Origin of the sequence: Acinetobacter sp. A1 (assembly GCF_012371315.1) — a bacterium.
Taxonomy (GTDB): domain Bacteria; phylum Pseudomonadota; class Gammaproteobacteria; order Pseudomonadales; family Moraxellaceae; genus Acinetobacter.
In genome coordinates, this window is sequence record NZ_JAAZQY010000007.1 from 1 (window position 1) to 57,671 (window position 57,671).

The following is a 57,671-nucleotide window of genomic DNA, read 5'->3' on the forward strand; positions in this document are numbered from 1 at the left end:
CTCATGACCTCAGGCATACTGCGGTCATGAATACGCTGCCTGACTTAAGCCAACTGACCCATGAACAACTGCTGGAAACCTAAATCGAATTAAAAATTGGTATGGGATTCAGCGGACGCTTACTGTTTAGTTGCGCACCACGTTTAAGAAATATAAATGTCGTTCATATTGTTCCAGAATATCTTGCAGTAAGTCTTCTTGCGTCCATTCCATCACATTGTAGTTTTTACCGCCTTCACGTAAAAACACTTCAGCAATATAGAATTGTTGATTTTCTTCATATTGATCCTGCAACATAAAGCTTGGTGCACGAGTAGTATTGGCAACCACTTGATAAATAAAATTAATTTCATCGTGATGATTGACCTTGAGTAATAAGCCTTGATCGACCTCTAAAATAGATACATCTAGCTGACGGCGCTGAAATTCCCGCTGTAAATTTTGAAATGCTTGGCGCACATTGTGCTCAATATATGCTTTAACCTCAGATTCGCTATGCGGATAATGCATAATTAAACTTAAACGCTGTTGCCAGCTTCTTGGATTATGTATTGCGCGAGGCGTAATTCGAGCACTTTGTAATGCTTGAACTTTGATCACATCTAAACGTAAAGCTTTAATAAGCCCTAAGCACAACAACAGCATAATAAATGTGAATGGTAGGGCACTCATAATGACCGCAGATTGTAATGCTTCCAAACCGCCAGCGATCAATAAAATAATAGAAAGTACAGCAATAGTTGCAGTCCAAAATAGACGTTGCCATGCAGGGGAGTGTTCAGTTTTTGCTGTTAAATAATCAGTGATTAAAGACCCAGAATCAGCAGAAGTCACAAAGAATAGAAAAACTAAAATTGTTGCGAGTAAGCTTGAAATACCTGAGAGTGGTAAGTGCTTTAAAAACTCAAATAAAGCCACAGAGGAGTCTTTTTCTACCGCAGCCACCAAACTACCTTGGTTTTCAAATAGAATACTGAATAGCGCAGCATTTCCCATAAAGCCCATCCAAACCAATGTGAACCCAGTTGGAATAAGTAATACCCCAACAATAAATTCACGGATGGTACGTCCACGAGAAACACGGGCAATAAACATTCCTACAAAAGGCGACCAAGAAATCCACCACGCCCAATACATGATAGTCCAACCGCCAATCCAACCTGTTGGTTGATAGGCATAAAGATTAAAGGTCATTGCAAATAAATTAGAAACGTATTGGCCAATATTTTGGATGGTGGTTTGCAAAACATAGATGCTAGAACTAGCGAAAAATACAAATGTAAGTAGGATTACCGCCAAAATAATATTCAGTTCTGATAGTCGTTTAATGCCTTTATCCAGTCCAAGAAAAACTGAAAATGATGCAAGTGCACTGACTAAAACAATTAAAATAATTTGGGTTTGAATGCTATTTTCTAGCCCAAATAAATAGTTGAGTCCTGAGCTAATTTGAGTAACACCAAAGCCTAAAGTGGTTGCAATACCAAAGATTGTTCCTATGGTTGCAAAAGTATCAATCCCATCGCCAATTGGGCCATAAATTCGCTTACCAATAATTGGATATAAACCTGAGCGTACTTTTAAAGGTAAGTGATGTCTAAAAGAAAAATAAGCAAGACTTAAACCAACTAAAGCGTAAATAGCCCATGCATGTAAACCCCAGTGGAAAAAGGTGATGCGCATAGATTGCTGTGCAGATTGAATCGTTTCAGGGGTACCAGTGGGTGGACTAACATAGTGCATGACAGGCTCAGCTACACCAAAAAACATTAATCCAATCCCCATACCTGCGGTAAACAACATAGCAAACCATGAGCTATTTTTGTATTCGGGTTCACTATGGTCTGGGCCTAATTTAATATGGCCCATTTTAGATAGGGCAATACAGGTGAGTGCAATTAGAAAAATGGCAACAGCAAGCACATAGAACCAGCTAAAAGAAGCGGTAATCCACTGGTTTAATTGTTTGGTAAGTAAGTTGAACGCATCTGGAATAAATAAAACTAGAGCTAAAAAAACAGCAATAATAATCACGGTACTAAAAAATACATTTGGATTGACGTTATCAAACCAAGATGCTTTTTTGGAAGGCATAATTCCCCCGTATTTTGTAGTTGTTGAAACAAAAAAGAAATAATGAGACATTTCACACAGAGTGAAAAAAGGACGGAAATTCATCCGAAGTTGATTGTTCTTGATGCTGATTTATCGGAAGAACAACTATTTTAGAATTGTATCATTGAATTTACCATTGAGTAAAATCTATGATTCGTGGGTCAAGCTCTGGTCTAATTTGCATGATTCAGTCAAAGAATTGTGAAATTGGTAACATTGTTCAACAGATACTATTTGATGCTTTAAAATAAGTCTTACTCACATCGAATTTGATATTCATTTTTGTATTCGGTGTAAATTTCATTTAATTCTGAGAGTAATTTTTTCTCATTATTTTGTCGATATTCTTGTATCGAGTTTTTAAGCACCATTGGCACATATTAATTTTTATAAAGTAGCGTATATTCCTTATAAATAATCTTTTCATGCTCTTCGGCAGAGTAATTATCCAAATTTCGAAATAAGAGGGCATCCATTTTGCTGTTGATGGCATCAAGTTCATCAAACATGCTTAATTCATGTTGTGTGGGTTGAGATTGGAATAAATCAGAAGTCATAAAAGCACAAATTAAAACAAAAACAGCGGTTTCACACTTATCCCAATCATACAAAAAGCAAAGCCATATTGTAGCCTTAAATGCATGCAATTTAAGTGAATAATCAGTTTTATAAGAGAAGCAATTTGCATGAAAAGGGGGTTATGCGTGTTGTACATTTACTCACCTCATCTGACTTGGGAAATACAAACTTGTATGTTAGTTTGAATGAAAAGGATTGTTTTTCTGCAATGAATTGATGCAGATCAGTATTTAAATTAATGACACAATATGAGGCATAAAATGGCTAAACATTATGACTATCTAGTTATTGGGGCGGGTAGTGGCGGTATTGCTTCAGTGAATCGTGCGGCACAATATGGAAAAAAATGCGCTTTAATTGAATCAGCAGATTTAGGTGGTACTTGTGTAAACGTAGGCTGTGTGCCTAAAAAAGTCATGTGGTATTCGGCCCAAATTGCCGATGCCATTCTAAAATATGGCCCAGATTACGGTTTTAACACTGAATTAAAATCGCATGATTGGGATACGCTCATTCAGAATCGACAAGCCTACATTCAGCGAATTCACGCTTCTTATCAATCGGGTTTAGCTAAAAATAATGTCGATGTGATTCAGGGGTTTGCCAAATTTGTTGACGAAAAAACTATAGAAGTGAATCAACAACACTACACAGCAGATCATATTCTGATTGCGACAGGAACTGAACCCACACGTCCAGAGATTGAAGGTGCAGAATTAGGAATAGATTCTAACGGTTTCTTTGCTTTAGAAAAATTACCTAAACGTACCGCGATTATTGGTTCTGGTTATATTGCCGTAGAGCTGGCAGGTGTTTTAAATGCACTCGGCTCGGAAGTTGGCTTATTCATTCGTAAGCAATTACCACTGCGCAGTTTGGATGCTTTTTTAAGTGAAACATTACTTGAATGTATGCGTAATGAGCATATTCAGGTACATACTCAGGCCATTCCGAAAAAAATCACCCAACAGCCCGATCAGTCCTTATTGCTACATTTGGAAGATGGCTCACAACATGAGGTAGATTGTCTGATTTGGGCGATTGGACGTAAACCGAATACACAGGCAATTAACCTTGAAGCAGCAAATGTAGCAATAGATGAAAAAGGGTATGTTTGCGTAGATCAGTATCAAAATACCAATCAGGTAGGCATTTATGCTGTAGGCGATATTATTGGTAAAATTGAACTAACCCCTGTTGCAGTTGCTGCAGGACGTAAACTGTCAGAACGCTTATTTAATCAAAAACCAAATGAATATTTGGATTATAACAACGTTGCAACGGTGGTATTTAGCCATCCACCTATTGGGACGGTAGGTCTTAGCGAAGCCCAAGCCATTGCAGAATATGGTCAAGATCAGGTTAAAGTTTATCAGTCTTCTTTTACCTCAATGTACACGGCTGTAACTCAGCACCGTCAAGCATCTAAAATGAAATTGGTCTGTGTTGGAGCAGAGCAAAAAGTGGTTGGTGTACATGGTATTGGCTATGGGATGGATGAAATTTTGCAAGGTTTTGCCGTAGCTGTGAAAATGGGTGCAACCAAACAAGACTTTGACAATACCGTTGCTATTCACCCGACTGCTGCAGAAGAATTTGTGACTATGCGCTAATCTGTGAGCGTGTGACAAGTCAAAGAGGGCATTGATTTTAAAATCAGTGCTCTTTTAATTGGAAGTTACATTTGGATTTTATCAAACGCTATAATTTTAGTATGTGTAATGATGTGTGTTTAGGGGTGTAAGTATCTATTATTTATAGTTAATTATAAGAAAACCCACCGAAGTGGGCTTGTGCGATCAAACACCATCCATTGTGTTTGTTATATAGTATCACAACCCTAAAATTTAGGTTTAATTAATAAATGTGGTATTTGTTTAGCTGAACTTTATAGATAATGTGAAAAGTATTTAAATCTATGTTATAATGTAACTATACAATAAAAACATATTTATTCTCTCGTGGGAATCTCTCAATGTTTTGCATTTTATAACCCTAATATGCAAGCGATTAATATGCGTTGAGATTTGTTGTATCTAAAAATTATACTTACATTTTTAATGTGAGCTTTTATCTGTAAATGAATTGGTGTAAATATTGAAAAAAATGGAAAAAGTGCTTGCGAAAGCAGTGAATGGTCGTGAAATTGTGGTGTCTTTGGTCGCTTCTAAAAAAATGCAAAATACCCGTGAAGGCTTTAAATGGGTGGAAGTGGGTAAGCACGTATTATTGGAATGTGGGCAGGAAATTGAACTGAATGTAGATGGACGTAGTTTTTATACTGATATCCACGAAATGTTCCGCTTACCACATCGTGTGAATTAAGATTTAGACTGAATTCAATCTAAAAATCTGCTAAATTTGCCCACGCAAACCCCGTGGTTTAGAAAAGATATTAAAAGTTTGTATCCAGAAAAATCCCGCTCATTGATTGAGCGGGATTTTTTTATTTGATTTTGGCTTTTAGAAATAAAAGCAAGCAATCTATTAAACTTTAACAATTAATACAGGCACAGGCGATTGAGTGAGGACATTCTGTGCAACGCTGCCTAACATCATTTTTTTAACGCCAGTACGGCCATGCGAACCCATAATAATCAGGTCTGCACCAATTTCGTTGGCAATTTGAACAATACCTTCAGAAGCTGCAACACCACGAATAATTTTAGTGTCTACCTGAATACCTTCACGACTAAACGATTGCTCAATTTCAGCAAGACGATTTTGTGCATTCTGTTCTGCCTGAATGAAATAGTCCGTGATAGCAGGAGCTACTTTATAGAAATCAACCCCTACAAATGGATCTACAGCGATTACACTCATAATGGTGACAGGGCAATTTAATTCTTTAGCCAGTGATCTTGCCTGTTCAGCTGCAGCATAAGACATTGGTGATTCATCTACAGGTACAAGTATGTGTTTATAGGTTGTCATGGCAAATCCTTGGTTAAATCTATAATTAAAAATTATGAAAATCTGTAAGTTATCTTTTTCTGATGTGTTTTGATCAGAAATTATAAGGTTTAAGCTTTAATCACAAGCACAGGTAATTCTGTGTGGCGTAATACATCTGTTGCGAAGCTGCCCAATAATAATTTTTGGAAGCCTTTACGACCGTGTGAGCCCATCACAATTAAATCTGCCTGTGCAGCCTGAGCGGTTTTAATCACACCTTCTGCAGAAACCAAACCTTCAACTACACGTGTTTCAGCAGTGACCCCCATTTCTTGTGCAATTGCATCTGCGTCATGTAGTGCTTTTTGTGCATTGGCAGTCGCTTGTACAAAATATTCTTTCATGATTGTAGAGGAATAGTTGTAATAAAAATCTGAATCATTAAATGGGTCTTCGGCAACCAAGCTAATTAGCGTGAGTTTACTGTCAAATGCTTTTGCAATTTCAGCAGCATGTTTTACGGCAGAAAAAGAAATTTGTGAACCATCTACAGGAACTAAAATATTTTGAAAAGACATGCGGGTAACTCCAGAAATTATGATTATTCGCCGTTAACTTATAGATAGCATATAGTCGTTACAGGTTCAATTTAAAATCTGAAAAATTATTGATAATTCATTTAATTACCTTGTAAATAAAAGTTAAATAAATACTGATTTTAGCGAGGAAAAATGGCGCAGATTAATAAAAGGTTTATTAATTTATAGCTTGGATGCATTGCAAATTCTATACTTTTAATTTGAGCTGAATTGGCTTAAATTGCCTGAGTTTACTAAACCTTGTTTTGATAAATACTTGGGGTGTGCTTTGAGATTTTTGTGGGTGTGTTTGTGTGCTTTGCTTTTAACTGCTTGTCAGACGACTCAGCAAAATAGTCGCATTATTGCCAGCGCATTTAATCTTAGCACTGGTTTGCAACAAAAAATTATGGATCGTTATGCGCCCAAAGACATATTGGTTCAGCGTGATTTGGTCTATGCAGCCCAAAGTCATTTAACTTTTGATTTATATCAGTCCAGTCAATTTTCAGATTTAGCCAAGCGTCCAACCATTGTTTGGATACATGGTGGTGGATGGATTGCAGGTTCAAAAGCACATGCACGTGGTTATTTTAAATTATTGGCAGAACAGGGTTTTAATGTCGTTGCCGTGCAATATCAGTTTGCACCTGATGCAACATATCCGACTCAGTTGCAACAAATTGATCAGGCTTTACAGCACTTAACTCAATATGCTCAGCAATACCACATTAACCCTCAGCAACTATATTTAGCGGGTGATTCGGCTGGTGCAAATTTGGCAAGTCATTATGCAGCATTGCTGAGTAATCCACAGTTTGCACAACAGTCAGACTTTAAACCTTCTATTCAACTAAAACAGGTCAAAGGATTAATTTTGCATTGTGGAATTTACGATTTAAACGCTTTTGTCGAAACAGCACCTGATGAAATGAATATTGTGGAGTGGGGTGTATATAATTTGGTGCAAGCCTATACGGGAGAGCGTAAACAGGACAGTGAGTTTTTAGCGCAAATTTCCCCAATACAGCATTTAACTGCAGATTATCCTGCAGTTTTCATTAGTGGCGGTAATAAAGATTTTTTAACGGAAACCCAATCTATGCCAATGCTACGTGCGTTGCAACAGTTCAAGATTCCTGTCACCACAGCGTTTTATCCTGAGAGCAAATCATGGCTTATCCATGAATATCAATTTTTTATGCACCAAAAAGAAAGTCAGCAGACCTTTGCGAAAACGGTGGAATTTATCCTAAGTACTACAGATCAGGATTGATAGGTGTATTTGGTATGAATCAATAATCAAAGCAGTCATTTAGTTTTTGGCATGTTTAAACTTAAAAATGCTTAAAACCACAAAACCAAAAATCAGCCCCCAAAATGCTGAACCAATACCAAAAAATTGAACACCAGAGGCGCTAAATAAAAAGGTCAGTAATGCCGCTTCTCGTTCCGTGGTATTTTGAAAGGCAAGGGCGATGTTGTGTCCAATCGTACCCAACAAGGCAATACCAGCCAAAGCAGTAATAAAAACAGCGGGGAATGACATTAGCAAACTGGTTAATGTGGCAGCAAAAATCCCCATCAGGATATAACACAAGCCACAGCTGATTCCTGCAATATAGCGCTTTCTTGAATCGGGATGTGATTGATCATCCAAACTAATTGCGGCACTAATTGCAGCAATATTGACGCTAAAACAGCCAAAAGGTGCAAACAGCTCTTGTGCCGTACCTGTCCAGCCAATTAAATGACGTACATGCGGGGTATAGCCATAACTTTTAATCATGGCCAGCCCTGGCAAATATTGTGATGCCATGTTTATTACAAATAAGGGCAACGCTAAGCCAAAAATCGCTGACAAGCTGAATTCAGGTTGCATCCAAACAGGTTGGGCAAGTCCCCATTGCACATTAGGGATTTGGAACTGTAAAAAAAAACCAGGCATAAAGCTACCCCAATTAGCACCGTTAAAACAAAGCTATAACGTGGACTAAAGCGTTTGGCCAATACATAGCCTGCCAATAAACACAGAATAAAGGCCCATGCCTCTTGTAAACTGGTGAATAACGCCACACCAAACTTGAGTAATACGCCTGCCAGCATGGCGCTAGTTAAACTTTGTGGAATGGTATTGAGTACTTTTTCAAAAATACCTAAGAAGCCTAAAACTGCAGTCAGTATCCCGCACAGTAAGTTGACAAAAATAACTAAACATGCGAAAAGACATTTTTGGTTAAACGATGTTTGCACATGCCACGGATTGTTACCGTCCCACTCAGCTTAGAACAGCGTGCACAACTAATTCTCCTGACCAAGCATGCAGCACATTGGCGTGAAAGACAACGTGCCCAAACTATTCTCTGGCTTTCCGAAGGTAAAACTGTTGCCGAAGTTGCTGCGTTACAAGAGCGTATCCCAGAAACCATAAGGCTACAACGCCGACATTGGGAGCTACATCAGTTTGAATCGATTCAAGAAGGTCATCGCTCAGGCCGTCCCAATACACTGACATCAAACTATCAGGCTCAAATCTTAGAGTGGGTCAACACAAGCCCACTCAATGCAGAACAAATCCGAGTCAAACTGCATGAAAAACACGGTGTGTCCGTGTCTGTTGAAACTATTCGCAAGTTTTTGCGAGATTCAGGCATGGTCTTCAAACGCACCCGCCACAGCTTGAAAAAAAAGAGACCCGACCGCATTTGGACAAGCGCAACAGCAAATTGAAGCATTACGTGAGCAAGCGGCACGTGGTGAAATTGTATTGGGCTATGTCGACGAAACAGGATTTTCGGCTACGCCAGATAACCGTTATGCATGGACAAAGATAGGCGATGTTCATGCGGTTGATGCTGTAAGACTAAAGCGAGTTAATGTGATGGGTTGTCTCCTGTCAACGGGTCATCTGATCACCAGTTGCCTACAGGAGTCCGTTAACAGTCGCTGGTTTTATGCCTATTTGATGGGTGTAGCAGCACAGGTGAAACGCAGCTATCAAGTTCCTTTGGTGTTGATTGTTGACAATGCCTCGATTCATCGCAGCAAACAGATGGTAGATTGGCGCAAGCTTCTTGTACAAGAGTATTCAACGACTTTGTATTTTCTACCTGCGTATAGTCCTGAGCTGAATAGAATTGAGATGGTTTGGAAGCAGATGAAGTATAACTGGCGGGATTTTAAGGTAATGAAGGCAGATCAAATAGAGCGTTGGGTTGGGCAGATTTCAAAGGGTTTTGGTAATGAATACATGTTTACTTTTTAGTTGATACTTAAAAATGCACCAATGGCTTCATGTAGACTATATCCGCTGCCTGTGGCAATAATGAGTGCCAATCCCGCAGTAGACCATGATGTCGCGACAGGATATTTAAATTTCCACGATAAAATTAGCCCACTTAAGCCAATACCTAAACCGAGTGCCCAAAACCAAGAACTGATTTGTGCTGAGTTTGCACCTAGAATTTGGGCGGCTTGAATCACCAATACAGCAGATACACTGATTCCTACCAAGAAGGTAATAAAGCCAGCAAATACTGCAGGCACAGAAAAGTCACTTAAAAGTTTTTGCATGAGTTCTTAGAGTTATTTTCAATTACAGCGTGATGATACACATTTGAACAAGTAGTCAAAAGTGTTTTTGAAATTTTATAAGGTCGATGTCGCCAGTCTAAAGCCAAATCCGCAGAACAGTAGCCCAATCACAGCCACGCAAAATGCGGCAATTTTATAGCGTTGATTAAAATAGCTGGCCAATTTTACCCCAGAGAAAATCAGTAGCGATAAATATCCCATACTAATGATTTGCAAGACGATAGCCAAGATAGCAAAACTGAGCATTGGGTGAGCATAATGAGGATGAACAAATTGCACAAAAAACGATAAATAAAACAAAATAGCCTTAGGATTAATCACGCTAATCATCAAGGCTGTACGATAAGGATGTATCTGTGCTGTTTGTTCGGGGCTGATCGTGGTCGTTGTAGGTGGCGCAGCTGCAGATGATGCAAGTTTTATTCGAAAAATTGGAAACCATGTTTTATAGGCTGCCATCAGCAGTTTGATACCTAAATAGCCTAAGTAGAGCGCACCAACAACTTTTAATAAGGTGAATAGCCATGGAAAAGCATGTAATAAAGATGCTGCCCCAAGAATCGTGCATAAAATTAAAATCAGATCGCCAGTGAACACACCTAGTGCAGCGGCATAACCTGTGCGGATGCCAAAACGTGAGGCCACAGACATCACATACAAAGAGTTTGGGCCAGGTAAAAGCACAATTAATGTCGTGCCAATGATGAATGTGCTGAGGTCTGTAATACCAAACACTGCCAACTCATCCCAATAAAAAACCGATGTTGGATTATAGCAACATCGGTTAAGCGGCTTACTAAATATTATGGATGATACGTGGTTTAGCTTAAAGATTAAGCTTTAATGTCTACATCTAAACCAAACGACTGGCGTAATAGGGTGGCAAGTTGCTCACGCGCTTTAATAAAGCCATCAATCCCACCTTGCAATAATTGAAAGGCCATTAAGTCAGCTTCAAGCTGTGCTTTAAATTGCTCTTTTTCAATGGCAGCAAGTGGTTCTGCCTGAACTTGAATGTCATCTGCAGATAATGCAGCGAGTACTTCACGCTCATCAGCTTCAAGTTCTGCCAATAAATTTGGTGCAACAGTGAGTAAGTCACAGCCTGCTAAAGCCAACACTTGATCAACACTACGGAAACTTGCCCCCATAATTTCAGTCTGTACTTGATGCTGTTTGTAGAATTGATAAATTTTCTTCACTGAAAGTACGCCCGGATCTTTTTCAATTGGGTAATACATGACATTTTCAGCTTTTTTATACCAATCTAGAATACGACCTACAAATGGTGAAATCAGGGTGACTTTGGCATCTGCACAGGCATGTGCTTGATGCAAACCAAACAATAAGGTTAGATTGGTATGAATTCCTTCAGCTTCCAATACTTTTGCGGCTTGGATTCCTTCCCACGTTGAAGCAATTTTAATCAGAATACGGTCTGAAGAAATACCATAAGCATCATATAACGCCAATAATGCTTTGGCTTTGGCGATGGTCGCTTCTGTGTCATAAGACAAAGATGCATCTACTTCCGTTGAAACACGCCCCTCAATGAGCTTTAAAATTTCAACACCAAATTTGACCGTTAAAATATCAATGCTGCGTTCAACCAGTGCATCGCCTGTATAGTTTTCTGATTTAGCTTGTTCAAATGCTGCTTCAATTAAGGCTTTATTTTCAGGTTGATTGGCTGCAGCAGTAATTAAAGATGGGTTGGTGGTCGCATCCAAAGGACGAAACTTTTCAATCGCAGCTAAGTCGCTACTGTCTGCAACAATTGTGGTTAAGTTTTTTAATTGGTGTAAGGCTGTCTGGGTCATGCGAGATCTAGTTCTTAGGTTAATGCTTATACATTCAGTTATATCACAAACAGCTTTTAACCCAAGTCAAAAGCGGCCGAGTTTATAGATTATTTGCCAGTTTTTCTCAGATTTCGGACGTGATTAATCAAAAAATGAGCAGCAGCACCCAGTTGGCTTTCCCGACTCCAGACTAAATCGACAAAATATTCAAATTTCGGTGTGAAGTCGAGCAATTGCAAAATCTTCAATTCGGTTTGCAATTCGGGATATTCATTTAGCATTTCTAAGGGCAGGACACCCCAGCCTAAACCCTGTTTAATCATGCTGCAGGCAGAGTGATGATTGTCGGTACGCCAATACTGTTTAGAGAACAATAATTCAGGTTTAATCTGTTGATCACGGCTGGCCACCACAATTTGCCGACTCTGTGCAATTTGCTCAAAACTCACCTGAGATAAAGCAGCCAATGCGGTGTGTTTGGCCGCAACAGGTACTAAAACTTCGCGCTTTAACTCAACAAATTGTTCACTGCTTTGTAATTGTTCACGTTCAAACATAAATGCTAAATCGGCTGCTTGGGTCATGAGCAGCTGTAGTGCATCTTCTTGCGGGGCAGAGAAAATATTGATCTGTAATTCTGGAAATTGCTGTTCTAACAGCACAATATAATCTGTCCAGCGTGTGTGTAGTAATTCAGACACCACCACAATATTTAAATGTGATTCGAGTCCTGAGCTGAGGGCAAAAGCATGCTGCTTCCATTGTTTCATTTCGATAAGCAGTTGTTTGCTTTTTTCATACAAGATCTGGGCTTGTGGAGTGGGAATAGGTTCACGCCCAACTCGCTCAAACAGATTTAAGTCTAAATCAATTTCTAAATTGGCTATCGACATACTGACTGCAGACGGTACTTTATTTAATTTACGTGCAGCTGCGGAAAAAGAACCCATTTCCATGACAGTTATAAAAATAATCAGCTGATCTTGGTTGATATTCATTATTGGTACTTGATTCATCTTTCAATATTATTGATAGATTCTAACTCGAACGTTCAAAACTATGAACATAAAATACTCCTCAGTATTTAACGTCATTGAGTGGGATCATGTTAATTTCCAAAAGAAGATTGCTACATGCGCTGAGCTATGAAGTAGTTTTATTAATTATTATTGCTTTGGCACTTAGTTTTGTATTTGAAATGCCCATGCAAGTTACTGGTGGTTTAGGTATTGCAATGGCAGTGACTTCGGTGCTTTGGAATATGCTGTTTAATCATTATTTTGAAAAGTTTGAAGCCAAACACAAACTCAATAGAACCTTGAAAATACGGGTATTACATGCCGTAGGTTTTGAAGGCGGACTGATGCTCGCGACCATTCCAATGGTGGCCTATGCCTTACAAATGTCGATCGGGCAGGCGATTTTAGTTGATTTGGTGATGACGCTCAGCATTTTGGTCTATACCTTTATTTTCCAATATTGCTATGACCATATTGAGGCTAAATTAGGTTATGCACCTCAATACCGCACATAAACTAGAAGCGACTACTTGTGTCGTTGCAGTAGGTGCCACACAATAGAAAAAGCCACTTGCAAAGTGGCTTTTATTTGAATCTAAATCAGGTTAAGACAGAATTATTTTTCAATAATTGCTGTTACACCTTGACCGCCTGCGGCACAAATTGAAACCAATACACGACCAGAACCTTTTTGATTCAGAAGTTTGGCTGCAGTTGCAATAATACGACCACCTGTTGCTGCAAATGGGTGACCTGCCGCTAAAGATGAACCTTTAACGTTTAGTTTGCTGCGATCAATTGAACCTAAAGGTGCTTCTAAACCTAAACGTTCTTTACAGAAGTTTGGATCTTCCCATGCTTTTAAGGTAGACAATACTTGAGATGCAAACGCTTCGTGAATTTCGTAATAATCGAAGTCTTGTAAAGTTAAGCCCGCACGCTCAAGCATACGTGGTACGGCATAAGCAGGCGCCATCAACAAGCCTTCTTTTTTACCTACAAAATCAACTGCTGCAGTTTCTTGGAAAGTCAAATAAGCTAAGACTTCATGACCGTTGGCTTTTGCCCATTCTTCAGATGCAAGCAATACACATGATGCACCATCGGTAAGTGGGGTAGAGTTACCCGCAGTCATGGTACGCGCATCACCTTTACCAAAAGCAGGTTTTAACTTCGCTAGTTTTTCTACAGTTGAATCTGCACGTAAGTTATTGTCACGCTCTAAACCTAAGAATGGTGTGATGAGATCGTCAAAGAAACCTTCATCATAAGCAGCAGCCATTTTTTGATGTGAAGATGCTGCGAGTTCATCTTGCGCTTCACGAGAAATGCCCCATTCAAGCGTTGTAATTGCTTGGTGGTCGCCCATAGATAAACCAGTACGTGGTTCGCCATTACGTGGCGCATCCATCAGGTCTTTAACGTTGATTTTAGTTAATGCTTTTAAGCGGTCTTTACCTGTTTTTGCAATGTTGAGTTCAAGCAAAGCTTTACGTAAACCATCACCAAAGGCAATTGGTGCGTCAGAAGTAGTATCTACACCACCTGCGATACCTACATCAATTTGACCCAAAGCAATTTTATTGGCGACTAAAAATGCAGCTTGCAAACCAGTACCGCACGCCTGTTGTAAATCGTAAGCAGGTGTTTCAGGTGCAAGGGCAGTATTCAGTACGCACTCACGGGTCATATTGAAGTCACGGCTGTGTTTGAGTACTGCGCCAGCAACCACTTCACCTAAACGCTGACCTTGTAAATTGAAGCGTTCAACCAAGCCATTTAATGCTGCTGTAAACATATCTGTATTAGATGCACTAAAGTAAGCACCATTTGAACGTGCGAAAGGAATACGGTTACCACCGATAATAGCAACGCGGCGAACAGTGTTTTGGCTCATAATTTTATCCTGTTGAACAGAGGTCTTAGTATTAGAAGGTGCTTTTGTTTGCGTTGAAGCAGTTGTTTTAGCACGGCTGGTCGTGCGGGTACGTGTAGTTTTTGTCGTACTCGTGTTGGAACGGCTTGCAGTGTTAGTACTTTTGCTTGTACGTTTAGTACCAGTTGATGTATTTGACACATTTTCCGTTGCAGAATTTTCCACTGCTGGATTTTCTTGAGTTGTCTTGCTCATAAGGCTTTTCCAAGCATGTTAAAGGTCTACTTGATGCGTACATTAGCATAATAGTATGACAGCTGAATTGACTACAATGACATTGCAGAATGCATTCAGGTCAAGACATCTGATTATTAACTCAAGTATGATTTAGCAGAAACGGGTGGCGCTATTGAAATGCGGGCATTTGGCATCATATTGATGTTTAAAGATAACGTGTATTCCATCAAAAAATGAATTTATGAGAGATAATAACCATGACTGATCAATACCAAACATTTGCTAAATCTCCTATTGGTAAATTTGTTATTAAAAATTTGGGTCTTCCATCCCCAACTTTTTTAGAGCGTTTTGAGTCTGCAACACCTGTGGTAAAAGGTGCGGTACTTTTAGGCGCAGCACCTGCAAGCGACTTGTCTGCAGCAATTGCACAAGTATTGGCCAATGTACATGCCAACAGTTACGCGGGCAATAACGCAGAATTGCAACAGGCTGCAGCAAAAGTAGGCTTAAATTTAGGTGCGTTTAACTCAGGCGATAAAGAGTCTAAATTTAAAGTTGTGGTATTTGATGCTTCAGGTATTGAAAATTCAGAACAATTAAAAGCACTGTATGATTTCTTTAACCCAATTGCACGCCAAATTCAGGCTTCTGGCCGAGTGGTGGTGGTGGGAACAACACCAGAAACTGCGGGCAGCGTCAAAAAAGCCATTGCTCAGCGTGCATTGGAAGGATTTGTGAAGTCAGTTGGCAAAGAGTTCAAAAAAGGCATTGCCGCTAACTTAATTTATGTCGATCAAGGCGCAGGTGAAAACCTAGAATCAACTTTACGTTTTGCTATTTCTCCACGTTCTGCTTATGTTTCAGGTCAGGTTATTCGTGTGTCGAATGCTGCAACAGTTGATGTAGACTGGGCAAAACCATTGGCAGGTAAAACTGCTGTGGTAACGGGTGCAAGTCGTGGTATTGGTGAAGCGATTGCCCATGTATTGGCTCGTGATGGTGCACATGTGATTTGCCTGGACGTTCCACAACAGCAAGCTGACCTAGACCGTGTTGCTGCTGAAATTGGTGGTTCAACTTTAGCAATTGACATTACTGCTGCAGATGCAGGTGAGCAAATTAAATCAGCTGCTGCTGCGCAGGGTGGTTTGGATATTATTGTGCATAATGCCGGCATTACCCGTGACAAAACTTTGGCGAATATGAAACCAGAGCTTTGGGATTTGGTAATTAACATTAACTTGTCTGCAATTGAGCGTGTTAATGATTACTTGTTAGAAAATGAAGGTTTTAATGCCAATGGTCGAATTGTTTGCGTATCTTCAATTTCAGGTATTGCGGGTAACTTAGGTCAGACTAACTATGCAGCGTCAAAAGCAGGTGTGGTAGGTGTCGTGAAGTTTACAGCACCAGTTCTAAACAACGGTATTACCATCAACGCAGTTGCTCCAGGCTTTATTGAAACGCAAATGACTGCTGCAATTCCATTTGCTATTCGTGAAGCGGGCCGCCGTATGAACTCAATGAGTCAAGGTGGTTTACCTGTAGATGTTGCAGAAACCATTGCTTACTTTGCTTCATCTGCATCGACAGGGATCAACGGCAACGTGGTTCGTGTCTGTGGTCAAAGTTTGTTAGGGGCTTAACACATTAAAGTCCTCTCCCTTGTGGAGAGGATTTAGGAGAGGGAGATAAGGGGATATATTATTCACCCTCTCTCTAGCTCTCTCTCAACGGGAGAGAGAACTCCATTAAATAAATTAGAAAAACTTCTCAAAGGTTCAGTATGAATACTCGCCATTTTAGTCAACTTCCAAAACCGTATTTAGCCTATCCTAAAGTGATTCAGAGCTTAATTTTTAAAAAGCCCAAAGGCGAAAAAGTGCTGCCGCAAGTTGAATATGTGGTGGATTCATTTAAGGTCGATCAAAAGCATTTAAAAGCCTATAACGCAGTAACAGGTTTTAAAAACAACGGCTATATTCCAGCAATTTACTTGGCTGTTTTGTCGCAAAGTCTGCAAATGCACATGATGACGCAAGAAGCTTTTCCTTTTGCAATTTTGGGTTTGGTGCACATTCGCAATCAAGTCAAGCAAAGTCGTAAAGTTGGGGTGAATGAACAGCTGACTTTGTCATGTAAATTTGGTGAGCTTCAACCGCACGACAAAGGTGTGCAGTTTGATTTTATCACTACTGTAAAAGTAGGAAATGACGTGGTTATTGAAGGCATTACCACGTATTTAGCTCGTCAAAAAACCACCACTAAAGCAGCAAGCAAAGCAGCAGAAAGTAAAGCTCCTAATTATGCTGTTCAGGCTGAATGGGAAGTTTCTGAAAATACGGGACGCCGTTATGCCTTAACCTCTGGTGATTTTAACCTGATTCATATTCATGCCATTACCGCAAAAGCATTTGGATTTAAACAAGCCATTGCTCACGGTATGTGGAGTAAAGCTAAAGCTTTATCAAGCTTAACTTTGCCAGATGCCTATGAAGCCGATGTTTGGTTCAAACTCCCAATGTATTTGCCTTCAAAAGTTGAGTTTTTAACTGCAAAGGAAGCTAAAAATACCGACTTTTTGATTCGTAACAGTAAAAATCAAAAACCGCATGTAACAGGAACAGTTACTGCGCTATAAATAGATAAAAGCCTAAATTTTGTAAATTTAGGCTTTCTCTTTTTGCGGCGTTAAATTTAGGTCGCAGTGTCTAACAATTCCATGGATGGGAACATGCAACACATTAAAGATTACCTATTTGCACAAACTAGAAATTATGCGGGATGGGTTACACCTGAATTTGAAGATTTAGCCAAGCAATTTAGCCGCCTGCAAGATGCACGTACTCAACAAGGCGGTGCGGCACTTGCAGTATATTTTCAGGGTCAAAAAGTTGTCGATATATGGACGGGTAAGAAATCCGCGACTGAAGACTGGCAGTCAGATACGTTATCGGTGTGTTATTCCACAGGGAAAGGGGTGTTGGCAACACTTGCGCATATTTTAGTCAGTCAGGGTTTGCTCGATTACGATACGCCCATTTGTCTGTATTGGCCTGAATTTGCTCAAAATGGCAAAGCCAGTATGACGCTAAGGCATGTGCTGAGTCATCAAAGTGGTTTGTATGACATTCGCAATATCATTGCCGATGCAACTGAAATGGCAGATTGGTCACACATGCTGAATGTTTTGGCTCAAGCTAAACCACGTTTTGCAGTGGCTACTGAGGCGGCTTATCAACCTCTAACTTTTGGTTGGCTTGTTGGGGGAATTTTAGAAAAAGCCACAGGGCAATCTTTGGCTGAGTTGATGCAGCAATATTTGGTTGAACCTTTGGCTTTGGATGGAGCTTATTTTGGTGTACCTGCATCTGAGCTTTCCCGTGTCGCACGTCCATTTAAAACAACACCTGTTACTCAACCAAAATCCGTAACACCTCCAGCCAATAAGGTATCAACATCGCCATCCCCAAAATCTAAGTCTGTGCAGCGTCCTGTGTCTATTTTAGATAAAGCCATTGCTTGGAGTGGGCAAGATCCGCAAGACTTTCAGGATGGTATGATTCCCAAAGGTATGAAAAGTTTTAGCTTTTTTAGCGATGAGGGTTTACAGGCTGTGATTCCTGCAGCCAATGGCGTTTTTAGCGCGCAAAGTTTGGCACGTATTTATGCCATGTTGGCGCAGGGTGGCTCTTTAGATGGGCGGCAATTCATTCAGCCTGCGATCTTTCAACAATTAAGCCAAGTACAATACCGACAGCGTGATCGGGTTATGCCTATCCCGATGCTCTGGCGTTTGGGGTATCACCGTATTTTAAGTTTGGGTAAGGCATCAAATGGTTTTGGACACATGGGCTTTAATGGTTCAGGGGCGTGGTGTGATCCTGAGCGTCAGCTCAGCTTTGCTTATACCCATAATTTTGCTGCAGGTTCTTTAATTGGTGATTATCGACTTTGGGGGTTGAGTCAGGAAGCGATTCGCTGTGCAGATCGGCAGTTGCAAGGGTGTAAAGGCTGGTTTTAAGCGTGATTGTACGTTCACTCTTGTGCAAAAAAACAGTATGCTTAGACCTGTAAAAAGGAGCATTCATGTATCAGGTACTTGCGCGTAAATATCGTCCTCGTAATTTTAATGAGTTGGTGGGGCAAAACCATGTATCACGGGCATTGACCAGTGCTTTAGAACGTGGTCGTTTACACCATGCTTATCTTTTTACAGGTACGCGCGGCGTAGGTAAAACCACGATTGCGCGTATTTTGGCCAAATGCCTGAACTGTGAAACAGGCGTGACATCAACCCCGTGTGAAGTGTGTCCAACCTGTACAGCAGTCAACGAAGGTCGTTTCATTGACTTGATCGAAATTGATGCGGCATCTCGCACCAAAGTTGAAGATACACGTGAGTTATTAGATAACGTACCGTATGCTCCGACGCAAGGTCGTTTCAAAGTTTACCTGATTGACGAAGTGCACATGCTGTCTACGCATTCATTTAATGCTTTGCTCAAAACTCTGGAAGAACCACCAGAGCATGTAAAGTTTCTGTTTGCGACCACAGACCCTCAAAAACTCCCAATCACGGTGATTTCACGTTGTCTGCAATTTACTTTGCGTCCTTTGCAAATTGACGAAATCACGCAACATTTAACAGATATTTTAGCCAAAGAACAGATTGTGGCCGAGCAAGATGCGATTTGGCAGATTGCTGAATCCGCTCAAGGTTCATTGCGTGATGCGATGTCTTTGACTGATCAAGCAATTGCCTATGGTCAGGGTGAAATTCATCATCAAGATGTTAAAGACATGTTGGGGCTGATTGACCGTACCATTATTTATGATTTGATTTTAGCGATTCATCAAAACCAGCAGCAGCGTGTGAGTCAGTTGTTATTGCAATTCAGACAGCAAGCTTTAGATGTGTCTTTGGTGCTGGATCAATTGATTTCGACACTGCACGAACTGGCAATCATGCAATATCTGCCAGATTTGAACCTGAAATACAGTGCTGAGATCAATCAAAAAATACAACAGCTTGCAGGACTGATTTCTGCACAGGATATTCAGCTCTATTATCAGATTGCCTGTAAAGGACGTGCCGATTTACAAATTGCAGTAACCCAAGAGCAAGGTTTTGAAATGTGTGTGCTGCGTTTGCTGGCATTTCGTCCTTTGCAAGTTAATGAAGTGTTGGTTTCTGCTGTACCTAATACGGCACAAACAGCACCTGAATCTACTCAGTTTGTTACTCAAAGTGAGCAAGCCCCTCAGCCTGTAATGCAAAATTCAGCCGTTGAGATGCATCAAGCGACTGAATTGGACGCAGTTGCAGCATCTGATATTCAAACTCATCATGCTGTTGGGCAGGATATTGATGGATTTGAATATGGTGATGATGAATACCTTGAGCAAAACACAGCGCAGACTGCCATAGCAGAACCATCTTCTGATGACTTCTTGGATGATGAACCTGAGGGCGATGAACAGAGTGGTGTGGTTCAGAATCATGAGCATGCGCTGCCTGAAAGTACTGTGGAACAGTCAGCACCTGAAGTATTAAGCGATAAAAACACAGCTCAAACCGAACAGATTGTATTCGACCCAAATGCAGCAGAACCGTTATTTGGTTTAGAAAGCGAAGCAGAAAAGAATACGGTAGCGGCAACCAATACATCAAATCAGGATGACTTTTTACTGGAAAGTTTTGATGCGGTTGCGCCATTAGCTAGCGTTGAAACATTAGCAGACCCTGAGCCTTTAGAATTAACGCCGTCTGATCAAGATTCTACAAATGACGCTTCAAGCACCAATGAGGGAGAAGCCTCTTTATTTGATTCTGTGCAAGATATTTCTGTAGATGTTGCTATCACCGCAGCACAGCCACAAAATACAACCTCTACACAGAACGGTGATGCGCAGTTAATGCCACAGGATATTCTGCGCTTACAGCCGCAGGTGTTAGAGGGTGAGTGGACTTTAGACAAGTGGGAATATTGGTTTAGACACAGTGATCTTTCTCCAGCTGTACAAGAGCTAGCGCAGCATGGGGTGATGACTGGGCAGATTGATGGTGAATCAATTTTTCATATTCCAGAGCAATACCAACAGCTTTTAGCGCAATTGCAACATACCTTGGAAGGCGCTTTAAAAAGCCAATGGAGTAAAACGCTGTTTAAAGTGCAATATGAAAATGTAGATGACACCACGCCGTATGTTTTGCAGCAACAACGTAAACAACGAGCGTATCAACGAGCAGAAAACTTGTTACATCAAGAGCCTGCTGTGCAAGAGCTTTTGCAAAACTTTGAAGGCGAATTGCACAATATTCAGCTCAAATAAACAGACTCAAACTGCAGAATTTAACGTTTAAATCAAATGGCTGGGTCAAACCAGCCTTATTTTTAGCTCTAGATCAGACTGAGTCTACACTCATATAGGCTTGTAAAGCTTCACGCATATTTTGTGGAATCGGGAAACTTTGACGTGTATTTCGTTCTACAAACACATGCACCACTTGCCCTTGTGCAGAGGCTTGTTGTTGTCCATGCTTAAAAATTGCCAAATCATAAATCAACGATGAATTCCCAATTTTTTGAATGGCGACTCCGACCTCAATGACTTCGGGATAAGACAATTCTTGTAAAAAATGGCAGGTGGAGCTAACCACTAAACCAATGCAAGGTGATCGTTTGGGTTCAAAACCAGCTTTCTGAATCAATAGGGCATTGGCCGCACTGTCAAAATAGCTGTAATAGGTGACATTGTTGACATGCCCATACATGTCATTGTCTGCCCAGCGGGTTTGAATGGGAACGAAAAAAGTGTATTGATTACGGGTTTTAATTTCAGGTTTCACAAAGTTAACTCTATATTTTTTAATGGTGGCGGTGGCTGAACACGATTCGTTGAGTTGTTGATAGGTTGCAATTTTTCATCCATTAAGCATAAATGGCTTGGTAAATGTTTAAGGCATCCTGTACCTGTAATTCTCTAGGATTATTTTGTAGCAAGCGAGTTTGTAACAGGGCATCTTCTGCAAGTTGTATTAACATATTTTCTGGTACGCCTAGTGTATTGAGTTTTAATGTTAAGCCACTCTGCTCAAGGTGGTTTTGAAAATGATCGATAAACAAATCACACAGTCCATCGGTGCAGCCTTTACTACGTGGGTCTAACCAGCACATGAGTTCAGCATAATCTTGTTTGGCTGCAGGTGCATTAAATTTTAAAACCTCAGTCAGTACTAAGGCATTGCTATGCCCATGCGAGATATGAAAATGTCCACCTAAGGGATAGGCGAGTGCGTGGACTGCGGCAACAGGAGCATTGGCAAAGGCTTGTCCTGCCAACATTGAGCCAAATAGCATGTTTTGACGTGCTTGCATATTGTTGCCATCTTCAAGCACCAATTTCAAGTTTTGATCCAATAAACGCAGTGCCTGTTTTGCCAGTAAGTCTGAATAAGCATTTTTTTTGATTTTGGAGGTATAGGCTTCAATGGCATGTACCATCGCATCAATCCCAGTGGCTGCGGTAATCTGTGCAGGCAGGTTGCGGGTAAAATTGGCATCTAAAATAGCAACATCGGCATATAAAATAGGCGAGATAATGCCAGTTTTACTGGTCGAACCTGTGGTGACAATCGAAATAGGTGTCACTTCAGAACCTGTGCCCGCAGTAGTGGGTACTAAAATTAAGGGTAGACGTGGTGCTTGAGCATTGCCCACACCATATAAGTCTGACAGTTGTTGGTGTTGTTCAGGATGACTCAATACAGCAATGATTTTGGCAACATCCATAGCGCTGCCACCGCCAAACCCAAAAACCACGTCAATTTTTTGCTGTTTGGCAAAGGCAACCGCATCTAAAACAATCTGTTCTGCGGGGTCTGCTTGCACATTTGCGTAAATTGCATAATCTAGTTGAAGCTGTTCCAAAATTTCTAAAATAGGCAGATGCAATTGTTGCTGTAATATCCCAGCATCGGTGACCAATAATAGGCGTTGGTAAGGCTTTGCTTTTAAAATATTGTATAGCTCAGAAATTGAGCCAAGTCCTGAAATAATGTTGCCAACGGTTTGAAATTGAAAATTTTGCATACGCTTATCCTTATTATTTATACCTAATTCAACATTATTGTGCAGTCACGATATAGGATTCATATCATAAATAACTTAACATAAGGCTCTTAAAAATAAAGTAGCTCTGAGGTTGTTTATGTCATCCCAAACGCCATACAAGGTGTTATGTGTTTGCTTAGGAAATATTTGCCGTTCACCTACGGCAGAAATTGTACTGCGACATTTTTGTGATGAACAGCAACTGAATGTTTGGGTAGATTCTGCAGGAACCAGTAATTATCACCCAGGTAAAGCACCCGACTTACGCAGCCAGCAGCATGCGTTGAAACGTGGCTATGACCTATCTGCTTTACGTGCACGCCAATTACAGATTCAAGACTTTATCGAGTTTGATTTAATTCTGGCGATGGATTTGGAAAACTTAAGCAATATTCAGGCCTTGATGCAGCGTGCCAAAGCTGAATTTGGTACTTTACGTGCCGAAGTTGCCTTAATGAGTGAGCATGATCCTCTCTATACTCAGCAAGAATTACCCGACCCGTACTATGGTAAAGCCGATGGTTTTGAACGTGTGCTCGATCAATGTGAGTCAAGCAGTCGTGCATGGGCACAGGTGCTGCAACAACAATTTGAATTAAAGGTTAAGGTTTAAGTTATGCACATTCAACATTCTATGCAACTCAAACCATTCAATACCTTAAATTTGGATGCTACAGCCTCGCATTATGTGAAAATTCATCATACGCAGGATATTTTAGATGCCTTGGCATTTGCCAAATCTGAACAGTTAAATGTGCTAATTTTGTCAGGTGGCAGCAATATGTTATTGCCTGAACATATTCATGCATTGGTGATGCACATGGATATTCAGGGCATCGAACAACTGAGCGAAGATGCAACAAGCGTCACATTGAAAGTAGGAGCAGGGCAAGTCTGGCATGATTTTGTGTTGTGGACAACTACACAAAAACTCTACGGTCTGCAAAATTTAGCGTTAATTCCTGGTTTGGTCGGTGCTTCACCAGTACAAAATATTGGGGCCTATGGGGTCGAAGTCGGCGAGTTTATAGAGTCTGTGCATGTTTATGACCGTGATCAGCAACAATTCTGTTCTATCTCTGCGCAAGACTGTCAGTTTGCTTATCGGCACAGTATTTTTAAAGATCAGCCTAATCGTTACATTATTACGCATGTGACCTTTAAATTACTGAAACACGCAGCGCTAAAATTAAATTATGGTGACTTAAAAGCTGCGGTCGGTGATGATCAAACTGCTGAAAACTTGCAGCAACAAGTCATTCAGATACGTCAAAGCAAATTGCCGAATCCTGCTGAGTATCCTAATGTTGGCAGTTTCTTTAAAAATCCAGTCATTTCTGCACAACAATTTGACCAAATTACACAACAATATCCGAATTTACCCCATTACCCGCAGCCGAATGAGCAGGTTAAAATTGCCGCTGGTTGGCTGATCGATCAGGCTGGCTGGAAAGGGAAACAATTAGGTGCAGTCGGTATGTTCCATAAACAAGCTTTGGTCTTGGTCAATTATGCAGAGGCTACCTTGGCAGATGTGCAGCAGACTTATCGTGCCGTGCAACATGATGTATTGAGCCGTTTTGGTATTTTGTTAGAACCTGAACCTGTCTTATTTGATGACACAGGTTTGATTCGTGCACATCAGCCCGTAGGTTAAAATAGATGAAACATACCCATTGGATGGTCAGACTAGTACAAATAGCGACGGTGTTATTTGTATTATTTGCTTGTCTAATGATTTTTATCTATTCACCTTTTTATTCAAAAATGGTGGTAAAAGCTTTAAATACCTTCGTGCCAGTCGAAGTGAATGAAGTAGCGGCGAAAAGTCAGCAAATGGCTGCTTTTAGTGATCAAGACAGCTTAGAACCTGGTTCAGATTTATGGATTGCCCGACAAGCTTATTTAAAGTTAATGGAACAAGAAATTAAATCTGAAAATTCACAAAATTTAACTCTGATTCAGGCACGTTATCAAGCTTTACAGGCCTTGATTGTAGAAGAGCAAAATCAAAGAAAATTAGAATTAGAGCAAGATCAGCCACAGGTACCATTGCTTGCGCCTACAGCAGCATCAGAAATTTCACCTGAAGACCCTTCAGAAAATGTCAAAGCTCTACTGAATTTAGACAGCCATGAAAATCAGGCATTAATGGAACAATATTTTGAGTTTTTAAATACACATAAAATTGCCGAAGCCGAAAATAACACTGTAGATGAAGAGATTTTTAAAGATATTGCTTTGATTCATCAACAAAACATCCCCAAAATACCAGAAAACTCGAAACCTTATGCGATAGTGGTGTTAGGTGGTGGATTAACCTTAGATGACAATGGTAAAGATATTGTAGTAAATCACTATACACGTCTGCGTTTAGAAACGACTTTGGCGGTGGTAAAACAATATCAATTGCCAATTGTACTCAGCGGTGTAGAAGCACCTTATATGCAGCGCTGGTTACAACAATACGAAGTCGATGCAAAATTATTAGAAGATCGCAGTATGAATACTTGTGAAAATTCACGTTTTAGTTCGTTATTATTACAAAAAAAGGGTGGTGCACCTACGGTGATTTTGATTACAGACCGTTATCACATGCCGCGTACACGACGGTTATTTGCCTTGAACGGTATAGAAACCATTCCTGTAGAAGCTCCAATGCCTACCCAGCTTACCGCATGGCGTCCTAGTGAACAAAATTATGATCACAGCCGTCGTGCTAATTACGAAATGCTTGCCACCATTCGGGATGTCTTGTTTGGTTCTAGCGCATGTCGCGAGGTGCCTTAATGTCTGATTTGCCTTTTTTGAATCCAAGCATTTTAAAACAGCTCGATTTACCTGTACCGAGTCGAGACACCACGCCACAAATTTTACAGCCTTTAAACCTAAATCGAGCCTTTGAGCCAAGTGTAGAGTTACAGGCATATAGACAGCTTTATGGTTTTCATTTGCTAGATTGTGAGCATTGGCAAGGTTATGTACAAATGCCGTTGTTCAAGCTGCACGTGCAAATTTTTCAGCCTGATTTAACTAAAACCAAGTTCGATAAAATTCAGGGCACTGTATTTTTACTGCATGGATATTTAGAACATAGCGGGATTTATCAGCCCATTGTCAAAGAATTACTTGAGCAAGGCTTTAGTGTATTAACTTATGATTTACCTGGGCATGGTCTTAGTAATGGTTCACCTGCCAATATTCAAAACTTTGATCATTATCAACAAGTGTTACATGCAGTTTATCAATATGTTAAAAATGCTGATCAATTGCCAAAACCATGGTTAGGTATTGGCCAAAGTACAGGTGGTGCAATTTGGATGCATCATCTACTGGAGTTTGCCCAACGTCGTGAAAATCCATTTGTAGAGCGGGTTTTATTACTTTCACCGCTGATTCGTCCTGCGAAATCTGCATGGTGGCATAACTCTGTTGGTTTAGGCATTATCCGTCGTATTAAGCGTGAAGTACCACGACATTTCCGACGTAATAACCATAACCCTGAGTTTTTAAGATTTGTACGTTTAAAAGACCCGTTACAGCCTAGAATGATGGGTATGGACTGGATTCTGGCGATGTCTAAATGGATGTTTGAAATGGAAGAGCGTCCAGCATGTCGTATTCCTGTTTGGTTGGCACAAGGCGCGCAAGACCAAACAGTAGACTGGCGTTACAACATCGAATTTATCCGTCGTAAATTCCGCTTACAAACCTTATTAATGCTTGAAGAAGGTTCTCATCAATTAATCAATGAGCGTGCAGATATTCGTGCAGCTTTAACGGGTTTAATTCCTGCATTTTTACATGCACATAGTTCAAAAACATATTACTAAACGATTGTGTAATTGCTCAAGCTAATGCTGAATTGCCCATAAAAGTGTGGGCAATCAGTATGACACTTGGGCTATTTTCAATATTTATTGGAATAAATACCGATTAAACATTTTCAATGCTATGCTCATTGTAATAGAACAACAGGCATTGCCATAAAAACTCCTTAATTCTAGGGATGGATTTAGTAGAAAAACTATTGTTATATTTGAATTTATATTTTTGGGGAGGTTGAAGGCAGCAATGGAAACGATATTACCAGTGCCGGTTTTAATTGTTGAAGATGAGCCTATTATTCAGTCGCGTCTCAGAAAAATTTTGCATGATATTGGCTATCAGGATGACATGCTGTTTTTTGTCATCAATCTTAAAGCTGCCATGAAGTGTATAGAAGAGCAGCCGATTGTTTTGGCGTTGGTGGATTTAGGCTTGCCAGATGGCAATGGCAAAGAACTAATAGAACAATTACATTTTAGAGACCCAAGTGCATTAATTTTGGTGATATCGGCATGGAGCACGCAAGATAGCCTGTTTTCCGCAATACAAGCAGGTGCGACAGGTTATGTCTTAAAAGAACGTGATGATGCAGAAATCGTGATTGCCATCCGCAGTATTTTAAGAGGTGGAGCACCCATTGACCCATTTATTGCACGGGAAATTTTATCGAAAATATCTCATAAGAAAGTTGCTGTTGCTTCAGACGATCCTGCAAGCCGTAATGATGCAGAAGCATTTAATAGTAATTATGAGCAATTAACGGGACGTGAACTTGAAATTCTCAATCTTGTTGCACAAGGTTTAAGTAATCGAGAAATTGCAGAACAATTGTTTGTGTCACGTTATACCGTTGAAAGCCATATCAAACATATTTACCGTAAATTATCGGTGACCAAGCGCACCAAAGCGGTCAGTACTGCGAGAACACTAGGCATTTTATGATGCGCAGCTGGCTAAACTATGCCTTCGGAATATGCCTGTTGATCTGTGCGTGGCAAAGCTATGCGCAGCAAATTGTCTCTCCAATCAATCAGCACTGTAATGTGCATGTGCTATCTATTAGCTCAGCTAAAACAGCATCACAAAATAAAAGCCCTGAAACTGGTTGGGAAAATGTCAAATTACCCGATGTTTGGGATATACGCTGGAAAAATTATAACGGTGGTGTCTGGTATAAAATTGATTGGGAATGGTTTTGTGAGCGTGAGCATAGTTTAAATCAACCCATTGTGTTTGCTTTGGATTATTTAAATAGTGCTGGGGCAGTTTATTTAAATAAAGATTTGCTTTGGGCGAGTCAGCATTTACAAGAACCATTGTCTAAAAGCTGGAATATGCCACGTTATTGGATTTTACCTGCCTCTGGCTTAAAGCCGGGTAAAAATCAAATTTTAGTTTATGTAAATGGTTATGCATTTCAAAATGCAGGTTTGGGCAAAATCACATTCAATAATGTGCATGAAAATATAAAGCATCACCAAAAAAGTCTATGGAATAAGCGCACTTTATTTGAAATAAATGCCATTTTATCTGCTACTTTGGGTATTTTATGTTTAGTGATTTGGCTATTTATCCGCCGTGATAATAGTTTTGGCTGGTTTGCACTCAGTTGTTTGCTATGGCTACTTTTCATTTCACAATTTTTGACGACTGAAACTTATCCTTACCCCACAACCTTGGCAGCTGCTCAAGCAAATCTAAGTTTCTTTATTCTGTATATACTCTGTTTTAGTGTGTATTTGCTCAGGTTTGCAGATCGGCGTTTTCCTGTGCTTGAAGAGAGTTTATTTGTATTTAGTATTGCGGTGATTGTCGGTATATTTTTCACACCATTGGATTATGCAAAAATTGTCTTAGGGACTGTTTTCTTAAGCTATGCATCGTTATTGGTTGTGGTTTATTTTTACTTGGCTTATCTCAGTTATAAAACTAAAAAAACAGAATTATATTTATTGATTTTTTGTTTAACCTTAATTGGTTTATTTGCCTGTGTCGATGTTGTCCGTTTAGGAAATGCTGAAACTGCAAGTTTATATCAGCCATTATCACCTTATACCTCACCAGTAATCACTTTATTTATTGCGCTGATTCTTGGTATGCGTTTAAAAAGAAATATTCAAAAAATTGAAAAATTTAATCAGGATTTGGAGTTTCGGGTTTTTGAAGTCAGTGAAGACTTAAAACGCAGTATGTCGGAAAAGCACTATTTAGAATTGGAGAACGTACGTTTACAGGAGCGTATTCATTTATCACATGATTTACATGATGGACTCGGGGCATCTTTGGTTCGATCAATGATTTTGGTGGATCAAAACGAGGATGAAATGAGTAATCAGCAATTTTTATCGATGTTGAAATTATTGCGTGATGATTTACGTCAAATTATTGATAGTGGCTCTTCGATTGGCTCAAAAGTGCCAGAAAATCCGAAAGTTTGGGTTGCACCTGTGCGGCACCGTTTTAGCCAGTTAATGGATGAAATGGATATTCATTCTAGATGGGATTTTCCGAATGAATGGTTCATTGAACCAAATGCTTTACAGTGTCTGACTTTAATGCGAGTGCTTGAAGAAAGCTTAACCAATGTGATTAAACATAGTCAGGCCAAAAACGTAGCCGTTTCGATGCAATTTATGCAACCGAATCAGTTGTTGCTCAAAATTCAGGATGATGGGGTTGGTTTTGAAGCGAATAGTGTGTTGGAACAAGGTATGAGTATCGGTATGCGCAGCATGAAAATGCGTTTAGAACGGGTTGGTGGGCAGTTGAAACTGAGTTCAACCCCAGGCTATACATTAATTCAAGCCATCTTATACTTTGAGGAAGCCAACTCTAAGATGAATGAATCATCTTAGAGTCCATGAATAAAGCCGTTTAAGCTTCTTCTGCTGGAAGCAGCATTAACACAGAATCATTCAGAAGTTGTACTAAATCTTCCAAAATATCTGGGTCGTACAGGTTTTCATCAAGCAAGACGCGCTCACCATTGGCTATTTTTTGTAGCGTGTTGATCGATGCATCTGCGACACAAATTGCCTCGCCATTGGCCCAAAACAGAATTTGCCCCGCTTGTGCTGCATAAAGCAGACGAGAGGCGGGCTCAAGCATAATCTGATAACCCTGATCAAGCGCTTCTTCTAAGTCGCCTACACCCATTTCATCAACTTCAGGAATATTTTCTGGGTATTTAGGTTCAGACATTAAACTTAAAATTGCATCATCCAAAACTGATGAATTTTGCAAGCGTGCCCATAATTCTGCTTTTAAATAATCCAGTTCTGCAGCGGTCATTTCACCAATCTGGGTGCTTTGTTCACGGACGATGTCATGTAGCGGAGTACGTAACATTTCATCGGCAGAGAATTTATCACTCACACGATCCATCATTTCACTGATATTTGGCATACGGAAGCCAAATGAGAAAGTCAGGCAATCATCTTCCGCCACACCATAATGCGCCAAACCTGGTGGAACATAAAGTAAATCACCCGGTGCAAGTACTTCATCAAAATTAACCTGCATCTCAGGCAATAATTTGAGTGGTTGTCCTGCTACAAACTCAGTTTCTGCATCACACATTTGCCCAAGCTGCCAGCGACGGTGACCATAACCTTGCAGTAAAAATACGTCATAAAAATCGAAATGCTGACCTACAGAACCACCTTTAGGGGCATAAGACACCATGATGTCATCACGTCGCCATTGCGGTATAAAAGGGAATTTTTTCCAAAGTTCTGCTAAGTCAAAAGAATAATGATCGACTGCCTGCACCAACAGTGTCCAAAGTTTTGGCATTTTTTGAAAATCACCTTTAATCAGCGGTGATGATTTTACACTCCACTGATTTGGGTCTTTATCTTTTTGTTTAATTAAACGGGCAGTGACATCTTCTTCCAGTGCCAGTTCCATAACATCACTGGGTTCAAGCAGGTTTGCAATTTCTGGGAGTGTGTTGCGTACTAATAATGGTTTTTTTTGCCAATATTCACTTAGGAATTGTTCTGCGGTAATTCCGCCTAAAACATCTAAAGGTTGCGACATAAAATAGCCTAAGCAAGTCTGAGAATAGAGAGTCTTGATATTGTCTATTTTGTCGCTTGAAAGGGCAAGATGATTTCTAGCTGATATGCAGATTCAAATGAGTCAACTTTAGGGGACTTGAATATTCAGCATTCTTAAAATACGACACAGTTGAATCATAGGTAGTCCCATTAACGTGGTCTGATCATTGCCTTGCATAGCTTCAAACAAGCTAATGCCCAAACCTTCACATTTAAAACTGCCTGCGCATTGCAGTGGTTGCTCGAGAGCAACATATCGTGCAATTTCATCATCGGTTAAGTTGCGAAATTTGACGGTGTAATGCTCTACAATTGTCTGTACAAAGCCTGTAGATTGCTGCTGCACACTGAGTGCCGTGCTGAAATACACGGTTTGACCTGAATTGGCGTGTAATTGTTGTATGGCTTTTTCTGAAGTAAGTGGTTTACCGATAAAAACATCTGGCTGCTGTTCACGCCATGCCACTTGATCTGAACCTATTACTATTGCATCAGGATGTTGCAACGCAATACAGCGTGCTTTTTCAAAAGCCAAACGTCGCGCTAAATCATCTGCATGTAATTCACCCTGCGCAGATTCATCAATATCTGGGGAGACAGATGTATAGGCTAAATGCAAGCGATCCAGCAATTGTTGCCGAGTTTGACTGCCAGAAGCCAAAATAATTTGAGGATGTTGCATTAGATCATCACACCGCATAGTCCATCAAGATATCTAAAGGCACATAAGACAATACTGATTGATGACAGGCTTGAATTTTAATTGGTGGCGCTTGACCTGCTTGATAAGCTTCTACCCAACGGGTGACACAAATGCACCAGAAATCACCTGGTTGTAAGCCGTTAAAACCAACTTCAGGTACTGGCGTGATTAAATCATTGCCAATTTTTTGCGAGAAATTTAAAAATTCCGAAGTCATTTGTGCACAAACGGTGTGCTGACCTAAATCGGTTGGGGCGGTATGGCAAAAACCGTTACGGAAATACCCGGTAATAGGGTCAAAACAACAACTGGCGAGAGGTTCGCCCAAAACGTTTAAACGATTGATATTCGGATCAGGATGGATAGACATAAGTGCGAGAAAGATGGTGGCTTTTCTCTATCATAATCAAAACTTTTGCTTTAAACAGCAATTCTACAAAAGTTGCTAACCTTTTTCTGCATAATCATTTAAAATCGTGGCGTTTTGATATCAATAAAGTGAGCTATACATGAACTTTCAGCGTATGACTGACCTCGATTTAGCAGGTAAGCGTGTCCTTATTCGTGAAGATTTAAACGTCCCTGTTAAAAATGGTGTGATCACCAGCGATGCACGTTTACGTGCGGCATTGCCAACGATTCAAGCTGCTGTTGCCAAAGGTGCGGCAGTGATGGTGTATTCTCACTTAGGTCGTCCCGTTGAAGGTGAGCCAAAAGCTGAACAATCTTTAGCGCCTGTGGCTGCGTATTTAACCCAAGCTTTGGGTCAAGATGTCCAACTCATCATTGACTATTTAGAGGGTGTGGAAGTTGCACCGGGTCAAGTGGTTTTATTAGAAAACTGCCGTTTTAACCACGGTGAAAAGAAAAACAACCCTGAGCTTGCAGCAAAATATGCAGCATTGTGTGACGTATTTGTGATGGATGCTTTTGGTACGGCACACCGTGCAGAAGCATCAACCGAAGGCGTAGCACGTTTAGCACCAGTTGCAGCAGCAGGCCCATTGCTTGCCGCTGAATTGGATGCACTAGGTCGTGCTTTAAAAACACCTGAAAAACCAATGGTGGCAATTGTTGCAGGTTCTAAAGTATCGACTAAGTTAGATGTATTGACATCATTGTCTGATATTTGTGATCAACTTATTGTAGGTGGCGGTATTGCCAATACCTTCTTAGCTGCAGCAGGCTATAACGTGGGCAAATCATTATGCGAAAATGATTTGATTGACACTGCAAAAGCAATTGCTGCAAAAGTTTCAGTACCATTACCAACCGATGTTGTGGTTGCTGATGCGTCTGAAATCAACTTTGAAGATTTCTTAGGCTCATTGGCTCAAGCGAAAGCCACTGTAAAAAAAGTTGAAGATGTTGCTGACAACGACATGATTTTGGATGTTGGTCCTGAAACAGCGAAAGCATTTGCAGAAATTTTAAAAACTTCAAAAACAATTCTTTGGAATGGTCCAGTGGGCGTATTTGAAGTAGATCAATTTGGTGAAGGAACCAAAGCACTTTCATTGGCAATTGCTGAATCTGCAGGTTTCTCGATTGCAGGTGGTGGTGACACGCTCGCTGCGATTGACAAGTACGAAGTTGCAGACAAAATTGGTTATATCTCTACAGGTGGTGGTGCTTTCCTTGAATTTGTAGAAGGTAAAACCTTACCTGCAGTTGCGGTTTTATTAGAACGTGCTTAATTGTTGATTATTCAACAAAACTGCACAAAAGGTTGACTTCGGTCAACCTTTTTATTGTGGGTCATAGCACAGTCATAAAAATGTCATAAATATGCAATAAAATTAGTCTTAATGAATGACCTAACTGTAGGAAATGATGATGATTCAAAAACTAACACTTGCTGCTTTAATCGCTGCATCTTTAGCCTTGACTGCTTGTGCAAAAAAAGAAAGTGCACCTGCGACTGAAACTGATGCATCTTCTGCAGTTGTAGATAACGCACAAGTAACCCCAGAACAACAAGCAGCAATTGATGCGATTGACCAACCTGTTATGGATGAAGGCAACACTGATATTCCTGAAGACGTTGCAAATGCACCTGCTGATGCTGCGACTGCAGACACAGAAGTTGCTGCTTCTGAAGCGCAATAAGTGCTGAAAAATAAAGAATTGTTGTAATTTGTTTAAAAGTCCCTGCTATGCAGGGATTTTTTTTTGAAAAAGATGATTTGTTGCTGAATTGAAACAAATCACAGGGTAGAATAACCAGCATTATTTGGGAGGATATTATGGCTCTTATTTCATTGCGCCAGCTCTTGGATCATGCCGGCGAACATGCATACGGCGTTCCAGCGTTTAACGTCAACAACTTAGAACAAATGCGCGCAATTATGTTAGCCGCAGATGCAACAAACTCACCTGTCATTGTTCAAGCTTCTGCAGGTGCGCGTAAATATGCAGGTGCACCTTTCTTGCGTCACCTGATTTTGGCTGCAATTGAAGAATGGCCACATATTCCAGTGGTTATGCACCAAGACCATGGTACTAGCCCTGACGTATGTCAACGTTCAATTCAACTTGGTTTTTCATCAGTCATGATGGACGGTTCGCTTGGTGAAGATGGTAAAACACCAACATCGTACGAATATAACGTAGAAGTGACTCGTCGTACGGTTCAAATGGCGCATGCATGTGGTGTGTCAGTTGAAGGTGAAATTGGTTGCTTGGGCAGCCTAGAAACAGGTATGGCAGGTGAAGAAGATGGTGTGGGTGCAGAAGGTGTACTTGACCATTCTCAATTGTTAACCTCTGTTGAAGAAGCACGTAGCTTTGTGGCAGATACCAATGTAGATGCTTTAGCAATTGCAGTGGGTACTTCGCATGGTGCATACAAGTTTACTCGTCCACCTACAGGCGATATTCTTGCAATTGACCGCATCAAAGAAATTCATGCAGCATTGCCAAATACACACCTTGTTATGCACGGTTCTAGCTCTGTGCCACAAGAGTGGTTGGCTGTAATTAACCAGTATGGCGGCGACATCAAAGAAACTTATGGTGTACCTGTTGAGCAATTGGTTGAAGCCATCAAACATGGTGTGCGTAAAATCAACATCGACACAGATTTGCGTTTAGCGTCTACAGGTGCAATGCGCCGTATGATGGCAGAACAGCCAAACGAATTTGACCCACGTAAATTCTTTGCCAAAACTGTAGATGCAATGAAACAAATTTGTATCGACCGTTATGAAGCATTTGGTACTGCAGGCAATGCAGATAAAATTCGCCCAATTTCTTTAGAGAAAATGGTTGAACGCTACAAATAATGCTTAATTTTCATTAAGAATATAAAAGCCCACAACAATTGTGGGCTTTTTACTGATGCAATAGCAAACTGAATAAAGAACAAAAACAATGATTGAAAACCAATGTTCGAGCGTGTCATGGAACTGATTATTGCCGCTGCTTTTTGTAGTGTACTGGTGTCTATTTTACTGAAAGTTTGCAAAACACAGGGCTTTAGACCCATGCAAATGATTACTTGGAATTATGTCAGTGCCAGTATTTTGTGTTTCTATTGGTTTAAACCCAATTTAGTTCATATTTCAATACAGCAAACACCATGGCTGCTCATTCTTAGTTTAGGTGTGCTACTGCCTAGCGTGTTTTTAGCCCTAGCCAAGTCTTTAGACAATGCTGGAATTTTAAAAACAGAAATTGCACAGCGTTTGTCTGTGGTGCTGTCTTTGGCTGCGGCATATTTTGTTTTTCAGGAAAAATTTACTCAATTAAAACTTGCTGGCATAGTATTAGGCATTGTTGCCGTCTTATGTATTTTATATTCACATCGTGCTGCAGGGCAGTCCTCTAAAGCATTACAGGGTATTTTATACTTGGCTTGTGTCTGGGCAGGCTATGCTTTAATAGATGTGTTGCTTAAATACACCACAGGCTTGGGGCTTCAGTTTGCAGTAACCCTGAATCTGATGTTTATCTGCGCATTTGTTTTATCTGTTGGTTATATTTTGCTGCACGAGAAAACTATTGGCAATGTGCGTAATATCAGTGCAGGTCTAATTTTAGGTGCACTGAATTTTGCCAATATCGCTTTGTATGTCAAAGCCCACATGCTGCTCAAAGACAGTCCTGCACTTGTCTTTGCCAGCATGAATATTTTAGTCGTGGTATTTGGAGTCATCAGTGGTTTGTTGTTCTTCAAAGAAAAACTAAAAACATCGACCACACTCGGGTTAATTTTTGCCGTGCTTAGTGTACTTTGCCTCGCTTATGCCATGACGGTTTAAAATAACTGAATATAAAACTGAAAGGGTGTCGCACTAAATCTGCAGTTTCTGCAAGACCGTGCAACATTGTCGTTTTATGGCAAATTGGGCAGCATACAGTTTGATGATTGGCTATCGCTTGATGTAAATACAGTTTTTTGCAGCGTTTACATTCCAGTTTTAGTGGCATTGCAGGTAAATTAAGCATCATACACCTCGTTTTTATTTTGATAGAGATTGAGCACTTACTGTCTATATAGATATTGCAAAATTCAGACCAAAAAATAGGGACAAATTTTGTCCCTAGCGTTATCGCATTTTTATTTTACAGTTGCGTGAAAATCTCTGTTTTATCTAGGCGTGATTTAGGTAGCTTGGCATTAAAATCTTGTTCACTACGATAGCCCAAGCATAGTAAAACTGAAGGAATCAGTCCTTGTTCAGCCAGTTGCAGTTCTTGCGTTAAAATTGCTTCATCAAAACCACCAATTGGTGTGGCATCAATACCTTCAACGCCTGCAGCCAAAAGCATTTGCCCAAGTGCAATAAACGTTTGGTTTTCAGCCCAACGCTGAATATCACCTTTTTCATTGCGGTAGTAATCGACATAACCTGTGCGGCTGTCTTTTTGACCTTGCTTGGCTGTTTCATCTTTAAAACGTCCACTAGCAGCATCCTGATTCAATAAATTTTCAAGATGCAGGTCGCTAATGTCGGCTTTAGTACAAAACAAAATGGTGTGGGATGAATCCAGTACTTTTGGTGCGTTATAGGCATATTTACCGACTAAGGCTTTGGCAATGCGTTGTTTGGCATCGGTATGCTCTGCAATAAAAAAATGCCATGGCTGAATGTTAATTGAAGATGGTGCTAAACGCAGAATTTCTAATAAACGCTCAAATTGTGCTGCAGGAATGCTGCGACTCGCATCATACGCTTTGGTTGTGTAGCGAGTTTGAGCAATATTTAATAAATCCATGAATCATCTCCATTCAAAGGTAATTTGTTCTGGCAGGTTTAGTTAAAAATCTTAACATGCCAGAGCAGGTGAGCGGAACGAACCCATGCCGTATTTATGTGCTATAAAGCGGAGAGGTGTGCAATCAAGCGATTTAAACTTAGTGTTAAATTTAATCATGCTAGACGTTTTTGCTATTGGTTGTTTATTGCAAATAGGCGTTAAATATAAAGTTGCAAATGGTGCATCCCGAAGGTGTATGGATGGAATATATCAATTATTTTAAGCGTAAACTGAAAACCCAGCAGCAAATTGGTTTATGGGTGGGGTTGGCAGATGCTTACGGCACTGAAATTGCCGCCAATGCAGGCTATGACTGGCTATTAATTGATGGTGAACATGCACCAAGTGATTTAAGAACCACCTTGTCACAATTGCAAAGTATCGCTGCTTATCCATCACAAGCGGTGGTACGCCCGCCTATAGGCAGTGTGCAACTGATTAAACAATTGTTAGATATTGGCGCACAAACTTTATTAATTCCAATGGTCGAAACCGTTGAACAAGCCGAATTGATGGTAAAAGCAGTACGCTATCCACCAGAAGGAGTACGAGGCGTAGGTGCAGCTTTAGCACGCGCAACGCGCTGGAACAGTATTCCAAATTATTATGCAACAGCACATGAAAATATTTGTTTATTGATTCAGATTGAATCAGTGACTGGTTTAGAAAATCTGGATGATATTTTAAACATAGAGGGCATCGACGGTGTATTTATTGGTGCGGTCGATTTATCAGCCACTATGGGCTATGAAGGTAATCCGAACCACCCAGAAGTACAAGCTGCTGTGGTAGATGCAATTCAGCGGATTCGCGCAGCAGGTAAAGCGGCAGGTATTTTATCGACCCAGCATGAAGTGACTCAAAAATATTTGGATTTAGGCACAGAATTCGTGGCAGTTGGGGTAGATACCAGCGTATTGATGAATTCATTGCGTGAATTACTGGCTAAATATAAAGCGGATGCGGAAGTCATTCAGTCTGAAGGCGGCTATTAATTCGAAGCAAATTTCCCTTTGTATAAATGACTTGTATGTAATGGGGATATTGAAATTAATATTTCCACGTGCTGAGTTGCCAATCTTGTAATTCTTGAGAGGGTTCAATTTCTAAAATCTGTGCCGCATCTTTGCGCCAGTCACCCAACACAATTCTGGGTTTACCATGTTCGTTATGAATGTTTGGGCGATGTGTATGCCCATGAATTAACACATCGGCATCTTGTAAGGCTTGTGCAACGGCATCAGCATTTACATCCATAACGTCATAACTTTTGACTTGATTGGCCTGTTGGCTTTTTTTACGGAAACCTTGTGCAAGCTTTTGCCGAAAAGCGAGCGGAGTTTTCTTTAAGATGCCTAAAATGATGGGATTACGAATAATTTTACGGAATTTTTGATAGGACACATCATCGGTACACAGTGCATCGCCATGTTCTATACGTATATAGTGTGAGCCAATTTGAAGGGTGTGTACATCGGGCAGGAGTTGCCCAGAAAACTGATCTAGGAATTTTTGTCCTAAGGCAAAATCACGATTGCCCACAATAAAATAAATTTGATTACCTGCATGGGTGAATTGTTTTAACTGCACAATGATTTCATCTAACCATGTCGCGGTGTAATCATCGCCAATCCATGCATTAAACCAGTCACCCAATATGTAAAGCTGGGTGTTTTTATGCTCATAAGCATGCAGCAAATCTAAAAACCCCCGAACTAGTCGAGGGTGATCAGGTGACAAGTGTAAATCTGCGATAAACAAATAAGTCACTATCTTTTCCTTTTCGTACTCTTATCAGCCCCATCTAACAGGAGGGGCTGTGCCGATGCTGCTATTTTAAAGTGATGCTTTAAAACAGATGCACAAAGCAGAGAAGACGTTTATTCAGAAATGATTTTTGCAGATTCAATCACAACATTTTCTAGTGGAACATCTGCATGGTAGCCACGGTTACCTGTACGCACGCCTTTGATCGCATCTACAACGTCCATGCCTTCAACCACTTTACCAAATACGGCATAGCCCCAACCTTGTGCAGTTTTGCCGGTGTGGTTTAAGAACGAGTTGTTTTTAACGTTAATAAAGAATTGCGCAGAAGCAGAGTGAGGTGCTTGAGTACGCGCCATTGCAATTGTGCCAACATCGTTGCTTAAGCCGTTGTCTGCTTCGTTTTCAATTGCATCACGTGTTGCTTTTTCTTTGAAGTTCTCATCCATGCCACCGCCTTGGATCATGAAACCATCAATAACACGGTGGAAAATTACGCCGTCATAAAAACCATCACGAACGTATTCTAAGAAGTTAGCAACTGTAATTGGTGCTTTTTCAGCATTCAATTCTAAAACAATACGACCTTTATTGGTGTTTAATTCGACTTGAGGAAAACTCATTGTGTAATCTCCTAAACATGGACACGAATGCCATGGGTTTTTTGGTTGAGAGAAGCATAAGCAAACTGTAAACTACAAGGCAAGTAAAAACGTTATTTTCTTTGTTAAAAACAAGGAAAAGCGTTCCAATGGGTGATGAATGCTTCACTGATGAAGTTTTTGCAACCCAGTTAATTCAATTTTATTTTAGAAGTGATTTTATTGCTATGAAGCCAAATGATGTTGTTGCATCTCTGCCAAACACCCCGACACCAAGTTCAAATGCCTCTGTCGATGCTGTGCAGCAAGAACAACAGCCGGGCTTGGACTTTATACGTCAAGTCATTACCGATGATATTGCGGCTGGTCGCACTCAACAGGTTGTGACACGTTTTCCGCCTGAGCCGAATGGTTATTTGCATATTGGTCACGTGAAAGCTATTTGCTTGAACTTTGGTATCGCACAAGAATATCAAGGGGTGTGTAACTTACGTTTTGACGACACCAACCCAGATGCAGAAGAACAAGAATATGTAGATGGTATTGCCAATGATGTGAAATGGCTTGGTTTTGAATGGAATGGCGAGCCACGCTACGCCTCAAGCTATTTTGATCAATTATATGCTTGGGCTGTTCAGTTGATTGAACAAGGCGATGCCTATGTCGATTTGCAAACTCCAGATGAAATTAAGCTAAACCGTGGTTCTTTTGTAGAGTCAGGCAAGAACTCGCCATACCGTGATACCTCTGTGGCAGAGAACTTGGCTTTATTTGAAAAAATGCGCAATGGCGAATTGGGTGAAGGTCAGGCAGTACTCCGTGCCAAAATTGATATGGCCTCTCCAAACGTACACATGCGTGACCCGATTTTGTATCGTGTTTTACATTCATCGCATCACCAAACGGGCGATAAATGGAAAATGTACCCAATGTATGACTATGCGCATCCATTATCCGATGCTATTGAAGGCATTACCCATTCATTGTGTACTTTAGAGTTCCAAGACCATCGTCCATTCTATGATTGGGTGGTAGAAAAAGTGAAATCTGAGGCTGTACCGCATCAGTATGAATCTAGCCGTTTGAACATCGATTACACCATCACCTCAAAGCGTAAATTGCGTAAATTGGTTGAAGGTGGTTTTGTAAATGGTTGGGATGACCCACGTATGCCAACTGTGGTGGGTATGCGTCGTCGTGGTTTTACTCCAGAAGGTTTGCGTGATTTCTGTAAGCGTGTGGGTGTATCTAAGTCGGATGGTATTGTGGATGTAGCAATGCTTGAATACTGTATCCGTCAGTCTTTGGAAAATACCGCAGCACGTGGCATGGTGGTGCTAAATCCGCTTAAAGTGACTTTGACCAACTTGCCTGAAGCACTCGATTTAGTCCATGCTCGTCATCCAAATGTAGATATGGGCGAGCGTACGATTCCTTTAACATCAGAAATTTACATTGATCGTAAAGACTTTGAAGAAGTGCCACCTAAAGGTTTTAAGCGTTTAGTGCCAGAAGGTGAAGTACGTTTACGTCACGCCTATGTGATTAAATGTGATGAAGTGATTAAAGATGCCAGCGGTGAAGTGATTGAACTGAAATGTTCAATTGACCCAGAAACTTTGGGTAAAAACCCAGAGGGGCGTAAAGTGAAAGGCGTGATTCACTGGGTATCTGCAACGAAAGGTGTAGCAGCAGAAGTCCGTTTATATGATCGCTTATTTACCGAATCTGACCCAGAAGTGGGCGATGATTTCTTGGCGAATTTAAACCCTGAATCATTAACCGTGGTTCAAGCCATTGTTGAACCTGCTTTGGCAACAGTACAACCTGAAGATCGTTTCCAGTTTGAACGCGAAGGTTACTTCGTTGCAGATCAGTATGATCACAGTGCTGAAAAACCAGTGTTTAACCGTATTTTAGACTTAAAAGACAGCTTTAAACCTGGAAAATAAGCTACATTTCTAATTTTAGTAAATGTTGTAAAAGCCCAACTTTGTTAATCCAAGTTGGGCTTTTTTATAGCAGGAAATCGAATAGATTTGGGACTTGTGTTAAGCATCATAAAATAGCGATTTGGAAAGATAAGCACTTAGCGGTTTTTATGCTGTTCCTGCTTCATCAGTATTTGTGGTAACTGCATTTTAGCTTTATCACGCAGTTTTTTCTTAATATACAGAACCAGTGCAAAGCAAGTGGTAGTGAGCGTGAGCAGCATACTGTTCATGTAGCTCATCAGTGAACTGACATAACCAATCGTGGTTAAACGATCCATCATCTTAAACACTTGAGGGCTGCTTTCTACACCTGTAATGGCCCAGGTACATAAGTGTTCGCAGTTATTGATAATTAGATGATAGTTATTTTCATGCATTCTGGAACGCATACGACGTACCACTTTACGCCCTTTATATTTGGCTGCATGGTAGCTTTGTACTTTAATTTCTTTGCCGTGACTAAACTTTTCAATACTGGTCATTTCAATCGGGTGCTTTTTGAAAAGATGTGCAAAACCCGAATAGTGAATCACGCGCCCACGTCCAGCATAGATACCATGATGGCTATAGCCGAAGTGTTTCACAATTAAATGTGCCCCTAAAGGAAATCGTGTTTTCTGCTTGAGCATTGTACGTTTGACCAATAAAGTAACATGAGTAAAGAAATAAGAAGAGGGTTTATAGTGTACTGTGTCTGAGGTAAATATGCGATAACCCATTCAGATATATGCACAATTTGTAACATAGCGATGGCAGGAGCTAGTAGAATGAAAAATATATTTTACTGCATGATACTGAGTAGTCTGCTGCTTAGTACTGTGGTGCAAGCAGGGATACGTGCATGGACTGTAAAAGATGCGCATATTGATGTAGATGTCGTTGAGATTAGTCGTTTGCAGCATTTGCGCTTATATCTGAATGATCTAAATGTAAAACCGTTTAAGCAAATCTCACAGCTGCAACAGGCTTTAGCATCTTGTGAGAAATTACAATTTGCGATGAATGCAGGTATGTTTCATCATAATTATCGCCCTGTGGGGCTGTATATTGAGCAAGGGCAACAAATTCAGAAATTAAACAGGCAGCAGCAAGGTTGGGGGAATTTTTTGATTCAGCCAAATGGTGTATTGGCTTGGAATCGGCAGCAAATTTTCTTGGGTACGACCCAGCAATATGCAGATCAAAACTTTGCAGCAAGTTATGCTACCCAATCGGGGCCTATGTTGGTTATCAACAATCAGTTAAATTCACGTTTTCTTGCAGATAGTCAGTCTTACAAAATTAGAAATGGTGTAGGTATGAAAAACCAGCGTTTGTATTTTGTTATAAGCAATACACCTGTGACTTTTTATCAATTTGCTAGGTTTTTTAAAGACCAGCTGAAAACCCCAAACGCTTTGTATTTAGATGGCTCTATTTCTACAGCGTACATTCCACAATTACAGCGTCAGGTTGCTATACACCGTGACTTGGGGCCTATATTTGCCTATATCGACTCAACTACTTGTGGGGCGTGATTGTTTTGAACAAGCGCTTTAAAGCTCTCATGCTATTGAGGAATGAAGCCTAAAGCAGTGTTCTGCATGCTACAAATTTTGGCAGCCTCATCAGCCTTCATATTTTTGACTTCATCTTCAAATTGCTTTTTCTGCTGTTTGAGTTGTTCATCTGAAATCCCCATTTTTTTAGCAAAATTTTCCATTTTCTCCCAAGTCTCAGCACATTCTTTAGGCATTGGGCTGCATGCGCTAAAACTGAGAGATATGAGTACAAGACAGGCAAGTTTGGTTTTTTTCATGGTGTGATGCTCTGAATTTGAATTATTGGGGGTATGGCAGTGCGTTGTTTGTTTTTAGAAATACTACCGTAGGATTGTGAAAATAAGATTGGCTAGAATTAAGCTGAATGGAATTTTTATGCAAGCTAGCGCATTGCGTGCGTTACAAAATTATTTGGCAGATTGATTTTTAGTATTGAAGTTTTGGTATTAAAAAAGGCACTTAGTTAAACTAAATGCCTTTTTGTCATATTCCATTACTGGAATGGTAGATGCTGGAGTTCATTCAACTCTTTGCGGCTAAAACCTCGCGATGCGAGAACCTTCTTAATTCCGATAATCACATCTTCATCGGTCGCTTTGGTTAAAGCGTCGAGAAGTTGTTCATTCGTCTTGCAAGAGCAATCATTTTCAACACAAGCAATTTGATTTTTATGCTCGTTTTGCTGTTCTGCAGAGAACAACTTTTGCCAAAAACTCATAGAGCCTTCATTCACAACCTAACATAGATCGAAATATAGCCAATATAAAAAATAAATCAAGTCGACCTAAGTGATAAAAGCAGCAAACGACTTGCAGAATTTTCGATGATATTGCATTTTCTTAACGAAATTATGACAGTTAAAGTGCTTGTAATTCTTTAACTGATTCATTTACATCGTTATATTTACAAAGCTAAGAAAACTCATCTTGTAAATATGGGTGAATATTGCAACAAATTGTTTAAATCTTTTCCAGTAAAACCCCAGATTCAACATGGTGGGTATATGGGAACTGATCAAACAGTGCAAATTGGGTCACTTTATGGCTTTGACACAAGGTTTTTAAATTGTCATGCAAAGTGTCAGGATTACATGAAATATAAATAATACGCTTAAATCGTTGTAATAATTTTAAAGTCGCATCATCTATACCTGCACGTGGTGGATCGACAAAGACTGTATCAAAATCATAACTTGAGATTTCAATTTCAGCTTCTTGCAAACGGCGGAATTCACGTTCGCCATTATAGGCTTGGGTAAATTCCTCTGCAGATAAACGTGCCACCTGAATATTCTCAATCTGGTTTTGCTCAATATTCCATTGTGCTGCATATACAGATGATTTTGCCAGTTCAGTTGCTAATACACGACGAAAACGAGTCGATAATGGCAGGGTAAAGTTGCCGTTACCACAGTATAGTTCCAGTAAATCTTGTTCTGAATGCTTGGCTACCGTGCATGCCCATTCCAGCATTTTTTGGCAGACCTGAGCATTGGGTTGGGTAAAACTACTTTCAATTTGTTTATAAGTATAAGCCCGATCAAAAACCTGTAACTGTTCAACCACATATTCATCCGACAATACAAATTTTTGCCCACGACTACGGCCAATCAATTTAATTTTTAATTCAGCTGCAAGGTCTTTTGCGGCAAGTTCCCAATCTTGTTCGAGTTTACGGTGGTAAAGCAATGACACCAACATTTCACCACTTAAGGTTGCTAAAAAATGCACCTCAAATAAACGGGTAGATAATGCTGGATTGGCTTTAATTGCAGTCAAAAGTTTGGGCATCAAGACGTTAATGCTGTGATCTGCAATTGGAAACTCATCAATGCGAATCACATTTTTTTGTTTATCTTCACTGCGTTCAAACATGGCATAAAACAGGTCATCTTCTGTGTGCCAAATTCGGAATTCTGCACGCATACGGTAATGCTGTTCAGGTGATGCAAATACTTGTAAAGCAGGCGGTTCAAATTCGGAAAATTGGGCAGAAATACGGGCAACTTTTGCATCAAGCTGTTGCTGATAAGATGAGGTCATATGCAGTAAACATCACAAACACAGAGAAAAAGTGATGGTAACAAAGTTTTAATGAGATACCTAAAACTATTGTAAAAATGATGCATCAGATGTCAGAAATAGCCTAAGCAAATTTTTGACATCTAGCACAGATTAAATTTCAAATGGTGTAATTACTTTAGTTTTGCTGTAATTGTTTAAATAACTGCTGCATACCTTCTGTTGCTGTGAGTGCGATACGCTGAAATTGTACAGGAAGCTTGGCTTGCATAGCTTTAGGGTCAATATAATAAGCCTGACAATTCTTTGGAATTTCATGCACCAAACCTGCAACAGGGTAAACCACTAGACTGGTGCCAATCACAATAAAAATATCAGCATCTTGAACTAGATCAATCGCGTCTCCATACGCAGGAACAGCTTCACCAAACCAAACTACGTGTGGACGTAAAGGGTAGCCTTGCGGGCAAATATCACGTTCTAAATCTAGCGAGTCACCTTGTATCGGGAAAAATTCGGTGGTGTATTGTGCGCTTGGTCCAGAACTTTTAGCCAAGCGGATATTGCCATGCAAATGTAAAACTTCCGAACTGCCTGCACGTTCATGCAAATCATCAATATTTTGTGTGATCACTTGCACATCAAAATCATCTTCAAGTTCAGCAATTAACTGATGTGCTAAATTGGGCTGCGCATCAAGAATGTTCTTGCGTCTTTCGTTGTAAAAGCGCTGCACCAATGCAGGATTTTTAGCCCACGCCTCTGGACTAGCTACATCTTCAACACGGTGTTTTTCCCATAAGCCATCACTATCTCTAAAAGTATTGATCCCGCTTTCAGCACTCATACCTGCACCCGAAAAGACCACTAATTTACGCATGTTTTATTCTCATGATGGACTATTTGAATTGAGTATAAGTTCTCAAAATAGAAACACAAATCCAGCACTTATTTTTTACGAGTTTTAAGTATCTAAATATTTAAAGCGGGATTAACTTGAATTTTTCTTAATAAGTGAATACTGGTTCATTTTTCTTCTCATTACTGCATTTTAATGTTAGAACATAACGTATTGCTCAGACCATTTTACGCAATACAAGATTAAAATAGGGATGAGCCATGTTTGAACAAAATAATGCGCAGAGGATGCCATGTCACAACAGAATTCACCGTCTAATCACACGCCAACAAGCCATAACAAGAAAGTAAATTTTGACTGGAAAGATCCATTTTTATTGGAGCAACAACTGACAGAAACCGAGCGTATGATTCGTGACAGTGCCTATGCGTATTGTCAGGAGAAATTACTACCACGTGTGCGTGATCAGTTCAGACATGAAACAGTAGATCGCACAATATTTCGTGAAATGGGAGAGCTTGGCTTGTTAGGCCCCACCATTCCTGAACAATATGGTGGAGCAGGTTTAAGTTATGTCAGTTACGGCCTAATTTCACGAGAAATAGAGCGGGTCGATTCAGGCTATCGCTCTATGGCAAGTGTGCAAAGTTCTTTGGTGATGGTGCCGATATATGAATTTGGTAGTGAAGCACAAAAGCAAAAATATTTACCTAAATTGGCATCGGGGGAATGGGTTGGTTGTTTTGGTCTGACTGAACCCGATTTTGGCTCTGACCCTGGCAGCATGAATAGCCGTGCACATAAAGTTGCAGGGGGTTACCGTTTGCAGGGTGCAAAAATGTGGATTACCAACAGCCCAATTGCCAATGTATTTGTGGTGTGGGCAAAAGAAGTGTCTGCAGATGGGCAGGTGGGCGATATTCGTGGCTTTATTTTGGAAAAAGGTTGGCAGGGGCTTTCAACTCCGACCATTCATGGCAAAGTCGGTTTGCGTGCCTCAATTACTGGTGAAATTGTCATGGATGATGTATTTGTACCTGAAGAGAATCTTTTACCACACGTACGTGGTTTAAAAGGGCCATTCATCTGTTTGAACAGTGCACGTTATGGTATTGCATGGGGTGCTATGGGGGCGGCTGAATTCTGTTGGCATACTGCACATCAATACACAATGGATCGGATCCAGTTTGGGCGTCCTTTGGCAGCAAATCAACTAATTCAAAAGAAACTTGCCGATATGCAAACTGAAATTGCGCTGGGTTTACAGATTGCACTGCGTTTTGGTCGTATGAAAGATGAAGGCATTGCTTCACTTGAAGGAACATCACTGATTAAGCGTAACAACTGTGGTAAAGCGTTGGAGATTGCACGGATGGCGCGTGATATGTTAGGTGGTAATGGTATTAGCGATGAATATGGCGTAGCACGGCATTTGGTCAACTTGGAAGTGGTGAATACCTATGAAGGAACGCATGATGTGCATGCCTTGATTTTAGGGCGTGCGCAAACAGGTATTGCCGCTTTTGCAAATTAAGGTGTACTGTGGAGCGAAACTACGGTGGAAAATGTCGCAATACATTTTCCACGGTTTTTATTTTAGGGATTTAGCTTTAAAAACTGGGCAATTTCCTGACTGAATTTCAGTGGCTCAGTTAATAAAGGCGTATGCCCCGATTGGTGAAATAGTACCTGTTTAGCATTTGGCATACGCTCCATCACTTGGCGTTGCCCCTCAGCCGCATAGAGGGTTGATTGTGCCCCTGTAAAAAACAGGGTTGGGCAACTGAGCCGACTCAATGCGTCGCGGTAATCTTCTTGATGGTGTAAATAATTGTCGATATACCAACGTAAATAATCTAGGCGTTGCGTAGGTAAAATATAACGTTGCAAAACAGGGCGCTTAACCGCCAGTTTAAATAAAAAAGGACTAATTTTATTGCTGGCTTGTAGCTCAATAAATTGTAGCCAGAGTTCCACCAAGTTTTTACGTTGCAATACATCCATTTGCTGAATATGGGTATATTCAGCATGCTGATGTAAAAACTCGGACAGATGAATTAATAATGCTTTAAATTGCTGATGTTTATCACCAAATAAACCATAGGGCCAGTTTTCATCTACCTCAATTTTAGGTGCTTGGTCAATTTGCAAATAGCTGTTTAAACGCGAACCCAGTTGCCCATATTGCATGCCATGCATGGCTGTGGTTGCGCCCATCGAGTAACCAATCAGTTTAAACTGTTGTAGGTTTTGCTGTTGAATCAAGCTGTTTAAATCTTGCCAATGACTAGAAATGGCATCTAACGCTGGAACAGCACATTGATCTGAACCGCCAAAACCACGCCAGTCTGGAATAATGAAGCGATACTGCTTTTTATGTTGATATAGAAACGGCAACCATTGCCAACTGTGCATGCCCAAACCTGAAAGTACAACCACAGGCTCACCTTGACCAAATTCACGTACAAATAGGGCTTCGCCATCGGGCATGCGGTAAAAAGGCATCAGCATTTCCTTGCATGGTTGTGGTTAAAGATGCGTTATTCTTTATAGCATAGCCTGATCATTTCTGTATGGTGATTGGCTTTAATTTAATAATTCAAAGGATTACTCATCATTCCAAAAATCTGCATTTAATGTGAGTTATCAGCATCAAATTTTTTAAGTTCAGGAATGACCTTTTCCAACCATTCAATCCAGCCAATTTCTTGATCTATTCCGAGCTGTAAAATCATTTTATGAATATATAGGGTGCGGTTGTTAGCTGGTGCTTGGCGAAAATCTTTGGAAAAAATTTGTTGATAAGTATGTAACTTGGCTTTGTGTAATACCAAATGGCGCTCTAGTTCAGGCAATACACTGTTGCCACCAAGTTGAGCTTCGGCACGTAAACGCACCATCAGTTCTTCACGTAATTGTGCAGGCGGACTTTGTTCGACCATCCAGTTTGCCAATTCCTGTCGCCCTAAAGCTTCTACTTGATAGGTTTTACTGCGACTACTGGAATCTTCATCTTCAAGGGTGGAAATCCAGCCTTTTTTTAGCATGCTATTTAGTTCGCGGTAAATTTGTTGATGAGTCGCATTCCAGAAAAAGCCCATAGAGCGGTCAAAACGGCGTGCCAATTCAATGCCATTACTGGGTTTTTCAATCAGACTGGTCAATAAAACGTGAGCGAGCGACATAAACAGAACAACTTTATTTTTTCAGCTTTAATTATGCAACATGTTGCATAAAAATCAAATCTAGAATATAAAAGTATGCAACAAGTTGCATTAAGCATAAAACAGCCAGCATTTTTGCCAGCAGGGAGATTCTATGTCTAGCTATCCATACTTACTTGCGCCTTTAGATTTAGGCTTTACCACTTTAAAAAATCGAGTCTTAATGGGGTCTATGCACGTGGGGCTTGAAGAAGCACCGGGTGGATACGAACGCATGGCAGCTTTTTATGCAGAGCGTGCCAAAGGTGGAGTGGGGCTGATTGTTACAGGCGGTATTTCACCCAATGATGCTGGATTAACCTTTGCAGGCGGCAATAAACTCGACACCCGTCAAGAAGCAGAAAAACACAAAGTAGTGACACAGGCTGTGCATGATGCAGGCGGCAAAATTGCCTTACAGATTTTACATACAGGGCGTTATTCTTATCAGCCTGATATTGTTGCACCTTCTGCAATTCAGGCGCCGATTAACCCAAGTAAACCACATGCTTTAACTTCGGCAGAAGTACAGCAAACCATTGCAGACTTTGTGAACTGTGCCAAATTGGCACAATACGCAGGTTATGATGGTGTCGAAATCATGGGCTCGGAAGGGTATTTAATTAACGAATTTATTGCTGCACGTACTAACCACCGTGATGATGAATGGGGCGGTAGTTATGAAAACCGCATCCGTTTTCCAATTGAAATCGTAAAACGTACCCGTGCTGAAGTTGGTGAAAATTTCATTATTATTTACCGCTTGTCAATGCTGGACTTGGTCGAAGGCGGTTCAAGCTTTGAAGAAGTGGTGCAATTGGCACAAGCGATTGAAGAGGCTGGTGCGACTATTATCAATACAGGAATCGGCTGGCATGAAGCACGTATTCCAACCATTGCCACAAAAGTACCGCGTGCAGCCTTTACATGGGTCACAGAAAAATTAAAAGGCTTGGTTAAAGTACCTTTAATTACCTCAAACCGTATTAATACCCCAGAAATGGCAGAATACGTATTGGCAGCAGGACATGCCGATATGGTGTCTATGGCACGTCCAATGCTAGCCGATGCGTTCTTTGTACAAAAAGCAGAGCAAGGACGTAGTGATGAAATTAATACTTGTATTGGATGTAACCAAGCCTGTTTAGACCATATTTTCTCTATGAAAATTGCTTCATGTTTGGTTAATCCACGTGCTTGCCATGAAACAGAACTGATTTTTAAAGAAGCGACTCAAACTAAAAATATTGCGGTGATTGGCGCTGGGCCTGCGGGTTTAAGCTTTGCGACCTATGCTGCAGAACGAGGTCATCAGGTCACCATTTTTGAAGCATCTAACCAAATTGGTGGACAATTCAATATTGCCAAAACCATTCCGGGCAAAGAAGAGTTTTATGAAACTTTGCGCTATTTCAAGCGTCAAATCGAGTTGCAACCGAATATTAAATTGCAACTGAATCATCCTGCGACTTTTGAGCAACTAGAAAATTCTTCATTTGATGAAATTGTAGTAGCAACTGGGGTAACACCACGCCAGCTTGATATTCCAGGCATCGATCATCCTAAAGTATTGTCATATATTGAGGTGCTGAAAGAGCGTAAACCTGTAGGGCAACGAGTCGCAATTATTGGTGCAGGTGGTATTGGTTTTGATACTGCGGAATATTTAAGCCATGAAGGTGAAAGTGGCAGTTTAAACCCTGAAAAATTCTATGATGAATGGGGGATTGATACCAATTATGCGCAGGTTGGTGGACTTAAAAAAGCTAATGTAGAAGCTTCACCGCGTCAAATTTATTTGCTGCAACGTAAAGCATCGTCAGTGGGTGCAGGCTTGGGCAAAACCACAGGCTGGATTCATCGTACAGGTTTAAAAAACCGTAACGTGAATATGATTGCAGGTGCAAGCTATGACCTAATTGATGATCAGGGCTTACACGTTACCGTGAATGGTCAAAGTACTGTGCTAGAAGTAGATCATGTGGTGATTTGTGCAGGGCAGGAGTCTTACACTGCGATGTACGAGCAATTACAAGCAGCAGGTAAAAACGTGCATTTAATTGGTGGCGCCAAAGAAGCAGGCGAGTTGGATGCTAAACGTGCGATTCGTCAGGGTGCTGAATTGGCCGCAACAATCTAGACAATTTTAGCGCTTTATATTTGCTTGGTTCTTTTTAGGAGTGGGGCAGTATAAAGCGTCAGCTCCTTCGGAACAAAATTTTTATTTTATAGATTGAAATATTCAAATTTATAAGGAAATCATAATGAGTCTGGAAACAACACAACAAGCCGTGCAGCGTTGGCATGAAATGCTGCAAAACCGTGATATGTCTATTTTAAGTGAGCTACTGGCAGATGAAGTGGTATTTCGTTCTCCTGTTGCCTATCAACCTTATGCGGGCAAACAAGTTGTATTTTTTATTTTGACCAATGTAATACAGGTCTTTGAAAACTTTACTTATCACCGTGAATTTTATTCACAAGATGGTTGCAATGTTGTACTTGAATTTTCTGCCAATGTGGGAGATAAGAAGTTAAAAGGGATTGATATGATCCAGTTTAATACACAAGGACAAATTGTGGATTTTGAAGTAATGATTCGCCCGAAAAGTGGTTTAGAGGCTTTAGCTGTACAAATGGGACAGCGTATGGCGGCCTTTATGCCAGCCGAAAAGTAAAATAATGCGTGTGTATGGCAGTGTGGTTTGTTTTAGAAATCGGTTTTCGGGTGGACATGCTTAAAAATACATGTATTGCTTGGGAGTAAAATGATGTCTACATTACAAAAAATAGCGCAAATTACACAAGCTGTATTAGATCAAGTTACAGGCGCAGACTTACCTACCTTGTATTATCACCCGCATGGAGAAATCCGTCGGGTGCTAGATAAATTGCCACAACTGAAAGAAAAATACCGTCCGACGCCGTGGTTATCTAACACACATGCGCATCTTTTATATTTTGATTTAATTAAAAAGAAAACCATTCGCCAGCAGTATGATCGGGTCGATCAACTAACTATGCAGGATGGTGGTGTCACCGCAGTGGCTTGGGTCGGTTATGACCTGCCTGTAGATACACCTACAATTGTGTTGATGCATACTATTACTGGGTCTTTAGAAAGTATGCGTGAATTGGTGCGAGATTTACACCAACAAACCCAATGGCGGATTGCTTTATGTCTACGCCGTGGGCATGGCAATTTACCGATGCCTGTACCGCAAATTAATCTATTTGGTTCAACCCATGATTTGCGTGAACAAATCGAATTTATTCAGCAGCAATTTCCACAATCAGAATTATATGCTGTTGGTTCATCGGCAGGCACCGGTTTGCTGGTACGTTACTTGGGTGAAGAAGGGGAGCAAGCCCCGTTTAAGGCGGCATTTGCACTCTGCCCAGGATATAACACGGAGTCAGGCTTTCAGCATGTGCATCCTTTTTACAGTAAGGTGATGACCAAAAAGCTGCTCAAATTTTTTATTCAGCCGCATCAGCACATTTGGCAAAATGTGAAATCTTTGTCGCAAGTTTTAAGTGCAACCACTTTGGCGGAGTTTGAAAAAGCCTATTTTGAATTGGCAGGATTTGAAGATTACGACAGCTATACGCAGGCAATTAATCCAATTTATGTGTTTGAGAATGTCAAAATTCCACTCATGGTTTTAAATGCGGAAGATGATCCTGTATGTCATATTAAGAACTTTGATCCTTATAAAGAAACCATTCAAAACATGCCAAATATTATGGTGGTGACTACCCGTAAAGGTAGCCATTGTGGTTTTTATGAAGGTATTGGGTTTACCAAATCATGGGCGTCACGTCTGATTGCTAATTATTTTAAAGTACAGTCAGAATTGCCACGACCTAACCCAATTCATTGATCATCTGATATAGCGCAGTAATTCAACCCATTAAAAAACCCAGCCATCAACAAGATGTACTGGGTTTTTAACATTGGACTTAGTTCAAAATTTAAATGGACTTGATTTGTAGTCTACACTTTCAAACTTGAATATGTCTTAGTTCTCAAGTGCTGGGGTTGCAGCAGCAATGGCAGCGGCAACTGCATCATCTTCAGATTGTGTGCCAGATGTATTGCTTGGACGTGCCTGAGTTGGCTTGTCTTCTGCAACAGGTGCTTCAGCTCTTGGAGCAGGTGCGGCAGCAGGTTGTGCAGGTGTTTCACGGCGAATTTCAGTCGTAGTATTCGCTGTTTCAGTACGTTCTACTTCTACATGTGCAGGCATTTCTGGTTCAGCATCTTCAATGCTTTCTACAGGTTCTAGTGGTTCAAATTGAGCAGTTTCAGTGGTTTGTTCAGTTTGAACTTCAACTTGCTCTTGCTCATCTTGCTTTGGCTGTTCTTTTTTAACACATGCAGTTACCAACAACGCCGTTGCAATTGCACCACAGATTAAAAGTTTCTTATTCATAATCGCACAAAATAAAAGATCGGATAGACGAGCGTATTATAGCAATAAAATGACAGATGAAAATCCTCTCAAGAAGTTCTAATTTTTTATTGGAAATGCTGATAGAATAACCAATTGTTTATTGTTCTATGAATTGATGCGGAATGACTTTGCTTTATTGGTGCAGAGTAAAGTAAAATTGCGCAACATTGTAGGCCTATTTAGGCTCGATTGTACGAGAAACCCAATGACCCATTTTATTTTCGTGACTGGTGGTGTAGTTTCATCACTAGGTAAAGGTATTTCAGCTGCTTCAGTTGCTGCACTTTTAGAAGCCCGTGGTTTGAAAGTAACCATGGTCAAAATGGATCCATACATTAATGTCGATCCAGGGACAATGAGTCCTTTCCAACATGGTGAAGTTTTTGTCACAGAGGATGGTGCTGAAACTGACTTAGATTTGGGTTATTACGAACGTTTCTTGCGTCGTGCGAAAATGACCAAGTTAAATAACTTTACTTCAGGTCGTGTTTACCAAGACGTTTTAAACAAAGAACGTCGTGGTGATTACTTGGGCGGCACAGTTCAGGTAATTCCGCATATTACCGACAACATTAAAGAACGTGTACTTCGCGCAGGCGAAGGCTACGATGTCGCAATCGTAGAAATTGGCGGTACAGTAGGTGACATTGAATCTCTCCCATTCATGGAATCTGTACGTCAACTTATGGTAGAATTAGGTCATAAGCGCACTATGCTAATGCACTTGACATTATTGCCATATATCAAATCTGCTGCAGAGTTGAAAACCAAGCCAACTCAGCACTCTGTTAAAGAATTATTGTCTATTGGTATTCAACCAGACATTCTGATCTGTCGTACAGAACATGATGTCGATGCTGACACGACCCGTAAAATTGCACTGTTTACGAATGTGGAAGCACGTGCGGTGGTGGTGTGTAAAGATGCCAAAACCATTTATCAAATTCCACGTACTTTCTATGAGCAAGACGTTGATGATTTAATTTGTGAGCGTTTTGGTTTCAATGATCTTCCTGAAGCAGATTTATCTGATTGGGACAACGTAGTTGAAGCATTATTGAACCCAGAGTACAGCGTTCGTGTGGCGATGGTGGGTAAATATGTTGAACTGCCAGATGCTTACAAATCTGTAAACGAAGCATTGCTGCATGCGGGTATTCAAAACCGTGTCAAAGTTGAAATTGACTACGTTAATGCTGAAGAACTAGAAAGCCAAGATGTACGCACTGTACTGAAAGATGCAGATGCGATTTTAGTACCAGGCGGCTTTGGTGAGCGTGGTACTGAAGGTAAAATGCAGGCAATCCAGTATGCACGTGAAAACGGTGTACCTTTCTTGGGTATCTGTTTAGGTATGCAGTTGGCTGTGATTGAATATGCACGTAACGTGGCCGGTATTACCGATGCAAGCTCAACAGAATTTAACCGTTCAACCAAGTCACCACTCATTGGTTTGATTACTGAATGGTTAGATGAGCGCGGCGAAGTACAACAGCGTTCTGTTGATTCTGATTTAGGCGGCACAATGCGTTTAGGTGCACAAAAATCTGAATTGGTAGAAGGCACAAAGACTGCACAAGTGTACGGTTCTAATGAAATTGTTGAGCGTCACCGCCACCGTTATGAGATGAATAACCGTTATATTCCAGTGCTTGAAGAAGCAGGTCTAAAAATTTCGGGTTATTCACCAATTCAGCACTTGGTTGAAACTGTGGAAATTCCGCAACACCCATGGTTTATTGCGGTACAATTCCACCCGGAATTTACCAGTTCGCCACGTGATGGACACCCATTGTTTGCAGGCTTTATTGGTGCAGCGAAGCAACAGCATCAAAAAAACAAATAAGATGGCTTTAGGAATAGACTAGGAAGTTTAAATGTCACTATTAAAACCACAGGAAATTGTCCGTTTAGGTGATATACAAATGGCGAACCATTTGCCATTTGTATTGTTTGGCGGCATGAATGTCCTTGAGTCCAAAGACCTTGCTTTTGAAATTGCTGAAACCTATGTGGATATTTGCAAACGCTTAGATATCCCGTATGTGTTCAAAGCCAGTTTTGATAAAGCCAACCGCTCAAGCCTGAACTCGTTTCGTGGCCCAGGCTTGGAAAAAGGCATTGAATGGCTGGCTGACATTAAAAAGCATTTTAATGTGCCAATTATCACCGATGTGCATGAGCCATATCAGGCTGCACCTGTGGCAGAAGTAGCTGACATTATTCAACTTCCTGCATTTTTAAGTCGCCAGACCGATTTGGTTGAAGCGATGGCGAAAACTCAAGCCATTATCAACATTAAAAAAGCACAATTCCTTGCGCCACACGAAATGCGTCATATTTTGCATAAGTGTTTGGAAGCAGGGAATGACAAACTCATTCTTTGTGAGCGTGGCTCAGCATTTGGTTACAACAACTTGGTTGTAGATATGCTTGGCTTTGACATCATGAAAGAAATGAATGTTCCTGTGTTCTTTGATGTAACCCATGCCTTGCAAACCCCTGGTGGTCGCGCAGATTCAGCAGGTGGTCGCCGTGCACAAATTACCACTTTGGCACGTGCAGGCATGGCAACAGGCTTGGCTGGTTTATTCCTAGAAGCGCATCCTGATCCTGAGCAGGCAAAATGTGATGGACCTTGTGCCTTGCGTCTCTCACAGCTTGAGCCGTTCTTGGCACAGCTCAAAGAATTGGATACCTTGGTTAAAGGTTTCAAAAAGCTAGATACACACTAAGTTAGACGTATATTAAATTATAGACTCATTGATGCGATCAAAAGCATCTTGTTATTAATCAACTGAGGAATTGTTCATGAGCCAAATCGTTGACATTCGTGCACGTGAAATTTTGGACTCTCGTGGTAACCCAACCATCGAAGCAGACGTAATCTTAGCATCTGGCGTAGTTGGCCGTGCATGTGCACCATCAGGTGCTTCAACTGGTTCTCGTGAAGCTCTAGAACTTCGTGATGGCGATCAAGCACGTTACTTGGGTAAAGGTGTTAAAACTGCAGTCAACAACGTGAACACGCTAATCCGTGATGCGTTAGTAGGTAAGTCTGTGTTTGAACAAAAAGACATCGACAACACCATGATCGCGCTTGATGGTACTGAAAACAAAGAAAAACTAGGTGCAAACGCTACACTAGCAGTATCTTTGGCTGCTGCACGTGCTGCTGCAGACGAAAAGAAAATTCCTCTTTTCCAATACATCGCAGATTTACGTGGTCAAACAATTTTGACTATGCCTGTACCAATGATGAACATCTTAAATGGTGGTTCTCATGCAGACAACAACGTAGATATCCAAGAGTTTATGATTGAGCCAGTAGGCTTCACTTCATTCTCTGAAGCATTACGTGCAGGTGCAGAAGTATTCCATTCGTTGAAATCTGTATTGAAAAAACAAGGTTTGAATACTGCAGTAGGTGATGAAGGTGGTTTCGCGCCGAACTTACGTTCAAACGAAGAAGCAATTACTGTTATTCTTGAAGCAATTGAGAAAACGGGTTACAAAGCTGGTTCTGATATGATGCTTGCGCTTGACTGTGCATCTTCAGAATTCTACAAAAATGGTCAATATATTCTTGCAGGTGAAGGCAATAAAGCATTCTCAAGCAATGAATTTTCTGACTATTTAGCAGGTTTGGTCAACCAATATCCAATTATCTCAATTGAAGATGGTTTGGATGAATCTGATTGGGAAGGTTGGTCTTACTTGACGTCTATTTTGGGTGACAAGATTCAATTGGTAGGTGACGACCTATTTGTGACCAATCCAAAAATCTTACAACGTGGTATTAATGAGAAAGTTGCTAACTCTATTCTGATTAAATACAATCAAATCGGTACTTTAACTGAAACGCTTGATGCTATTTATCTTGCTAAAGCAAATGGTTATACCACTGTTATTTCACACCGTTCAGGCGAAACTGAAGACTCTACAATTGCAGATCTTGCAGTGGGTACTGCAGCGGGTCAAATCAAAACAGGTTCATTATGCCGTTCTGACCGTGTAGCAAAATACAACCAATTACTTCGTATTGAAGAATTGACCAAAGCTGCATATCGCGGTAAAGCTGAATTCAAAGGTTTGAACTAAGCGACATTGTGCATGTTAAATGTATTTGACTCCAAAGCGAGTAAAGCATTGTTGGGCCTTGCGATCTTTTTGATCGCAGGGTTTCAATATTTATATTGGTTTGGTGAGGGTGGTTACCAGGACCATGCTGCACTGACAGAAAAAATCCAACAACAAACAGAATTAAATCAAGATCTCAAAGAACGCAATCGTGTACTTGCAGCAGAAGTCTATGACTTAAAAAATGGGGTAGAAGCCATAGAAGAGCATGCCCGTTTAGATTTAGGCTTGATTAAGCCACATGAAACATTTGTGCAAATGAGCACCATTAGCACACAATATAAACCCATTTATATTCAACCCAATTCAACTGTAGATTTACGTACCAATGAATCACAACAACCCGCAGCAACCGCCACAACACCCTAAACTTTGGGCGATTATTCCCGCAGCGGGTTCAGGTAGCCGTTTTTCTAAA

At 40.5% G+C, this 57,671-nt stretch carries 56 protein-coding genes and 2 pseudogenes (1 of these 58 running past the window's edge); 32 read left to right on the top strand and 26 right to left on the bottom strand.

The annotated features are described in order from the left end of the window. Positions 1-126: 126 nt before the first annotated feature. Positions 127-2,094 (bottom strand): choline BCCT transporter BetT, encoded by a 1,968-nt coding sequence (gene betT, locus HHA41_RS04020; protein WP_168460622.1) that lies wholly within the window; start codon positions 2,092-2,094, stop codon positions 127-129. A gap of 401 nt (positions 2,095-2,495) precedes the next feature. After that, a complete protein-coding gene (locus HHA41_RS04025) occupies positions 2,496-2,726 on the bottom strand; it encodes a hypothetical protein (RefSeq protein ID WP_168460623.1) in 231 nt (76 codons plus the stop codon). Between the two features lie 228 nt (positions 2,727-2,954). Between HHA41_RS04025 and gorA the strand changes: the two genes are divergently transcribed. Further along, positions 2,955-4,307 (top strand): glutathione-disulfide reductase, encoded by a 1,353-nt coding sequence (gene gorA, locus HHA41_RS04030; protein WP_168460624.1) that lies wholly within the window; start codon positions 2,955-2,957, stop codon positions 4,305-4,307. 484 nt (positions 4,308-4,791) lie between these two features. Beyond that, complete coding sequence (locus HHA41_RS04035) at positions 4,792-5,019, top strand: hypothetical protein (RefSeq protein WP_168417436.1); 228 nt, start codon at positions 4,792-4,794, stop codon at positions 5,017-5,019. A gap of 162 nt (positions 5,020-5,181) precedes the next feature. Here HHA41_RS04035 and HHA41_RS04040 read toward each other — a convergent pair whose 3' ends face one another. After that, positions 5,182-5,628: a universal stress protein gene (locus HHA41_RS04040; RefSeq protein WP_168417435.1), complete on the bottom strand. Its 447-nt coding sequence runs from the start codon at positions 5,626-5,628 to the stop codon at positions 5,182-5,184. Positions 5,629-5,717: 89 nt separating this feature from the next. Further along, a complete protein-coding gene (locus HHA41_RS04045) occupies positions 5,718-6,167 on the bottom strand; it encodes a universal stress protein (protein ID WP_168460626.1) in 450 nt (149 codons plus the stop codon). A 319-nt stretch (positions 6,168-6,486) separates the two neighbouring features. On the opposite strand from HHA41_RS04045, the gene HHA41_RS04050 reads away from it, so the two are divergent. Further along, the gene (locus HHA41_RS04050) at positions 6,487-7,443 is read left to right on the top strand and encodes an alpha/beta hydrolase (protein WP_171525228.1); all 957 of its coding nucleotides are present in this window, start codon (positions 6,487-6,489) and stop codon (positions 7,441-7,443) included. 39 nt (positions 7,444-7,482) lie between these two features. Here the strand turns inward: HHA41_RS04050 and HHA41_RS04055 are convergent. Beyond that, positions 7,483-8,363: pseudogene (locus HHA41_RS04055) on the bottom strand (benzoate/H(+) symporter BenE family transporter); the annotation flags it as partial. Between the two features lie 57 nt (positions 8,364-8,420). Between HHA41_RS04055 and HHA41_RS04060 the strand changes: the two are divergent. After that, the gene (locus HHA41_RS04060) at positions 8,421-8,897 is read left to right on the top strand and encodes a helix-turn-helix domain-containing protein (RefSeq protein ID WP_005262470.1); all 477 of its coding nucleotides are present in this window, start codon (positions 8,421-8,423) and stop codon (positions 8,895-8,897) included. After that, on the top strand, positions 8,893-9,432 hold the full coding sequence (locus tag HHA41_RS04065; protein WP_126038012.1) for an IS630 family transposase: 540 nt from the start codon (positions 8,893-8,895) through the stop codon (positions 9,430-9,432). The genes HHA41_RS04060 and HHA41_RS04065 overlap by 5 nt, the downstream gene beginning before the upstream one ends. A gap of 8 nt (positions 9,433-9,440) precedes the next feature. On the opposite strand, the pseudogene HHA41_RS04070 reads toward HHA41_RS04065, so the two are convergent. The 4 genes and pseudogenes from HHA41_RS04070 to HHA41_RS04085 all read right to left on the bottom strand — a co-directional run. Beyond that, positions 9,441-9,740 (bottom strand): annotated as a pseudogene (locus HHA41_RS04070) (benzoate/H(+) symporter BenE family transporter); the annotation flags it as partial. A gap of 75 nt (positions 9,741-9,815) precedes the next feature. Beyond that, entirely contained in the window at positions 9,816-10,496 is a 681-nt protein-coding gene (gene leuE / locus HHA41_RS04075; protein WP_168417432.1) for a leucine efflux protein LeuE, read from the bottom strand. Positions 10,497-10,594: 98 nt separating this feature from the next. Further along, on the bottom strand, positions 10,595-11,581 hold the full coding sequence (gene tal, locus HHA41_RS04080; RefSeq protein WP_168460630.1) for a transaldolase: 987 nt from the start codon (positions 11,579-11,581) through the stop codon (positions 10,595-10,597). Positions 11,582-11,670: 89 nt separating this feature from the next. After that, a complete protein-coding gene (locus HHA41_RS04085) occupies positions 11,671-12,561 on the bottom strand; it encodes a LysR family transcriptional regulator (protein WP_168417430.1) in 891 nt (296 codons plus the stop codon). Positions 12,562-12,668: 107 nt separating this feature from the next. Here HHA41_RS04085 and aceI point away from each other — a divergent pair, with 107 nt between their 5' ends. After that, positions 12,669-13,097 (top strand): chlorhexidine efflux PACE transporter AceI, encoded by a 429-nt coding sequence (aceI, locus tag HHA41_RS04090; RefSeq protein ID WP_168460632.1) that lies wholly within the window; start codon positions 12,669-12,671, stop codon positions 13,095-13,097. Positions 13,098-13,198: 101 nt separating this feature from the next. Here aceI and HHA41_RS04095 read toward each other — a convergent pair whose 3' ends face one another. Then, positions 13,199-14,713, bottom strand: a complete 1,515-nt coding sequence (locus tag HHA41_RS04095) for an acetyl-CoA C-acetyltransferase (RefSeq protein WP_168460634.1) — start codon at positions 14,711-14,713, stop codon at positions 13,199-13,201. Positions 14,714-14,952: 239 nt separating this feature from the next. Here HHA41_RS04095 and HHA41_RS04100 point away from each other — a divergent pair, with 239 nt between their 5' ends. From HHA41_RS04100 to dnaX, 4 genes are all read left to right on the top strand, one after another. Then, positions 14,953-16,344, top strand: coding sequence for a 3-oxoacyl-ACP reductase (locus tag HHA41_RS04100; protein WP_168460635.1), 1,392 nt, complete (start codon positions 14,953-14,955; stop codon positions 16,342-16,344). A gap of 140 nt (positions 16,345-16,484) precedes the next feature. Next, on the top strand, positions 16,485-17,339 hold the full coding sequence (locus tag HHA41_RS04105; RefSeq protein WP_168460636.1) for a MaoC/PaaZ C-terminal domain-containing protein: 855 nt from the start codon (positions 16,485-16,487) through the stop codon (positions 17,337-17,339). A 93-nt stretch (positions 17,340-17,432) separates the two neighbouring features. Then, positions 17,433-18,722, top strand: coding sequence for a serine hydrolase domain-containing protein (locus HHA41_RS04110; RefSeq protein ID WP_168460638.1), 1,290 nt, complete (start codon positions 17,433-17,435; stop codon positions 18,720-18,722). A gap of 65 nt (positions 18,723-18,787) precedes the next feature. Then, positions 18,788-21,034, top strand: a complete 2,247-nt coding sequence (dnaX, locus tag HHA41_RS04115) for a DNA polymerase III subunit gamma/tau (protein WP_168460639.1) — start codon at positions 18,788-18,790, stop codon at positions 21,032-21,034. Between the two features lie 73 nt (positions 21,035-21,107). Here dnaX and HHA41_RS04120 read toward each other — a convergent pair whose 3' ends face one another. Further along, on the bottom strand, positions 21,108-21,551 hold the full coding sequence (locus tag HHA41_RS04120; RefSeq protein ID WP_168460640.1) for a thioesterase family protein: 444 nt from the start codon (positions 21,549-21,551) through the stop codon (positions 21,108-21,110). Between the two features lie 82 nt (positions 21,552-21,633). After that, on the bottom strand, positions 21,634-22,794 hold the full coding sequence (locus HHA41_RS04125) for an iron-containing alcohol dehydrogenase (RefSeq protein WP_168460642.1): 1,161 nt from the start codon (positions 22,792-22,794) through the stop codon (positions 21,634-21,636). A gap of 118 nt (positions 22,795-22,912) precedes the next feature. On the opposite strand from HHA41_RS04125, the gene HHA41_RS04130 reads away from it, so the two are divergent. The 6 genes from HHA41_RS04130 to HHA41_RS04155 all read left to right on the top strand — a co-directional run bounded on the left by HHA41_RS04130 (position 22,913) and on the right by HHA41_RS04155 (position 29,498). After that, positions 22,913-23,428, top strand: coding sequence for a low molecular weight protein-tyrosine-phosphatase (locus HHA41_RS04130; RefSeq protein ID WP_168417421.1), 516 nt, complete (start codon positions 22,913-22,915; stop codon positions 23,426-23,428). Positions 23,429-23,431: 3 nt separating this feature from the next. Further along, positions 23,432-24,472, top strand: coding sequence for a UDP-N-acetylmuramate dehydrogenase (gene murB, locus HHA41_RS04135; protein WP_168460644.1), 1,041 nt, complete (start codon positions 23,432-23,434; stop codon positions 24,470-24,472). 5 nt (positions 24,473-24,477) lie between these two features. Then, positions 24,478-25,605, top strand: a complete 1,128-nt coding sequence (locus HHA41_RS04140; RefSeq protein ID WP_168460645.1) for a YdcF family protein — start codon at positions 24,478-24,480, stop codon at positions 25,603-25,605. Beyond that, positions 25,605-26,648: an alpha/beta hydrolase gene (locus HHA41_RS04145; protein WP_168417418.1), complete on the top strand. Its 1,044-nt coding sequence runs from the start codon at positions 25,605-25,607 to the stop codon at positions 26,646-26,648. Before HHA41_RS04140 ends, HHA41_RS04145 begins: the two co-directional genes overlap by 1 nt. A 241-nt stretch (positions 26,649-26,889) precedes the next feature. After that, the gene (locus tag HHA41_RS04150) at positions 26,890-27,585 is read left to right on the top strand and encodes a response regulator transcription factor (protein WP_168460647.1); all 696 of its coding nucleotides are present in this window, start codon (positions 26,890-26,892) and stop codon (positions 27,583-27,585) included. Next, entirely contained in the window at positions 27,582-29,498 is a 1,917-nt protein-coding gene (locus tag HHA41_RS04155; protein ID WP_168460648.1) for an ATP-binding protein, read from the top strand. Before HHA41_RS04150 ends, HHA41_RS04155 begins: the two co-directional genes overlap by 4 nt. A gap of 19 nt (positions 29,499-29,517) precedes the next feature. On the opposite strand, the gene HHA41_RS04160 is transcribed toward HHA41_RS04155, so the two are convergent. The 3 genes from HHA41_RS04160 to HHA41_RS04170 all read right to left on the bottom strand — a co-directional run bounded on the left by HHA41_RS04160 (position 29,518) and on the right by HHA41_RS04170 (position 31,777). Further along, a complete protein-coding gene (locus HHA41_RS04160) occupies positions 29,518-30,684 on the bottom strand; it encodes a cupin domain-containing protein (RefSeq protein ID WP_168460649.1) in 1,167 nt (388 codons plus the stop codon). Between the two features lie 108 nt (positions 30,685-30,792). After that, the gene (locus HHA41_RS04165) at positions 30,793-31,386 is read right to left on the bottom strand and encodes a Maf family protein (RefSeq protein ID WP_168460650.1); all 594 of its coding nucleotides are present in this window, start codon (positions 31,384-31,386) and stop codon (positions 30,793-30,795) included. A gap of 7 nt (positions 31,387-31,393) precedes the next feature. Further along, positions 31,394-31,777, bottom strand: coding sequence for a DUF2237 domain-containing protein (locus HHA41_RS04170; RefSeq protein WP_096900874.1), 384 nt, complete (start codon positions 31,775-31,777; stop codon positions 31,394-31,396). A gap of 139 nt (positions 31,778-31,916) precedes the next feature. Between HHA41_RS04170 and HHA41_RS04175 the strand changes: the two genes are divergently transcribed. From HHA41_RS04175 to HHA41_RS04190, 4 genes are all read left to right on the top strand, one after another. After that, complete coding sequence (locus HHA41_RS04175) at positions 31,917-33,104, top strand: phosphoglycerate kinase (RefSeq protein ID WP_168460651.1); 1,188 nt, start codon at positions 31,917-31,919, stop codon at positions 33,102-33,104. 139 nt (positions 33,105-33,243) lie between these two features. Continuing rightward, positions 33,244-33,516, top strand: coding sequence for a hypothetical protein (locus HHA41_RS04180; protein WP_104852089.1), 273 nt, complete (start codon positions 33,244-33,246; stop codon positions 33,514-33,516). Positions 33,517-33,653: 137 nt separating this feature from the next. After that, positions 33,654-34,691, top strand: coding sequence for a class II fructose-bisphosphate aldolase (fba, locus tag HHA41_RS04185; RefSeq protein WP_168460652.1), 1,038 nt, complete (start codon positions 33,654-33,656; stop codon positions 34,689-34,691). Between the two features lie 117 nt (positions 34,692-34,808). Continuing rightward, a complete protein-coding gene (locus HHA41_RS04190) occupies positions 34,809-35,669 on the top strand; it encodes an EamA family transporter (RefSeq protein ID WP_168460716.1) in 861 nt (286 codons plus the stop codon). A gap of 304 nt (positions 35,670-35,973) precedes the next feature. Here HHA41_RS04190 and nfsB read toward each other — a convergent pair whose 3' ends face one another. Continuing rightward, a complete protein-coding gene (gene nfsB / locus HHA41_RS04195; protein WP_168460653.1) occupies positions 35,974-36,627 on the bottom strand; it encodes an oxygen-insensitive NAD(P)H nitroreductase in 654 nt (217 codons plus the stop codon). Positions 36,628-36,869: 242 nt separating this feature from the next. On the opposite strand from nfsB, the gene hpaI reads away from it, so the two are divergent. Further along, complete coding sequence (gene hpaI / locus HHA41_RS04200; RefSeq protein WP_168417410.1) at positions 36,870-37,664, top strand: 4-hydroxy-2-oxoheptanedioate aldolase; 795 nt, start codon at positions 36,870-36,872, stop codon at positions 37,662-37,664. Between the two features lie 55 nt (positions 37,665-37,719). Here the strand turns inward: hpaI and HHA41_RS04205 are convergent, their stop codons facing one another. Both HHA41_RS04205 and HHA41_RS04210 read right to left on the bottom strand, forming a co-directional pair. Continuing rightward, entirely contained in the window at positions 37,720-38,439 is a 720-nt protein-coding gene (locus HHA41_RS04205; RefSeq protein WP_168460654.1) for a UDP-2,3-diacylglucosamine diphosphatase, read from the bottom strand. 110 nt (positions 38,440-38,549) lie between these two features. Beyond that, positions 38,550-39,059: a peptidylprolyl isomerase gene (locus tag HHA41_RS04210; protein WP_019837255.1), complete on the bottom strand. Its 510-nt coding sequence runs from the start codon at positions 39,057-39,059 to the stop codon at positions 38,550-38,552. A 206-nt stretch (positions 39,060-39,265) separates the two neighbouring features. On the opposite strand from HHA41_RS04210, the gene HHA41_RS04215 reads away from it, so the two are divergent. Continuing rightward, positions 39,266-40,990, top strand: a complete 1,725-nt coding sequence (locus HHA41_RS04215) for a glutamine--tRNA ligase/YqeY domain fusion protein (protein ID WP_168460718.1) — start codon at positions 39,266-39,268, stop codon at positions 40,988-40,990. Positions 40,991-41,127: 137 nt separating this feature from the next. On the opposite strand, the gene HHA41_RS04220 is transcribed toward HHA41_RS04215, so the two are convergent. After that, a complete protein-coding gene (locus HHA41_RS04220; protein WP_168417501.1) occupies positions 41,128-41,661 on the bottom strand; it encodes a lecithin retinol acyltransferase family protein in 534 nt (177 codons plus the stop codon). 138 nt (positions 41,662-41,799) lie between these two features. On the opposite strand from HHA41_RS04220, the gene HHA41_RS04225 reads away from it, so the two are divergent. Next, positions 41,800-42,549 (top strand): phosphodiester glycosidase family protein, encoded by a 750-nt coding sequence (locus tag HHA41_RS04225; RefSeq protein ID WP_168460655.1) that lies wholly within the window; start codon positions 41,800-41,802, stop codon positions 42,547-42,549. A gap of 32 nt (positions 42,550-42,581) precedes the next feature. Here the strand turns inward: HHA41_RS04225 and HHA41_RS04230 are convergent, their stop codons facing one another. The 4 genes from HHA41_RS04230 to HHA41_RS04245 form a co-directional block, all read right to left on the bottom strand. Continuing rightward, on the bottom strand, positions 42,582-42,830 hold the full coding sequence (locus HHA41_RS04230) for a hypothetical protein (protein WP_168460657.1): 249 nt from the start codon (positions 42,828-42,830) through the stop codon (positions 42,582-42,584). Between the two features lie 236 nt (positions 42,831-43,066). After that, entirely contained in the window at positions 43,067-43,291 is a 225-nt protein-coding gene (locus tag HHA41_RS04235) for a hypothetical protein (RefSeq protein ID WP_168417406.1), read from the bottom strand. Between the two features lie 241 nt (positions 43,292-43,532). Beyond that, positions 43,533-44,615: a tRNA (uridine(54)-C5)-methyltransferase TrmA gene (gene trmA, locus HHA41_RS04240; RefSeq protein ID WP_168460658.1), complete on the bottom strand. Its 1,083-nt coding sequence runs from the start codon at positions 44,613-44,615 to the stop codon at positions 43,533-43,535. 157 nt (positions 44,616-44,772) lie between these two features. Continuing rightward, entirely contained in the window at positions 44,773-45,474 is a 702-nt protein-coding gene (locus HHA41_RS04245) for a Sir2 family NAD-dependent protein deacetylase (RefSeq protein ID WP_168460659.1), read from the bottom strand. A 271-nt stretch (positions 45,475-45,745) separates the two neighbouring features. On the opposite strand from HHA41_RS04245, the gene HHA41_RS04250 reads away from it, so the two are divergent. Further along, complete coding sequence (locus tag HHA41_RS04250; RefSeq protein ID WP_168460660.1) at positions 45,746-46,987, top strand: acyl-CoA dehydrogenase; 1,242 nt, start codon at positions 45,746-45,748, stop codon at positions 46,985-46,987. Positions 46,988-47,049: 62 nt separating this feature from the next. Here the strand turns inward: HHA41_RS04250 and HHA41_RS04255 are convergent, their stop codons facing one another. Further along, positions 47,050-47,958 (bottom strand): alpha/beta hydrolase, encoded by a 909-nt coding sequence (locus HHA41_RS04255; protein ID WP_168460661.1) that lies wholly within the window; start codon positions 47,956-47,958, stop codon positions 47,050-47,052. A gap of 128 nt (positions 47,959-48,086) precedes the next feature. Beyond that, a complete protein-coding gene (locus HHA41_RS04260; protein WP_168417401.1) occupies positions 48,087-48,638 on the bottom strand; it encodes a PadR family transcriptional regulator in 552 nt (183 codons plus the stop codon). A gap of 133 nt (positions 48,639-48,771) precedes the next feature. Between HHA41_RS04260 and HHA41_RS04265 the strand changes: the two genes are divergently transcribed. The 3 genes from HHA41_RS04265 (at position 48,772) to HHA41_RS04275 (ending at position 52,540) form a co-directional block, all read left to right on the top strand. After that, the gene (locus tag HHA41_RS04265; RefSeq protein WP_168460662.1) at positions 48,772-50,796 is read left to right on the top strand and encodes an NADPH-dependent 2,4-dienoyl-CoA reductase; all 2,025 of its coding nucleotides are present in this window, start codon (positions 48,772-48,774) and stop codon (positions 50,794-50,796) included. 124 nt (positions 50,797-50,920) lie between these two features. Then, positions 50,921-51,334, top strand: coding sequence for a nuclear transport factor 2 family protein (locus tag HHA41_RS04270; RefSeq protein ID WP_168460663.1), 414 nt, complete (start codon positions 50,921-50,923; stop codon positions 51,332-51,334). 90 nt (positions 51,335-51,424) lie between these two features. Beyond that, positions 51,425-52,540: an alpha/beta fold hydrolase gene (locus HHA41_RS04275; RefSeq protein WP_168460664.1), complete on the top strand. Its 1,116-nt coding sequence runs from the start codon at positions 51,425-51,427 to the stop codon at positions 52,538-52,540. A gap of 138 nt (positions 52,541-52,678) precedes the next feature. Here the strand turns inward: HHA41_RS04275 and HHA41_RS04280 are convergent, their stop codons facing one another. Then, positions 52,679-53,092, bottom strand: coding sequence for an internalin (locus tag HHA41_RS04280; RefSeq protein WP_168460665.1), 414 nt, complete (start codon positions 53,090-53,092; stop codon positions 52,679-52,681). A gap of 226 nt (positions 53,093-53,318) precedes the next feature. On the opposite strand from HHA41_RS04280, the gene HHA41_RS04285 reads away from it, so the two are divergent. The 5 genes from HHA41_RS04285 to ispD form a co-directional block, all read left to right on the top strand. Next, positions 53,319-54,959, top strand: a complete 1,641-nt coding sequence (locus tag HHA41_RS04285) for a CTP synthase (protein ID WP_168460667.1) — start codon at positions 53,319-53,321, stop codon at positions 54,957-54,959. A gap of 31 nt (positions 54,960-54,990) precedes the next feature. After that, the gene (gene kdsA, locus HHA41_RS04290; RefSeq protein WP_168417395.1) at positions 54,991-55,848 is read left to right on the top strand and encodes a 3-deoxy-8-phosphooctulonate synthase; all 858 of its coding nucleotides are present in this window, start codon (positions 54,991-54,993) and stop codon (positions 55,846-55,848) included. 76 nt (positions 55,849-55,924) lie between these two features. Further along, complete coding sequence (eno, locus tag HHA41_RS04295; protein ID WP_168417394.1) at positions 55,925-57,214, top strand: phosphopyruvate hydratase; 1,290 nt, start codon at positions 55,925-55,927, stop codon at positions 57,212-57,214. A gap of 12 nt (positions 57,215-57,226) precedes the next feature. Then, positions 57,227-57,622 (top strand): septum formation initiator family protein, encoded by a 396-nt coding sequence (locus HHA41_RS04300; RefSeq protein WP_168460668.1) that lies wholly within the window; start codon positions 57,227-57,229, stop codon positions 57,620-57,622. Continuing rightward, positions 57,582-57,671: the start of a 2-C-methyl-D-erythritol 4-phosphate cytidylyltransferase gene (gene ispD / locus HHA41_RS04305; RefSeq protein ID WP_168460670.1), read on the top strand. Its footprint extends 642 nt past the window's final position; the window shows 90 of its 732 coding nt (coding positions 1-90); it begins with the start codon at positions 57,582-57,584; its stop codon lies off the right edge, out of view. Before HHA41_RS04300 ends, ispD begins: the two co-directional genes overlap by 41 nt.

Excerpts from the sequence above, each read along its gene's own strand:
- betT (WP_168460622.1), bottom strand. The coding sequence starts at position 2,094 with ATGCCTTCCAAAAAAGCATCTTGGTTTGATAACGTCAATCCAAATGTA.
- gorA (WP_168460624.1), top strand. The coding sequence starts at position 2,955 with ATGGCTAAACATTATGACTATCTAGTTATTGGGGCGGGTAGTGGCGGT.
- HHA41_RS04040 (WP_168417435.1), bottom strand. The coding sequence starts at position 5,628 with ATGACAACCTATAAACACATACTTGTACCTGTAGATGAATCACCAATG.
- HHA41_RS04045 (WP_168460626.1), bottom strand. The coding sequence starts at position 6,167 with ATGTCTTTTCAAAATATTTTAGTTCCTGTAGATGGTTCACAAATTTCT.
- HHA41_RS04060 (WP_005262470.1), top strand. The coding sequence starts at position 8,421 with ATGCCACGGATTGTTACCGTCCCACTCAGCTTAGAACAGCGTGCACAA.
- tal (WP_168460630.1), bottom strand. The coding sequence starts at position 11,581 with ATGACCCAGACAGCCTTACACCAATTAAAAAACTTAACCACAATTGTT.
- HHA41_RS04085 (WP_168417430.1), bottom strand. The coding sequence starts at position 12,561 with ATGAATATCAACCAAGATCAGCTGATTATTTTTATAACTGTCATGGAA.
- aceI (WP_168460632.1), top strand. The coding sequence starts at position 12,669 with ATGTTAATTTCCAAAAGAAGATTGCTACATGCGCTGAGCTATGAAGTA.
- HHA41_RS04095 (WP_168460634.1), bottom strand. The coding sequence starts at position 14,713 with ATGAGCAAGACAACTCAAGAAAATCCAGCAGTGGAAAATTCTGCAACG.
- HHA41_RS04100 (WP_168460635.1), top strand. The coding sequence starts at position 14,953 with ATGACTGATCAATACCAAACATTTGCTAAATCTCCTATTGGTAAATTT.
- HHA41_RS04105 (WP_168460636.1), top strand. The coding sequence starts at position 16,485 with ATGAATACTCGCCATTTTAGTCAACTTCCAAAACCGTATTTAGCCTAT.
- HHA41_RS04110 (WP_168460638.1), top strand. The coding sequence starts at position 17,433 with ATGCAACACATTAAAGATTACCTATTTGCACAAACTAGAAATTATGCG.
- dnaX (WP_168460639.1), top strand. The coding sequence starts at position 18,788 with ATGTATCAGGTACTTGCGCGTAAATATCGTCCTCGTAATTTTAATGAG.
- HHA41_RS04125 (WP_168460642.1), bottom strand. The coding sequence starts at position 22,794 with ATGCAAAATTTTCAATTTCAAACCGTTGGCAACATTATTTCAGGACTT.
- HHA41_RS04130 (WP_168417421.1), top strand. The coding sequence starts at position 22,913 with ATGTCATCCCAAACGCCATACAAGGTGTTATGTGTTTGCTTAGGAAAT.
- murB (WP_168460644.1), top strand. The coding sequence starts at position 23,432 with ATGCACATTCAACATTCTATGCAACTCAAACCATTCAATACCTTAAAT.
- HHA41_RS04140 (WP_168460645.1), top strand. The coding sequence starts at position 24,478 with ATGAAACATACCCATTGGATGGTCAGACTAGTACAAATAGCGACGGTG.
- HHA41_RS04145 (WP_168417418.1), top strand. The coding sequence starts at position 25,605 with ATGTCTGATTTGCCTTTTTTGAATCCAAGCATTTTAAAACAGCTCGAT.
- HHA41_RS04150 (WP_168460647.1), top strand. The coding sequence starts at position 26,890 with ATGGAAACGATATTACCAGTGCCGGTTTTAATTGTTGAAGATGAGCCT.
- HHA41_RS04155 (WP_168460648.1), top strand. The coding sequence starts at position 27,582 with ATGATGCGCAGCTGGCTAAACTATGCCTTCGGAATATGCCTGTTGATC.
- HHA41_RS04160 (WP_168460649.1), bottom strand. The coding sequence starts at position 30,684 with ATGTCGCAACCTTTAGATGTTTTAGGCGGAATTACCGCAGAACAATTC.
- HHA41_RS04165 (WP_168460650.1), bottom strand. The coding sequence starts at position 31,386 with ATGCAACATCCTCAAATTATTTTGGCTTCTGGCAGTCAAACTCGGCAA.
- HHA41_RS04170 (WP_096900874.1), bottom strand. The coding sequence starts at position 31,777 with ATGTCTATCCATCCTGATCCGAATATCAATCGTTTAAACGTTTTGGGC.
- HHA41_RS04175 (WP_168460651.1), top strand. The coding sequence starts at position 31,917 with ATGAACTTTCAGCGTATGACTGACCTCGATTTAGCAGGTAAGCGTGTC.
- HHA41_RS04180 (WP_104852089.1), top strand. The coding sequence starts at position 33,244 with ATGATTCAAAAACTAACACTTGCTGCTTTAATCGCTGCATCTTTAGCC.
- fba (WP_168460652.1), top strand. The coding sequence starts at position 33,654 with ATGGCTCTTATTTCATTGCGCCAGCTCTTGGATCATGCCGGCGAACAT.
- HHA41_RS04190 (WP_168460716.1), top strand. The coding sequence starts at position 34,809 with ATGGAACTGATTATTGCCGCTGCTTTTTGTAGTGTACTGGTGTCTATT.
- nfsB (WP_168460653.1), bottom strand. The coding sequence starts at position 36,627 with ATGGATTTATTAAATATTGCTCAAACTCGCTACACAACCAAAGCGTAT.
- hpaI (WP_168417410.1), top strand. The coding sequence starts at position 36,870 with ATGGAATATATCAATTATTTTAAGCGTAAACTGAAAACCCAGCAGCAA.
- HHA41_RS04210 (WP_019837255.1), bottom strand. The coding sequence starts at position 39,059 with ATGAGTTTTCCTCAAGTCGAATTAAACACCAATAAAGGTCGTATTGTT.
- HHA41_RS04215 (WP_168460718.1), top strand. The coding sequence starts at position 39,266 with ATGAAGCCAAATGATGTTGTTGCATCTCTGCCAAACACCCCGACACCA.
- HHA41_RS04220 (WP_168417501.1), bottom strand. The coding sequence starts at position 41,661 with ATGCTCAAGCAGAAAACACGATTTCCTTTAGGGGCACATTTAATTGTG.
- HHA41_RS04225 (WP_168460655.1), top strand. The coding sequence starts at position 41,800 with ATGAAAAATATATTTTACTGCATGATACTGAGTAGTCTGCTGCTTAGT.
- HHA41_RS04230 (WP_168460657.1), bottom strand. The coding sequence starts at position 42,830 with ATGAAAAAAACCAAACTTGCCTGTCTTGTACTCATATCTCTCAGTTTT.
- HHA41_RS04235 (WP_168417406.1), bottom strand. The coding sequence starts at position 43,291 with ATGAGTTTTTGGCAAAAGTTGTTCTCTGCAGAACAGCAAAACGAGCAT.
- trmA (WP_168460658.1), bottom strand. The coding sequence starts at position 44,615 with ATGACCTCATCTTATCAGCAACAGCTTGATGCAAAAGTTGCCCGTATT.
- HHA41_RS04245 (WP_168460659.1), bottom strand. The coding sequence starts at position 45,474 with ATGCGTAAATTAGTGGTCTTTTCGGGTGCAGGTATGAGTGCTGAAAGC.
- HHA41_RS04250 (WP_168460660.1), top strand. The coding sequence starts at position 45,746 with ATGTCACAACAGAATTCACCGTCTAATCACACGCCAACAAGCCATAAC.
- HHA41_RS04255 (WP_168460661.1), bottom strand. The coding sequence starts at position 47,958 with ATGCCTTTTTACCGCATGCCCGATGGCGAAGCCCTATTTGTACGTGAA.
- HHA41_RS04260 (WP_168417401.1), bottom strand. The coding sequence starts at position 48,638 with ATGTCGCTCGCTCACGTTTTATTGACCAGTCTGATTGAAAAACCCAGT.
- HHA41_RS04265 (WP_168460662.1), top strand. The coding sequence starts at position 48,772 with ATGTCTAGCTATCCATACTTACTTGCGCCTTTAGATTTAGGCTTTACC.
- HHA41_RS04270 (WP_168460663.1), top strand. The coding sequence starts at position 50,921 with ATGAGTCTGGAAACAACACAACAAGCCGTGCAGCGTTGGCATGAAATG.
- HHA41_RS04275 (WP_168460664.1), top strand. The coding sequence starts at position 51,425 with ATGATGTCTACATTACAAAAAATAGCGCAAATTACACAAGCTGTATTA.
- HHA41_RS04280 (WP_168460665.1), bottom strand. The coding sequence starts at position 53,092 with ATGAATAAGAAACTTTTAATCTGTGGTGCAATTGCAACGGCGTTGTTG.
- HHA41_RS04285 (WP_168460667.1), top strand. The coding sequence starts at position 53,319 with ATGACCCATTTTATTTTCGTGACTGGTGGTGTAGTTTCATCACTAGGT.
- kdsA (WP_168417395.1), top strand. The coding sequence starts at position 54,991 with ATGTCACTATTAAAACCACAGGAAATTGTCCGTTTAGGTGATATACAA.
- eno (WP_168417394.1), top strand. The coding sequence starts at position 55,925 with ATGAGCCAAATCGTTGACATTCGTGCACGTGAAATTTTGGACTCTCGT.
- HHA41_RS04300 (WP_168460668.1), top strand. The coding sequence starts at position 57,227 with ATGTTAAATGTATTTGACTCCAAAGCGAGTAAAGCATTGTTGGGCCTT.